General features: G+C 41.0%; 59 protein-coding genes (1 of these 59 running past the window's edge). 2 read left to right on the top strand and 57 right to left on the bottom strand.

Going from position 1 to position 57,671, the window contains the following annotated elements:
- The 10 genes from I2B62_RS03250 to I2B62_RS03205 all read right to left on the bottom strand — a co-directional run.
- Nucleotides 1-166, bottom strand: partial view of a hypothetical protein gene (locus tag I2B62_RS03250; protein WP_195267533.1) — the beginning only. Its footprint begins 680 nt before the window's first position; the window shows 166 of its 846 coding nt (coding positions 1-166); it begins with the start codon at nt 164-166; its stop codon lies beyond the left edge, outside the window.
- Nucleotides 167-293: 127 nt separating this feature from the next.
- Entirely contained in the window at nt 294-1,409 is a 1,116-nt protein-coding gene (locus tag I2B62_RS03245; RefSeq protein ID WP_195267532.1) for a hypothetical protein, read from the bottom strand.
- Nucleotides 1,410-1,499: 90 nt separating this feature from the next.
- Nucleotides 1,500-2,294, bottom strand: a complete 795-nt coding sequence (locus I2B62_RS03240) for a Fic family protein (RefSeq protein ID WP_195267531.1) — start codon at nt 2,292-2,294, stop codon at nt 1,500-1,502.
- A gap of 78 nt (nt 2,295-2,372) precedes the next feature.
- Complete coding sequence (locus tag I2B62_RS03235) at nt 2,373-3,092, bottom strand: PP2C family serine/threonine-protein phosphatase (protein WP_195267530.1); 720 nt, start codon at nt 3,090-3,092, stop codon at nt 2,373-2,375.
- Nucleotides 3,082-3,738, bottom strand: a complete 657-nt coding sequence (locus I2B62_RS03230; protein ID WP_195267529.1) for an FHA domain-containing protein — start codon at nt 3,736-3,738, stop codon at nt 3,082-3,084. The genes I2B62_RS03235 and I2B62_RS03230 overlap by 11 nt, the downstream gene beginning before the upstream one ends.
- Nucleotides 3,716-7,372 (bottom strand): hypothetical protein, encoded by a 3,657-nt coding sequence (locus I2B62_RS03225; RefSeq protein ID WP_195267528.1) that lies wholly within the window; start codon nt 7,370-7,372, stop codon nt 3,716-3,718. Before I2B62_RS03225 ends, I2B62_RS03230 begins: the two co-directional genes overlap by 23 nt.
- 17 nt (nt 7,373-7,389) lie before the next feature.
- Entirely contained in the window at nt 7,390-7,626 is a 237-nt protein-coding gene (locus tag I2B62_RS03220) for a hypothetical protein (RefSeq protein WP_195267527.1), read from the bottom strand.
- 59 nt (nt 7,627-7,685) lie between these two features.
- The gene (locus I2B62_RS03215; protein WP_195267526.1) at nt 7,686-7,946 is read right to left on the bottom strand and encodes a hypothetical protein; all 261 of its coding nucleotides are present in this window, start codon (nt 7,944-7,946) and stop codon (nt 7,686-7,688) included.
- Between the two features lie 105 nt (nt 7,947-8,051).
- The gene (locus tag I2B62_RS03210) at nt 8,052-9,866 is read right to left on the bottom strand and encodes a protein kinase family protein (protein ID WP_195267525.1); all 1,815 of its coding nucleotides are present in this window, start codon (nt 9,864-9,866) and stop codon (nt 8,052-8,054) included.
- A gap of 12 nt (nt 9,867-9,878) precedes the next feature.
- Complete coding sequence (locus I2B62_RS03205) at nt 9,879-10,370, bottom strand: hypothetical protein (RefSeq protein ID WP_195267524.1); 492 nt, start codon at nt 10,368-10,370, stop codon at nt 9,879-9,881.
- A gap of 115 nt (nt 10,371-10,485) precedes the next feature.
- On the opposite strand from I2B62_RS03205, the gene I2B62_RS03200 reads away from it, so the two are divergent.
- Nucleotides 10,486-11,925 (top strand): M1 family metallopeptidase, encoded by a 1,440-nt coding sequence (locus I2B62_RS03200; protein WP_195267523.1) that lies wholly within the window; start codon nt 10,486-10,488, stop codon nt 11,923-11,925.
- Between the two features lie 160 nt (nt 11,926-12,085).
- On the opposite strand, the gene I2B62_RS03195 is transcribed toward I2B62_RS03200, so the two are convergent.
- The 40 genes from I2B62_RS03195 to dinB all read right to left on the bottom strand — a co-directional run bounded on the left by I2B62_RS03195 (nt 12,086) and on the right by dinB (nt 49,570).
- Nucleotides 12,086-12,661, bottom strand: a complete 576-nt coding sequence (locus I2B62_RS03195) for a hypothetical protein (RefSeq protein ID WP_195267522.1) — start codon at nt 12,659-12,661, stop codon at nt 12,086-12,088.
- A gap of 63 nt (nt 12,662-12,724) precedes the next feature.
- On the bottom strand, nt 12,725-13,030 hold the full coding sequence (locus I2B62_RS03190) for a hypothetical protein (RefSeq protein ID WP_195267521.1): 306 nt from the start codon (nt 13,028-13,030) through the stop codon (nt 12,725-12,727).
- 15 nt (nt 13,031-13,045) lie between these two features.
- Entirely contained in the window at nt 13,046-13,258 is a 213-nt protein-coding gene (locus I2B62_RS03185; RefSeq protein ID WP_195267520.1) for a hypothetical protein, read from the bottom strand.
- A 736-nt stretch (nt 13,259-13,994) separates the two neighbouring features.
- Nucleotides 13,995-14,810 (bottom strand): class C sortase, encoded by an 816-nt coding sequence (locus I2B62_RS03180; RefSeq protein ID WP_195267519.1) that lies wholly within the window; start codon nt 14,808-14,810, stop codon nt 13,995-13,997.
- Between the two features lie 38 nt (nt 14,811-14,848).
- On the bottom strand, nt 14,849-16,399 hold the full coding sequence (locus I2B62_RS03175) for a SpaH/EbpB family LPXTG-anchored major pilin (protein WP_195267518.1): 1,551 nt from the start codon (nt 16,397-16,399) through the stop codon (nt 14,849-14,851).
- Nucleotides 16,399-18,348: a SpaA isopeptide-forming pilin-related protein gene (locus I2B62_RS03170; protein ID WP_243259399.1), complete on the bottom strand. Its 1,950-nt coding sequence runs from the start codon at nt 18,346-18,348 to the stop codon at nt 16,399-16,401. The genes I2B62_RS03175 and I2B62_RS03170 overlap by 1 nt, the downstream gene beginning before the upstream one ends.
- 512 nt (nt 18,349-18,860) lie before the next feature.
- Nucleotides 18,861-19,103 carry a hypothetical protein gene (locus tag I2B62_RS03165; protein WP_195267517.1) on the bottom strand — a complete coding sequence of 81 codons (243 nt, stop codon included), beginning with the start codon at nt 19,101-19,103 and terminating at the stop codon, nt 18,861-18,863.
- Nucleotides 19,104-19,141: 38 nt separating this feature from the next.
- Nucleotides 19,142-19,843, bottom strand: a complete 702-nt coding sequence (locus I2B62_RS03160) for a hypothetical protein (protein ID WP_195267516.1) — start codon at nt 19,841-19,843, stop codon at nt 19,142-19,144.
- 44 nt (nt 19,844-19,887) lie between these two features.
- Nucleotides 19,888-20,343 (bottom strand): hypothetical protein, encoded by a 456-nt coding sequence (locus I2B62_RS03155; protein ID WP_195267515.1) that lies wholly within the window; start codon nt 20,341-20,343, stop codon nt 19,888-19,890.
- A gap of 52 nt (nt 20,344-20,395) precedes the next feature.
- Nucleotides 20,396-21,766 carry a hypothetical protein gene (locus I2B62_RS03150; protein WP_195267514.1) on the bottom strand — a complete coding sequence of 457 codons (1,371 nt, stop codon included), beginning with the start codon at nt 21,764-21,766 and terminating at the stop codon, nt 20,396-20,398.
- 34 nt (nt 21,767-21,800) lie between these two features.
- Nucleotides 21,801-22,496, bottom strand: a complete 696-nt coding sequence (locus I2B62_RS03145; protein WP_195267513.1) for a 5-bromo-4-chloroindolyl phosphate hydrolysis family protein — start codon at nt 22,494-22,496, stop codon at nt 21,801-21,803.
- Nucleotides 22,496-22,618 carry a hypothetical protein gene (locus tag I2B62_RS20610; RefSeq protein WP_279354765.1) on the bottom strand — a complete coding sequence of 41 codons (123 nt, stop codon included), beginning with the start codon at nt 22,616-22,618 and terminating at the stop codon, nt 22,496-22,498. Before I2B62_RS20610 ends, I2B62_RS03145 begins: the two co-directional genes overlap by 1 nt.
- Before the next feature lie 149 nt (nt 22,619-22,767).
- On the bottom strand, nt 22,768-26,802 hold the full coding sequence (locus tag I2B62_RS03140) for a SpaA isopeptide-forming pilin-related protein (protein WP_195267512.1): 4,035 nt from the start codon (nt 26,800-26,802) through the stop codon (nt 22,768-22,770).
- Between the two features lie 88 nt (nt 26,803-26,890).
- Complete coding sequence (locus I2B62_RS03135; RefSeq protein WP_195267511.1) at nt 26,891-27,214, bottom strand: hypothetical protein; 324 nt, start codon at nt 27,212-27,214, stop codon at nt 26,891-26,893.
- 58 nt (nt 27,215-27,272) lie between these two features.
- Entirely contained in the window at nt 27,273-27,557 is a 285-nt protein-coding gene (locus I2B62_RS03130; RefSeq protein WP_195267510.1) for a hypothetical protein, read from the bottom strand.
- Between the two features lie 114 nt (nt 27,558-27,671).
- Nucleotides 27,672-27,845 (bottom strand): hypothetical protein, encoded by a 174-nt coding sequence (locus I2B62_RS03125; protein WP_195267509.1) that lies wholly within the window; start codon nt 27,843-27,845, stop codon nt 27,672-27,674.
- A gap of 144 nt (nt 27,846-27,989) precedes the next feature.
- The gene (locus I2B62_RS20445) at nt 27,990-28,448 is read right to left on the bottom strand and encodes an XF1762 family protein (RefSeq protein WP_243259398.1); all 459 of its coding nucleotides are present in this window, start codon (nt 28,446-28,448) and stop codon (nt 27,990-27,992) included.
- A gap of 149 nt (nt 28,449-28,597) precedes the next feature.
- On the bottom strand, nt 28,598-28,933 hold the full coding sequence (locus tag I2B62_RS03120; protein ID WP_195267508.1) for a DUF5406 family protein: 336 nt from the start codon (nt 28,931-28,933) through the stop codon (nt 28,598-28,600).
- Between the two features lie 352 nt (nt 28,934-29,285).
- Nucleotides 29,286-29,975: a hypothetical protein gene (locus I2B62_RS03115; protein ID WP_195267507.1), complete on the bottom strand. Its 690-nt coding sequence runs from the start codon at nt 29,973-29,975 to the stop codon at nt 29,286-29,288.
- A 344-nt stretch (nt 29,976-30,319) separates the two neighbouring features.
- A complete protein-coding gene (locus I2B62_RS03110) occupies nt 30,320-31,291 on the bottom strand; it encodes a phosphoadenosine phosphosulfate reductase family protein (protein ID WP_243259397.1) in 972 nt (323 codons plus the stop codon).
- A 1-nt stretch (nt 31,292) separates the two neighbouring features.
- Complete coding sequence (locus I2B62_RS03105) at nt 31,293-31,877, bottom strand: helix-turn-helix transcriptional regulator (RefSeq protein ID WP_195267506.1); 585 nt, start codon at nt 31,875-31,877, stop codon at nt 31,293-31,295.
- Nucleotides 31,878-31,886: 9 nt separating this feature from the next.
- A complete protein-coding gene (locus tag I2B62_RS03100; protein WP_195267505.1) occupies nt 31,887-32,540 on the bottom strand; it encodes a helix-turn-helix transcriptional regulator in 654 nt (217 codons plus the stop codon).
- A gap of 56 nt (nt 32,541-32,596) precedes the next feature.
- Nucleotides 32,597-36,505: a CAP domain-containing protein gene (locus I2B62_RS03095; protein WP_195267504.1), complete on the bottom strand. Its 3,909-nt coding sequence runs from the start codon at nt 36,503-36,505 to the stop codon at nt 32,597-32,599.
- A gap of 250 nt (nt 36,506-36,755) precedes the next feature.
- Entirely contained in the window at nt 36,756-37,844 is a 1,089-nt protein-coding gene (locus tag I2B62_RS20440) for a DUF3991 domain-containing protein (protein WP_195267503.1), read from the bottom strand.
- Nucleotides 37,845-38,082: 238 nt separating this feature from the next.
- Entirely contained in the window at nt 38,083-38,400 is a 318-nt protein-coding gene (locus I2B62_RS03085) for a hypothetical protein (protein ID WP_195267502.1), read from the bottom strand.
- 114 nt (nt 38,401-38,514) lie between these two features.
- Nucleotides 38,515-38,796 carry a hypothetical protein gene (locus I2B62_RS03080; RefSeq protein WP_195267501.1) on the bottom strand — a complete coding sequence of 94 codons (282 nt, stop codon included), beginning with the start codon at nt 38,794-38,796 and terminating at the stop codon, nt 38,515-38,517.
- Between the two features lie 221 nt (nt 38,797-39,017).
- The gene (locus I2B62_RS03075) at nt 39,018-39,443 is read right to left on the bottom strand and encodes a hypothetical protein (protein ID WP_195267500.1); all 426 of its coding nucleotides are present in this window, start codon (nt 39,441-39,443) and stop codon (nt 39,018-39,020) included.
- Between the two features lie 14 nt (nt 39,444-39,457).
- On the bottom strand, nt 39,458-39,619 hold the full coding sequence (locus I2B62_RS03070; RefSeq protein ID WP_195267499.1) for a hypothetical protein: 162 nt from the start codon (nt 39,617-39,619) through the stop codon (nt 39,458-39,460).
- 40 nt (nt 39,620-39,659) lie between these two features.
- Nucleotides 39,660-39,881, bottom strand: a complete 222-nt coding sequence (locus I2B62_RS03065; protein ID WP_195267498.1) for a DUF5348 domain-containing protein — start codon at nt 39,879-39,881, stop codon at nt 39,660-39,662.
- A 160-nt stretch (nt 39,882-40,041) separates the two neighbouring features.
- Complete coding sequence (locus I2B62_RS03060) at nt 40,042-41,649, bottom strand: DNA cytosine methyltransferase (protein WP_195267497.1); 1,608 nt, start codon at nt 41,647-41,649, stop codon at nt 40,042-40,044.
- 26 nt (nt 41,650-41,675) lie between these two features.
- Nucleotides 41,676-41,897, bottom strand: a complete 222-nt coding sequence (locus I2B62_RS03055; protein ID WP_195267496.1) for a hypothetical protein — start codon at nt 41,895-41,897, stop codon at nt 41,676-41,678.
- Complete coding sequence (locus tag I2B62_RS03050; RefSeq protein ID WP_195267495.1) at nt 41,894-42,820, bottom strand: hypothetical protein; 927 nt, start codon at nt 42,818-42,820, stop codon at nt 41,894-41,896. The genes I2B62_RS03055 and I2B62_RS03050 overlap by 4 nt, the downstream gene beginning before the upstream one ends.
- Nucleotides 42,821-42,927: 107 nt before the next feature.
- A complete protein-coding gene (locus I2B62_RS03045; RefSeq protein WP_195267494.1) occupies nt 42,928-43,902 on the bottom strand; it encodes a ParB/RepB/Spo0J family partition protein in 975 nt (324 codons plus the stop codon).
- A gap of 11 nt (nt 43,903-43,913) precedes the next feature.
- The gene (locus I2B62_RS03040; protein ID WP_195267493.1) at nt 43,914-44,744 is read right to left on the bottom strand and encodes a ParA family protein; all 831 of its coding nucleotides are present in this window, start codon (nt 44,742-44,744) and stop codon (nt 43,914-43,916) included.
- 778 nt (nt 44,745-45,522) lie between these two features.
- On the bottom strand, nt 45,523-45,723 hold the full coding sequence (locus I2B62_RS03035; RefSeq protein WP_195267492.1) for a helix-turn-helix transcriptional regulator: 201 nt from the start codon (nt 45,721-45,723) through the stop codon (nt 45,523-45,525).
- A gap of 221 nt (nt 45,724-45,944) precedes the next feature.
- The gene (locus tag I2B62_RS03030) at nt 45,945-46,547 is read right to left on the bottom strand and encodes a recombinase family protein (RefSeq protein ID WP_195267491.1); all 603 of its coding nucleotides are present in this window, start codon (nt 46,545-46,547) and stop codon (nt 45,945-45,947) included.
- Between the two features lie 574 nt (nt 46,548-47,121).
- The gene (locus I2B62_RS03025) at nt 47,122-47,460 is read right to left on the bottom strand and encodes a helix-turn-helix transcriptional regulator (RefSeq protein WP_195267490.1); all 339 of its coding nucleotides are present in this window, start codon (nt 47,458-47,460) and stop codon (nt 47,122-47,124) included.
- A gap of 406 nt (nt 47,461-47,866) precedes the next feature.
- Nucleotides 47,867-48,025 carry a hypothetical protein gene (locus I2B62_RS03020; protein ID WP_195267489.1) on the bottom strand — a complete coding sequence of 53 codons (159 nt, stop codon included), beginning with the start codon at nt 48,023-48,025 and terminating at the stop codon, nt 47,867-47,869.
- An 8-nt stretch (nt 48,026-48,033) separates the two neighbouring features.
- Nucleotides 48,034-48,213: a hypothetical protein gene (locus tag I2B62_RS03015; RefSeq protein WP_195267488.1), complete on the bottom strand. Its 180-nt coding sequence runs from the start codon at nt 48,211-48,213 to the stop codon at nt 48,034-48,036.
- An 88-nt stretch (nt 48,214-48,301) separates the two neighbouring features.
- Nucleotides 48,302-49,570, bottom strand: a complete 1,269-nt coding sequence (gene dinB / locus I2B62_RS03010) for a DNA polymerase IV (RefSeq protein ID WP_195267487.1) — start codon at nt 49,568-49,570, stop codon at nt 48,302-48,304.
- A gap of 180 nt (nt 49,571-49,750) precedes the next feature.
- Between dinB and I2B62_RS03005 the strand changes: the two genes are divergently transcribed.
- On the top strand, nt 49,751-50,329 hold the full coding sequence (locus I2B62_RS03005; RefSeq protein WP_195267486.1) for an SOS response-associated peptidase: 579 nt from the start codon (nt 49,751-49,753) through the stop codon (nt 50,327-50,329).
- Nucleotides 50,330-50,335: 6 nt separating this feature from the next.
- Here I2B62_RS03005 and I2B62_RS03000 read toward each other — a convergent pair whose 3' ends face one another.
- The 7 genes from I2B62_RS03000 to I2B62_RS02970 form a co-directional block, all read right to left on the bottom strand.
- Nucleotides 50,336-50,983 (bottom strand): AP2 domain-containing protein, encoded by a 648-nt coding sequence (locus I2B62_RS03000; RefSeq protein WP_195267485.1) that lies wholly within the window; start codon nt 50,981-50,983, stop codon nt 50,336-50,338.
- Nucleotides 50,984-51,288: 305 nt separating this feature from the next.
- Nucleotides 51,289-52,209, bottom strand: a complete 921-nt coding sequence (locus tag I2B62_RS02995; protein WP_195267484.1) for a hypothetical protein — start codon at nt 52,207-52,209, stop codon at nt 51,289-51,291.
- 109 nt (nt 52,210-52,318) lie between these two features.
- On the bottom strand, nt 52,319-52,573 hold the full coding sequence (locus I2B62_RS02990; RefSeq protein ID WP_195267483.1) for a hypothetical protein: 255 nt from the start codon (nt 52,571-52,573) through the stop codon (nt 52,319-52,321).
- A 305-nt stretch (nt 52,574-52,878) separates the two neighbouring features.
- Nucleotides 52,879-54,675, bottom strand: coding sequence for an AP2 domain-containing protein (locus tag I2B62_RS02985; protein WP_195267482.1), 1,797 nt, complete (start codon nt 54,673-54,675; stop codon nt 52,879-52,881).
- Entirely contained in the window at nt 54,672-54,845 is a 174-nt protein-coding gene (locus I2B62_RS02980) for a hypothetical protein (RefSeq protein WP_195267481.1), read from the bottom strand. The genes I2B62_RS02985 and I2B62_RS02980 overlap by 4 nt, the downstream gene beginning before the upstream one ends.
- On the bottom strand, nt 54,842-56,572 hold the full coding sequence (locus I2B62_RS02975; RefSeq protein ID WP_195267480.1) for a hypothetical protein: 1,731 nt from the start codon (nt 56,570-56,572) through the stop codon (nt 54,842-54,844). Before I2B62_RS02975 ends, I2B62_RS02980 begins: the two co-directional genes overlap by 4 nt.
- Nucleotides 56,573-56,583: 11 nt before the next feature.
- Complete coding sequence (locus tag I2B62_RS02970) at nt 56,584-57,459, bottom strand: helix-turn-helix transcriptional regulator (protein ID WP_195267479.1); 876 nt, start codon at nt 57,457-57,459, stop codon at nt 56,584-56,586.
- Between the last annotated feature and the right edge of the window lie 212 nt (nt 57,460-57,671).

The raw sequence follows: 57,671 nt of genomic DNA, 5'->3' as shown, positions 1-57,671 counted from the left end.
GTATACCCTTAAACCATCCCGGATGCTCCTTAAATGGAATTAACCTTTGGTCACTGATCATCTCAAATAAATCCGAAAGATTTACGATCCTTTGTATTACTTCTTTTGGAAGTCCGATATCCTCGGCCCATTTTTCTTCAAAGTTATAAATCAATGTATTATCCATTTTCTCTCCTTTCACTTTTAGCTAATAAAAAAAGCCTCATCATCGGCTTCATGTTGTTTCTCCCGTTACTCATTTGCTGAATGATCTTCAGAAATATTCATCTTTACCCCCTTTATCTGAGTTTGTTTTAACGCTCATCATCCATTACTGGTAAAACATTAAATTCCTGAGTCTCCTCATTTTTTTGAAATTCTCCGCCTTCTTCTTTTAAAGTGATGGTGAATCGATCTGTCTTATCTTCTTTTTTATCAAATAGATTATTGCCTAAGTTAGGTTCATTTTTATTAAACTCTTTAGCAAAACTAACCACATGATTGAGTTCATCTTTTGGTAAATGGTTGACTATATAGACACTCAGATCCTCATTTTTACAGGCATTTCGAATTGCCAATTGATACAATTCATTTCGATACGCCTTGTATTCTGGGTCAGTTTTATCAATTTCTAAAACCGGAAGATCAACATAACCATACGCTTCATATCGAACTACTTTCCCATAATGTGCTTTTTCATACCATTCCAAATCTTGCAATGGGCTATTTCCTTCAAAGTATCCTATTGCATCATATTCAGGAAATAATTCATGCAGCTTCTCATTTTCGAATAATTCTAATACTGTTTTCCATAGAAATTCACCTGAAGTGTCAACCACCTCATATCGTTCATCCATATCGACTAATTCTGTATATAAAGCATTGTCTGACTGATTTAAATAATCAAAAGTGTCCTCAGGATCTTTCTGACAAAGGTATTGATATAATGCGCTTTGGATATCCTTTAGCTTTAGATTTTTGACTTGACTCATCTTTGCACATTTTAATACGGCATTTTCTTTTTGCTCTAACTTAAACAAATCCGAAACATCAAGAAAATTAAAATAGTTCACATATATTTCGCCATTTGTATTAACCGAACAAAAAAATTGTCCATATTTCTCCCATCTCCCTTGACCCTCATCAGGATCAGGGATTATCCAGTTGCCTTCATCATCGTAAGTCGTTGGTGGCATCCCATCATTATCATAAAGCGCTTCCATATAAATCTGGCCATCATCAAAATTCAGCCGGTGAATACTCTGAAGACCCTCAAACCATCCTGGATGCTGCTTAAAAGGAATCAGTCGCTGGTCACTGATCATCTCAAATAAATCTGAAAGATTGACGATCCTTTGTATTACTTCTTTTGGAAGTCCGATATCTTCGGCCCATTTTTCTTCAAAGTTATAAATCGATGTATTATCCATTTTCTCTCCTTTCACTTTGAGGTAATAAAAAAAGCGCCGTAATAGGCGCTCCCAAACTCACATCGTTTCAGATCATATTATTAGCAAAATTCAACGTTCTTCTTCAACATCAAAATCGGAATCTTCTCCATCATATTCCTGAGCTGCTTCTACAATCGCTATATGCTTTTCCATCTGAGACTTTTCATATTCTGCGATAAGTTCCGTCATCATTTCCGGATTCAAGTCGTTATCACGATAATCATCAAAACACTTATAATATCGCGCCGCATCGGTAACCTTAATATCCACCGGCAGGTAGCCATGTTTTACAAGTTCTAGATTTAGGATTAACCGGCCCGTTCGCCCGTTACCATCTATAAAAGGATGGATGGACTCAAATTCAAGATGAAATCGGGCAATGGCTTCAATTGTCGGTGACTCTTTTAACCACTCTGAATAGTTTTGTATTAGTTTCTGCATATAGGGTTTAATTAAATATGGTTGCGTTGGATGGTGTGCCGAAGCAAGTATCTGTACTGGTACCTTTCTAAAAACACCACGGTTCCTTGCGTCGTTTATCAAAACAAGGGCATGGATATTTTTTATCAGCTCCTCGGTTAGCACACATACGCTCTCCGTACAGTCCATGATAAAATCAAATCCATCTTTAAAACCAATGATGTCTAAATGTTCACGGAGCGGTTTTTTGCTAATGGTTATTCCCTCTTGAAGGATTAACGCCGTCTCTTTCAAAGTCAGACTATTTCCCTCAATCGCGTTTGAGTTGTAAGTGTTCTCAATCGCGAACTCATCACGAAGCCTTTTTAATTCTGTTTCATTCAGTGGTTTTAGGCTGTTAAGCTTTTTATTTAGAGCATCGACCGATTGTAGCAATTTTTTCATTTGATAGTCCTTTCTGAAAACATTGCTTTTTTATTTAGATAAATTTATAGTTATTATAACATAAACATACCCATACTTTTATATTAATCCGTTCTTGATTCTTACCAGAATACCTGTTACATTATCGGTTTCTCCTGCATCACGAACACTTTTTAATAGCGTTGGCAACACTTTTTTATTTTTGCCCTTTTCGATAAGATTGATATGACTTTGAATATCCAGACAATTAAAAAAACCGTCCGAGCCGATAAACAAAATTGAAGGCACTGTTAGCTTTATTTCCTGGTTTTGAAAAAGAGCAACCTTTTCATTTATCCCGATACAGCTCGTGAGATAGCTTCGTTGATCTTTTTTCTGAGTATGCTTATCCGATATACGGTATGCCTGATGCTTTTCAATGAGATAAGCTATACTGTCGCCAACCTGTAATATACGAACAGCATCATTAATCATGACAAGCATCGTCAATGTCGTTCCAAGCTTTATGTTTCTCTTTCTTCCATAGCAAAAAACGTGTTTATTGATCTGATTCAGCAATTTGCTCAGTTCTGCTTCAAGATCCACTGACTTTTCTGTTAATAGGTACCGGCAAGTGTTTGCCGCCCAATGATTTATTTCATCAATGGCGATACTGCTGGCAGCTTCTCCTTTATCAAGGCCGCCGACTCCATCGGCAACGGCAAAGCAATAAAAAGCGCTCCCTTTAATATCTTTTTCACTCCAATAGGTAAAAGCATCCTCATACCGATCTCTTTTTCCTTTATCATCCAATTTTTCAACCGATACATTAAAAGTCATATTTCTCCCTCTCAACAATAAATTCAAGCTGTCCAAGTCGAAGGCTGTCACCTTCCTTCAGCTCATAGTATTTCATGTGGCTCAAAGGTTGTCCATTAATCCGATTGGTGTTTTGTGAACAATCACCGAAATATGCATGGTCACGATCCGTGCAATAGATCAGCCCATGGCATTTTGAAATATAAGAAAAAGCCTGCAGATCTGTTATCCTTCTTCCAATGGGGTAATAATCCGTAAAGATAACTAAATCACTCACATTACTTTGGCGGCTTTTTAATGTCAAATAAGGAATGTCATCGTCAAGTATTATGGTCTTAAAATCCAAGGGCTGAAATTCAATTTCTTCCGTCAATTCTTCTTTCTTACGTTTTTTCTTTCGTCTGAACAAACTGAAAATCGGATGTTTTTCAGGCTTTTCTTTTACCTCTGGCGTTTTTTCAGATTCTGAAGAATATGTTTCATTAAGAATCGTTTCCTCCTCTTCTTTGAAGCTTCTAAGATCTGGAGCCCCTGGTAAATCGACCGGGGCTCGTTTAGATGAGTGCGCTTCAGGAACAACGGCATGATCATTATGGTTAGAAATATCTGGCACAAAAATCGGCGGACATAACACATTGAAAGATTTATCCTCGATGGTTATTTTCATCTGTTTTGCTTCCTTTTCTTTTGTTAATCAAAAAGAAGATCAGAATCGTACACAATGCGGCGCAGGCCGCAATTCCAATGTAGATCAACGGATTCACCATACTTTCCGGTGCTGTTACTGAGACTTTTTCTGAGTTCACAGTCATTTTGTAAGTCACTTCGTTAAGCACATTCTCAACCTCATCATTGGCAGCAACTGTAAGCTGGTAGTCTCCATCATCATGCAATTGATAGAGTGTTTTGGTGATCTGATCTTGATTTTCGAGAAGGTTTATTACTTCACCTGAGTCCATATTTTTTATTTCCATTTTCGTGAAATAATCCGGCTTCTCATTACCGATCCAGATTTTGTCCAGTTCAATATTGATTCGTGCATCTTTAGACAATTCAGTTTTTTTGTTTTCAACGATCGGCGTGTTTGTATTTTTTTCTGTCACAATTGGTTTGGGTGCCGTACCATCGACAAAAAAACCATACTCAAGCTGATTGGATTGATTTTTTGCTTTATCCAATGCGCTCAGCTGCATTCCTTTTTCCCCTTCGGTATCAATACGATCATCAAGGTTCCAGGAGACGGTCTTCATCAAGCCAGTCTTATTGGTTAACAGGCAATTGATGGTATCAAGGTGATCATCTTTGACTAAAAAATAATCCGACAGCTTTACTCCGCTTTTATATGCGGGCTGCTTATCTAAATCAATACTCATGGTCACAATCTCTGGTTTTGTCCGGTCAATTACTACCGTTCCACCAGTGCTGTCACTGCGGTTTCCCGCCATGTCTTCAATTTGAGCGGATATGCTATATGTTCCATCTTCACTGAGTTCAACAGTCGATGCCAGCGTATTTTGACCGCTGTTTTTTTGCTGAAGTCGGTCTTGATCGTTAACCTTAAATTCAGCAGTATTGCCATCAAGATTAACATCTTCGTACAGCGCATTGATACTGATTTTTTGATTCATAAATCCATTTACAATCGGATCAATTTTAATCGTTGGTGCAATGTCGTCGTAAATAATGTCTGACTGTTTTTCGATTGTCTGCGTATTTCCAGCAACATCTTCAACGCTGAAATAACCGCCAATATTCCCCTGGCTGCCACCTTCAAGCTGTAATGAAACCTGAAGTGTGCTACCCTTTCCTCCTGCATTGACCCTGAAACCATGCAGCTGAGCATCTGTTGTGCTTATTTCATGGTTAGCGGTAATGACACCACTTAACGTATCACCAGCTTTTGCATACTTACTATTTTTTGCATTGTTCGATGTGATTGCCGCCTCTGCTGTGATGGGTGCATAATAAACGATCTGAATCCCGGCATCTCCCTCCGTCACAGTTACCGGTGTGTTTCCTGCGACGTCTGAAGCCATGAGTGAAAAATCAATGGCTTGCTGATCAATGAGTCCCTGGACGGTTTGCGTGGCGGTGTAAGTTCTGTCATTCTCAGCCGCTGTCACGTTACTTCCGGCAATCTGGCCCGTACACGTAACCCGGTGATTTGCCACAACACTGGCTTTGAGGGTATCCCCATCCTTTGCATATTGACTCCCATCGCGTTCATTGCTTGACACAAATTTCAGATCCGATAATTGTATTGGCGCATAGTAAATAATCTGTGTGGAGTCCTGTTGTGTTTTGGTCACATCCTCATTATTCGCGTCATCTCCAGCGGTAATGGCGAAGGGGAGAATTTCCTGGTCGGCTGCTAAATCACCGCTCACTTCAATTCTTGCCGTATAGTCGATCCGATTTCCAGATTCAACCTCAACGCTTTGACCGCCTATTTGGCAGTTTTTAATATTTGATTCATGGTTTGTTGAAAAACTAAGCGTAAGAACATCACCGTTTTTGGCCAGCGCCACACCATTTTCATTATTGGATTGATAGCTCAGATTGTTAATTTGAAGTGCCGAATAAAAAATACATGAAGTGAAATGATCACCGGAGACATGATATGCTGGTGTCTCGTAAATATCCTGTAACACCAACGTTGTATTGATCACAGAACGATCCTGAAGGTTTTGAACTGTGTATGTAGCCGTCCATAGAAGGCCATCTTCTGATTGCATTTCAATCCGCTGATCACCGATACGCAGATCCGCGTCCGTTAATGGCCGGTTACATTCAAAGGACACCGTTATTTGATCATTGTTTTTCACATAATAGGTGTTGCCAACTTTGTTACCAGTACAGGCGAAATCCAGCTTGATGATGTTATTCATTGAAAGTGCTTTATAGTATGTGATAATATCTTCTGTTTGAATCCCTGCATCCTGACTGGCCGCATCCTTTACAGTCTCAATTTTAGAATAGTCTAAAGTGATTGGGCTTGCATCCTGATATTCTTCATTGACTTTGTGCTTTGCATAATACCGAAAGTGATCACCTTCCTTTTCCATTTCCAAGGCAACTTCACTGTTGCCGATCATAATTTTGTCGAGATTTATTAATTCATGATTGGAAGAAAAAGAAAACCTCAGTGTGCTGCCATTGATGGCCACTGAGGGATTGTTGTGATCAGATTCAAATGTGACATGACTAACTTCGAGTGGTGCATAGTAAACAATCGTATCATTTGTCTGCACTGTTGCTGTATTGCCATATTGGTCGGCAACGGTACTGAGTTGAGAGAGATCAAGCGGGATATCGGAAAGATCTGAAAACATATTTTCCATAACGGTCAAATGGCAGTCATAGGATACCTTTCCGTCCTGCTCTGTTTCGTTAATTTCTAATGTATTCTTTCCAATACGAATTTGTCCAAGATTAACAAGCTGTCGGTTTGAAGAAAAAGAAAAAGTCAGCTCACTGCCTTTTACTGCCATTCCCTTTTCAGGATGATTAGAAATGAAATGCACATCCTGTATTGATAATGGCACGTGATACACGATTTTTGCGTCTGTCGTAACCGATGCAATATTACCGGCAGTGTCCTTTACAGATTGGAGAGAAGCTAAATCCAGGGGAATCTCCACGCCATCCTCATATTTGTCTTGTGGTACGGTATATTGAGCACTATAGTAATGTTTTCCATCAACCACTTCATGCTTAAGTTCTATCGATGTATCCCCAATTTTTATCGCCGTAAGATCTACCAGCTCCTCATTTGATAAAAAAGAAAATGTAAGAACGCTTCCAATAATTGCCGACTGTCTTTCCTGATTGTCTGAATCGTATTTTATTTCTGTAATTTCAATGGGTTTATAATATTGGATACTGTCCTTTTCCTCGTTTGAATAAATGACCTCTTTTTCTTGTCCATTTTGCGTAACAACACATTGGATCTCGTAATTTATTTTTTCTACTTTTATGGTTTCATCAATACTGTATTCTGCTGAAAACGCCCCTGTCGCCTCAGGATTCTCAACAGGTAGAACTTCCTGTCCTCCGATTTTAACAGCCTTTACAAGCGTTTCTGGCGCGATTTTATAGGAAAGATTTAACTTATCTCCTTGTTTACATATCATTGGGTTAGCATTCGTCGATTGAAACGCGATTTCCGTAACTGCCTCAGCAACGGGTGTTTCCTCTTCTGGTGTAGCAGCTGCAACAGGCATCTGTAGACATAGCAGCAGTAACGCAAAGGTAAACAGCAGTATTCTGCATAAATTCATGGTTCTTTTTTCTTTAGTCATTTTCTCCTCCAATTATTTTATAACGGTTTTTGTTGTTCTTCATCTTCATCTAAAAGCACGGTAGGATGTAAAACATTTCTCTTTCCCTGGTCATTGGTGCTTTTGTGATTTTTTTCTTGCTCTTTGTTTTCTTTTTTATGCGTATTATTTTTAAAAGAGCGCCTGATCGATCTTATTTGCAGCAAATGGTACAGAACGATAGACGCAATTAAAAAGAGAATGCTTAAAACAAAAAATACATTGCTGCTGTACATAGAGAACTCCTTTCATGTTTTCATTACCCGGTGTCCCCGATTCGGGAATGCGAAGTATTTTAGCCAATAAACAAAGTTATTTTAAAAAAATAACTAATCATGATTAAAACAATAAAATCCATACTTCCAAACAGGATTAGCGCCAAAGCAATACCATATATTCTTTTATGGCGCGATTGGTCTATTGGATTGTAAATATAGAGACCAATTTGTTGTTTTAGAACGGCGATGCGCCTGTTTTCTAAAAACAAAGCGAAGCAAGCGATAAGAATCATCACAATCCCGACCGCCAGAAGAATGTGTAGTATGTAAATCCTCATATTGAACCTCCTTACAGTTCTTATAATTTGATTTATATGATTTAGTAAAGCCAGGCAGACATAATCACTACTCTGCTTACAGCGTTTAGGTTTTATTAAAGTCTTTTATTGGATTCCGTACATTTGCATTTGAAGCTGCAAGGCATTATATTGGTACAAAAGATTTGCAGATAAGCTTTCATTTTGTTTTACTTTCAAAGCTTTTGCCTTTTGCCAAAGATTACCCGCCTCCCCGTTGTTTCCTGATTTCAGCAAAGAATCAATCGCGTACAGATAGCTCAATAGATCGTTGCTGTCTTTATCAATGGCCATGCCGAAACTTTCTGCTGCTTTTGTATAGTCACCTTCTGCATAAAACAATTTTCCTCTTGTGATATTTTCTTCTTTTGTGTATTCTGCATGGAAACTATCTAATTTATTCCACCACTTCAAGGCTTCTTGTCGTGAATTCATGTCATCAAGGTTATTCGATAAACCTAATGCAATTAATTTATACGCAGGAATCAGTTTCACATGATTGTTTAGTACATCCTGATTCATGGACTGAAGTGTGATTTTAACAAAATCTATATTTTCCTGATTCCAGGAGCCTAAATTTGAGTAAACATTCAACAGAAGAAATAGAGAATCCATTTTTTCATCTGTATTATCTGTAGACTCTATTAAATGCTTGAGCTGCTCTATAATCTGATTGGTATCACCTTGTCCGTTTACAATGCTTTGAAGGATCTCGGCCTTTTCTCCCTTCATATTTTTCAGGAGCGTCTTTGCATATTCCTGATAAATGGGACTGTCCTGTTCAATACAAAGTTCTGACAACTGGCTTCTGAGTGACTCACTTAAATATTTAGGTTCCGTTCTTTCTCTGAAAACATCCAATAACGCTTTGTTTTTTTCTTTGACATTTTCGTCCGTTTTTTTCGGGAGCATCAGCTGATATATTTTTTCGTATACTTCCGTTCGCCCTGGATCTTTAATCGAGGCATTGAGGTAAGCTTCTGTTGCGTTGGTAATATCTCCTTCTTGTTCATACTTAACTGCTTGATTAAATAAAACATTAAATTCATTGCGATAAGCCTGAACATTGCTGAAATAGCCATACATTCCAAGTGTAAAGGAGACGATACACAAAATAATACAACTCAGAAAAACCGCCAAGCGAACTTTATAGCCTGAAACAGGATCGTTTTTTTGTTCGATTCGATGAAATAATGCATAAACATCTTCGGCACTTTTGGGCCTTTGTTCATAATCAGCCTGACAGCAAAGATTTAAAAAAGAGATTAATTCTGATGGTTTTTCTTTTTCTTCAAGGAAACCGCAGATATATTGACCAAGTTTTCCAATGGCATAAATATCCGTATAGGTACCTACTGGAATCGAACGATTTGCGTACTCAGGCGGCGAAAACTCCGCTGTTCCAGCTCGTCGATTTGTGGTATCTCCTATTTTTTTACAAGCTCCAAAATCAATCATTTTTAAAAAATGATTGTTGATCACGATATTATCTGGCTTAAGATCACAGTATGCATAGCCCTGTTCATGAAGATATTCAATTCCATGGCAAATCTGCTTCAGCCAATTGATCGCCTGCATAACAGATATTGTATTGTTTTCTAAAAATTCACTGAGCTGCACCCCATGGACATAGTCCATGACAATATACAATGCTTCAGGTTGATCATAAATAGTTGGCAAGACCCTTGGAAACATTGGATTTGAAAACTTTGAAAGCATAATGGCTTCTTCCTTTTGGCGGTGAAACGCCTGAATATTATTTCCTTTATCCAATACCTTGATTGCCCACATTGCCCCCATCTGCAGATCTGTTGCCAGATAAACAGTACTTGTCGCTCCTTCGCCAATTACTGATATGAATTTGTAGTGCTCATCCAGAGTCGTTCCTATTAAATTTTTCATAACCGTTCACTCTCAATGCTTTTTCAAAAGCAGGATGTTTTCTTCAATCTGCTTTCGATCTTCAAGGGTTTGTGCTTTTTCAACCGCATCCTCCCAACGATGAATGACAATATGGTGTGTTGTTCTTTTTAATCCATATAAAGCCAAAGCCCTGTTTGATTTTATGCGAATGGCATAAGCGGTGTCTTCGTTAAATTGTCCTTCATCGCTGAGCTCACAATATTTATCATACGCTTCCCTGAAGAAACCGTTCTTCAGATAGATGGCCGCTTCTTTTTCCCGGATAGCAAGTTTCTCTTCGGGACAATATATTTCTGCCAAATTTAGCATTTCCGTAAAATAATCACTTAACCCCTTAAGGCTCCCGAATTGTACCGACTCCGTAAAAAATAAGAACACACCAATGTAACATCTGATTACATCGTTGTAAGGAGCTTCTCCCTTTTTCAGACGATCCAGTTTATTCAAAAGATTAATTCCCTCAGTCTTTTGTTTCAGCAACATTTGCACTCTCCTTTTAAATTTTAAGATGTTCCAGTATTTTCAAATTATTTGAAATATATTTCTTGATTTGATATACTAATTGTATATTTATTTAAAGACAAGGTAGGTGAAAAAAATGCGTATCGTTAATAAAAAACGTTTTATTCTCTGTACCATTCTATTTCTAATTATATGTATAATAGGTGTCTATGCGGTTGTTCGTGCAGTCAATCATTCCCAGCCAACAAATCCTGTCGTGAACAAAACGGATCATGAACAAAAATCTTATACCGCACAATGGAACGAAGCTTCAGCCCCAGTAGAGATCCGAAACAACTACATGGTCAACATGAAATTAGACACGGAAGAAAAAAGCTATTCAGCGGATATTACCGTCGATGTCTACAACGATTCAGAAGATTCCTGGCCGTCCATTTATTTTCGGGATTATCCCAGCCAGTTCAGGGATATTGAAAACGGACGGATCAGTGAGATTTCATCCGGATTAAACGTATTAACTGGAGACACGCTTGAACTATCAAGAGAATCAGATCCAACGGTGTTCAGCTTCAAACTTGATGAACCACTGTCTCCTGGAGAGACTGCTTCGATTTCCTTTCACTATAAAGCTTTTGTCCCTGTTCTCAATGCACGTTTTGGCTATCAGAGCGTCGGTGAGGGAAAGAATGACTTTTACCTGGGAAACTGCATTCCTGTATTATGTCCCTATGATGATGGCCAGTTTCAGTATTATCCTTATTTCGCCGTTGGTGAATGCTTTTATTCCCGAATGGCAAATTATAAAGTGAATTTAAATGTCCCCAGTGACTACAGCGTGATCGGAACGGGCGATTCCATCATCGCTGACGATAATGTTGTGAAAGGCCTTGATATTACTGCAAATGCTGTGCGTGATGTGATTTTTGTGATTGGCAATGATTACCATGTCGCAACCGATGTTGTCGACGGTATCTTTGTCAACAGCTACTATCATTCTGGCCGCGAAGATAAAGGCCAGGAAGCACTCAATGTTGCTATGGACACACTGAAGGACTGTAATTACCGGCTCGGGAAGTATCCTTATTCACGATTCAATGTGGTCGAAACCCAGATGGAGATGCTGGGAATGGAATATCCACAAGTGGTTTTAATCACCATGGCCGACGAGGGGGTTCCCTCCTCAGTTCATGAAATCATGCACCAGTGGTTTTACTCCCTGGTTGGCAGCAACTCCTATACCAGCGCCTGGCTGGACGAAAGCCTGGCAACCTACCTTGCGAATCCTGGGCTCGTTGGTTATTCTGGATACATCACACAGCCTTACAGCGCATTTGCCAGCGATCCGGATTACACACTGGCCATGTACTTCTGTGGCGCTTCGATGTATAACCGCTTAGAAGAAGAATATGGCAAAAGCACCATGACCGATTTTATGCGTCAGATCCTTGAACAATACGCTTACAAAGAGATCTCAACACAGGATTTAGTCAATCTTTTAGCAAAGTACTTCGGCGCCGATAATGAAATTCTTAAAGAATATATTGAACCGCAATATTTAGAAAATGTACCAGCGTAGTCATCAACCATAAAAAGCCTTTGCATTTCTAGCAAAGGCTTTTTATTATAGTTATCCTATTGATAAGACATAGAGCACAGCCAAAAGAGCAAAAATGCTTTATTGTTGTCCAATAAAAAAGAGCCTAAACGGCTCTAAATAACTTAATCTTGTTTTTCATCTATCTTTCATTTCTATCATCATGAGCATAATCCGATTGAATGAAACGTTGATCTGTAATTAGTTGTTGCTCGTTTAGCTTTAAAAAGCTTGAGCAAAGTATTAAATCATATCGCAGCGTTAATAAAGTTTTATAAAATCGTCTCCGAATGTTTGAAATATTTGGTACTGTATCAATAAATTTTTTTATTTCATTCATATCAATACGATCCATCATTCTGGATAAGGCTTCATTACAATCTTTATACTTCAAATTATTAATTATGCTGAAATAATTAATTTTCTTTCCATTTTCTTTAATGGCTGAATTTGGAAAATCGTAAACACGTTTTCTAATTTCTTCCTTATCTTTGAGCATTTTTTCCATTTTCGCATCGCTTAATTTAGGATATAAACAAGAACCACAGTCATAAACAGGTGCAATTTTTGCCTTAGTATCTTTTTCATTAATTAAGAATCCCCAATTGCCGTTATGGCGATCAAAATTTCCAATCAATGCATCGACAATAAACATAGCCCAGAAAAAATCATTTACTTTTTTGACTGGATAGATTGTCTGTTGACATATAGCAGCCAAAAGTTCCCTTAGTTCTGTTCCGTATCCTGGTGTCCCCTGCTCATTTGGAATACTATTTTTGATTTATGCAAATTCGTATAAACGGTTGTCTTTATCTACAAAGTCTTTACACAAAATAACTTCCTTATCCTGATATGTACCTAAAACTGTTTGTTGAACTTCAAACCCCAACATCTCAAAAATATGGCAACCTATATATTCAGAATAAATATTATTCGTATAGGAAATATCTAATTGTTCACGTTCCTGAGCTTTTTTGGGATATTTCATCATGTATATTTCATTATTATAAATGATTGATTTCTTTTGTTCGGAACCACCATAAAATCTAAGACCTGATTGACAGTTTGAAAAATCAATTAAATCCATACTATTCTTCCTTCTTTACAAATATTTTTTTCTCAGTTCTTCCGCTTGTTCCCAACTAATACAATGGTCATAATAAGCTAAATTAATTGATCCTTGTACTTCATCATAAAGACAATCAAGGTGGTTAACATTATCTTTTATTCCCTTTTGAAGTCTATCAATATCATCGTATAAATATTCTGGTATTCTGAAGCTAAGACTGTTATCTACTTTCATTTTTATATTCAAATTCTTATTTCTCCAATTATTGTTTTAATCATAGTATACTATACAATAATTAAAAATTGGCATAAAACCCTATCAAAAAAATTCACTTGATAAACTACACATCAAAAAAATCTACGACTTCACATGAACCTTTGGATGATTTTTCAAACCGTTTTTTAAAAACATAAAACGCTCCTTTCAATATTGTTTATTTCGTTAATTCTGTACCGGAAGGCAGAGTCTTCCGGTACTAAAGGAAAAAAAATGAAAAAGTGTGGCAATGTCCAGAATCGAACTGGAATAAGCCCATCGGTGCACTCATTGCCATGTTCGGAAGTGGCAGGAGGTTACCACTTCCATTAAAAAGGAAAAGATTGAGGGAACTGCCGGAATTAAACCGGCACTACAATTCTCGTAGTAGGCTCTTGCGTTCCCATATTACTTTGATGATCACTTTTGATCAATAAAAAAACCGTCTGATTGTGTTCAGACGGCGTGCTATGCTATAATCACAGTGCAGGGATACCTGTGGCACCGGTGCGGTAAATTATGCCCCAGAGATGGGGTGATGCTTATGGATAATAATCAATTAATTTTGATTCTGGCGTTAATCGCTTTTATCCTTGAATGCATCAAAAAAGACAAATAACCGTCCATAGCCTCGAAAACTTGACGGTTATTCGTTAGTTTAATATTGGGGCTCACCGTGCCTGGTGTCCCTGTTTCTTTATACATTATACCACACTTTTTTACATTTTTAAAGAATCTTAATCTTCACCCTCCAATAAATGCTTAAAAGAATGATCGGAACCAGGATAACCGTTGCTGCCGCTAAGATAACATAGCTGCGGTTAACCGTTTCTTGGGTTTCTTCCGCCTGTGGTTCTGGGAAAACCCGTTCCCCTCTGACCAAAAGCCGGTGGCTGTTGACCCCAATAGGCGTACAGGTCAGCAGGGTTACATAGTCTTTTCCAGGAACAAATCTCAATTCTTCCGTTTCGCTGGGTGCTACCACTTTGATCTGATCCACCTGGTATGTCAGAATTTCATTCAGCACGTGGATCTCAAAAGTATCTCCCTCAGTCAGCTGATCCAGCTCTGTAAAAAGCCTCGCATCATTGAGCCCGCTATGGCTTGTGAGGACAGCATGGCTGCCTTCCCCGCCGACAGGCAGCGAAGTTTCCTTGATATGCCCAACGCCTTTTCGCAGCACCTCGTCGCGGGTGCCATGATAAATCGGTAAATTGACATTTATTTTTTCAATCAAAAGCGTTCCCATGATCCCGTCTACGTTCAGACAGTCCAGATAGTTCTCGGGAAGGACATAGCCGCTGCCCTCGACGAACGGGTCATGTGCTGCCATACCATTTAAGCCCTGGTTGTAAGCCAGGGCTTTTTCTTTTTCTTCTGTCATGACGGAAGCGTTCATCTGCTCCACAGTGATTTGATAATCCTGAATCACTTCCCCATGTTGCATATTTGACAGCAGATTTGCGATGATCGGGTATGCCAAAAAGCAAGCTCCGATGATAAACATTAAAGTGATGGCTATATTCGATAAAATCCGCTTCATCTGCTGTTTCCTTTCTTATATGCTACTCAATTATTCGCTTATTCAGCCTTTTTCGACTTTTTGATTCTTATTGCAATCAATGTACCCGCAGTAAGCAAGCAGATTCCGGCACCAATGATTAACATCATGCTGCCATTTGCGCCAGTAAATGGCAGATTATACTTCGGTACGTTGGTAAGGGTAACGGCATTGGCTGTCAGATGCGAAACCGAGTCCGCTCTTATTTTGAAGGGCTTCTTTGACAGCTGATAGTCCACGCCATTGACATTCTGGGGAGCCTGTGTTTCGACAAGCCAGTAATAAGTCACGGCATCGAGGCTGTTATGCTTATCGCCCATCACGCCATATTCAAGTCCATAGAAGTGGGCTTTTCCCTGTGCATCCGTGGTCACTTCCCAATCTTTAGAGTGATCGGTTGGATCAACAATCGCATTGATGCCCTTATTCGCATCGCTTTCACTGCGATAGATTTTGAACTTTGCACCCGGCAGCGCGATATTTCGATTCGTGCTGTCTACCTTAACCAGGTTGATACCGGTGGTATGTGTTTCGGGTTTTTTATCATCTGGTACGGATACCTGGTCATATTTGACATGCAGGTTGTTGGTGTAATCCAGAGATGCGCCATTGTAAATCGCCTGTCCCATAGAGCCCTCAGCGGTTTTGTTCAGCACAGTGCGGAACTCAATGTTGATGGTTCCCACCTTGTTGTCCTGACCTAAGCTGTAGACGCCCGGCCTTTTAATATCTTGCAGTGACTGAGCTGCTTCTGTTTTTCCCGCGTCATTCAAGGTGACCGTTAATTTTCTGCCGTTGGCGGTTGTTGGCTCGTTCACGGTGTAGCCACCAGTACTCATCTTTACACGGTTCCCGTGAATATCAACGCGGTATAATTCCGTGCTGCCGGATACAAAGTCTAATCGTGTGTCAAGAACATCAGTAATCTGATAAACGTCACAGGTGGCCATGTCATCCGGCATGGTCGTTTCGATGATCCATTTGTTTTCCTGGCTGATATCACAGGTATCATCTTTGTTATCCAGCTGCGTGATAAATTTATCAATTTCCGGGCCAGGCTTCAGCTGGTTCTTTGGATAAATGTGCACATCATAGATCCAACCGTCTCCTGCAGGATTGGTAAGCGGCAGGCTGACCAGACATTCGGCTGCTTTAATATCCACCGCCGGGTTGTCGATTTCCTGTACAAGATAAATCCCCATTGGCAGTTTACTGTTGCCGGTAATGGTCGCGGTTCCCTGTGCATTGGTTGTTAAGGTAACCGGTGTCCATGATGTATCCTGTTTGGTGACGTCACTGTCCTGCATTTTGGTGATTTTAAATTGCACGTCCTGCAATGCAACTGCGGTACTCGGTACGTTTTGAACGGTTCCGTCGCATCTTACCCTTGCCTCTGTAATATCGTCCATCCGGTATTTATGGATGGTAATGCTGCGGTCGATGGCGGGATCTGGAATCCCTTCGCCCGCAGCCAATACACCGGCCATTGACGAAAAAAGCATGGTCGCGGTCAGTGCCGCGATGGCTGCTTTTCTAATCCCTTTCTTTGATAAGATTTCTTTTAACTTCACTACTTTTTACCTCTTTCCTCAAATTTTTTATAACCAGCCACAAAAGCCAAGCCCAACATTAATACGCCTAACCAGCTGAAAATCACACGGTTATCATCGTTCGTTCCCGCATAAGGCATTTGAGGATTTGGATAATTGACAAGCTGCAAGCCTGTAACGGTTTTTTTGAATGCCGGGGCTAATGGTTTTCCTTTCGCTGTGATGTCAATGGTGTTTGCTTCTGCGTCAATTTTTACACGCCACTGTCCTTTTGGCAGCTGGTAACCGGCCTTTGTTTTCACTTCGACCAGCTGATACTCTCCGCTCCGAAGATCGCCAAAATTGACGTTGCCGTTTGTATCAGACGTCAATTTTTTAATCACAGTTGTCCAACATGAATCGTCTGCTCCTGCCAATTCTGTATGACTGTGATTTTTGGATTCTTCCGGTGTAATTCCTGTTTGGTCAGAATATGCCTTGTCATATTTACAGGCATAAAGCTCAAATTCAACGCCAGGCATTGCCTGATCATTTTCGTTAACTTTTTTGAATGAAAATTCCACCTTTTTGGCCGCATTGGGTACGTCCATGGTCAATGTATCCTCCGCCCCCGTTACTGTGAAGTAAATGGGATTGGTCGATAATACATGATCCGTAGGTGCTTTTGTCTCTTTGATATAATAGTCTCCAGGCAGAAGTTCCACATGGAACCGGCCCAGTTCATCTGTGTCTGCTTCAGCGACCAGCTGATCCGTGTCTTTGTTGTATATCTGAAGATGTGCGTTCTGTAATCCATCAAGGGTTTCTTCATCTGTTTTCGTAAACTGGCTATAGACGTTTTTACCTTTAAAGGCTGCCTTATAGCTGGCAGACATGTTTCCTGATCCAACGGCCAGCGATACAAAAAGACGCTGCGTATTGCCAACGTCCGGATAATAGATAACACAGGCATCGGGAATATTGGCATCTGTACTGAATCGCTTGGTGGTTGTCGGAGTAATAGTTGCACTCACTTCACCGCTATAGCTGCCGCTGGCATAAAGCATGAAATCATCATCGTCATAGATGGTGAAGCTGCCCGTGTAGTCTCCATAAGTCTGCCCCGAAGTGTTTCTTGCAATCGCATGAACACCCTGCGGCAGGCTTACAGTGTATTGGCCATGCTCTGAAATATTCGAGCATACCGTCTGAAACCATCCGGTTTCCTGTCTTTGCGTGCTCCTGTTCCAGGTTGCCTCCTCTCGCTCAGCAACAATGCTCCAGCTGGCATTCCAGTTTGGTGGGTCTTGAAAACTCTTTGTGTTTACCAGATCTGCAACAACTGGGTCGGTCATGTAATAGGAACCATATGAAGTAATCCCCGAAAGGATGCGGATCGCTGCCCAGGTTTGAACATAGTATTCGCCACTTTGTCCATCATGGTACCCATGATACATGACGTTTCTGATCCGATAGCTCTGCACGTTGGCACTGTCCCGAATGTATGTGATTGGAATGTTTGGCCCAGTCGTTTCGGACGGGATGTTCAGTGTCGGGTCGGCACAATATGCGATGCCGTCAACGCCGTTATCGCTGATTCGGATAATTGGCGTGGTTGTGGTGATAATATCGGTGCCGTCTGGGCTTGCAAAGTCCGAACTGTAGATCGTACCATCATCCCATCCGGCAGCATAGGTGCTGATCATGGATTTTTTATGATCCCCAAGGGGAATTGTGCTTAAATACTCTGGATTAGCTGACAGGGTTACGACACCTTCACCGGAATTTCCAACAATGTAATTGCCTTTATCATCTTTCGGGTACTCTGTTTGCGCATTCTTTGAATCCGCTTGTACCTCCGTTGTGGGTGCCGTCGGACTGTCCGATGAGGCCCAGGCTGTATGAATTGACAGAATAAAACCACTCAGGAAGGAAAACATTAAGAACAGACACAGGGTCGTTACCCCTATTTTCCGCAAATGTTTTTTCAATTTTTACCTCCTCATTTTTTTCTTTGGGCTTAAGGCTTAAATTGCTCCTTTATTTACCACTCTTAAGCCCAACCAATTCGATTATTGCCGGTCAGTTGGCGCTCTCACGTAACACATGGATCTTTTCCCCCTTTCTCTTTTCTTTTTGATCAATAAAAAAACAGCTTACTGAGCTGTCTGTTGTGGCTGTTTGAAGCCTGATCAATCTGCGGTTATCGGTATTTAAAATTGGCATCACCCCCACTAAATGATGTTTCTTTGAAAGGGTTGCCGAAGCGGCATAGCCGCCCCGGCTATTTCAAAGAAATAAAGGAAATGAATGGCGGCGTCTGGTACTGCCCCAGATAAGATACAAACCAAGCGTATAATTTGTACCAAAAGACTGAATCTTCGCCGCCCTGTCATCAAGGATCTGCCCTCGTTATCTTTGCTTCGATTAATATCGTTAGCGGCGAATTTCTCCGCCGCATCATCAAATGCCAGTTTTTCCTTTCTGCAAGCCATCTTCCGTTCTATAGCATTGACGCCATATGACTATAAATGATAATCAAAATCTGACCCAAAAGTGAAAAAACTACCGTCACTACTCTCGTTCTTTTAAGGCGATTAATTTCCATTTCATCTTTAGTTGTTTTCTCCAAATTTTTAATCCTGAGGCTAGCGAGTACAAAAATGAGTAAACCAGCCCCTATAAAAAAGCTCATTCCGATGATTTCCATTTTGCTTAATTCACAAATAATTACATTCTTATCCATTTTATTTCCTTCCTTATCGTCTGGTACTGTTTTCTCTGTCATGAATCTTTGATCGGACTTACTTCAAAATAGGTTTCTACATTGCCTGTTGGCCTTAAAGGATGATTCGTTAAAGGGAAAATTTGGTTTTTGAGTAATTCGATTTTTAAATTCTGTACTTTCGCAATTTTTTCTTCATTGAGCAAGTGGATCGCATTTAAAATATCTGTATCATCATCGACGCTTACTTCCATATAGTATTCTTCCCGGCGATACCGATTGACTTTAATAAAGCAGCGTTTGTCTCCAGACTTTTGTATGATTTTGTTATTCAGTTCAAGATATTTGCGTCGAGCATTTGCTGTACCTTGCCAAAACTCCGGGTACTGGTCAACATCAATCTCTTTTTGTAAGGCTAACCGTATCCAGGTCATTGTACGTCCATCAATATCAAGCTGAGCGTATTTGCTGACATCCACGCCGTCGATCATTCCCTGCATAATTTCATGCATCTGTTTCGCGTCGAACCGTGGGTCTTGAAAAACCGTTGGGTCAATCCCCTGGTCCAATGCGTCAAACAATTCATACATTTGCTCATGACTGTATTTAGGATCAGCGTAAAGTTCCACCGGCACATCCATTGACAGACCATAGTCGATTGCCTGGATCTGTTTAAAACTGTACTTTGTGTTATATTTTGTCTCAAGCTGCCTGATCTTTTCTTCCAAGTCGGGCACTTCTCGTTTACTTTTTCTGATCATAAAGATTCTCCTTTTTACGACTTCATTTATCAAAAATTCATTGGCTACCTATCGACAACGATAGTTTTATAAATACAGTCACCCGACCATGATCGAATTTCATCAACGTATCCATCATCGTCTTTTTGGTATATCCATAATTCCGATTCTCCTGGCGTATGTACCACTAGGACAGAATGACCATTGTATTTTTCCTGTTCAGAAGGAATTTCTAGCATATATGCCTTCTCACTACCCTTTAATAAATCAACAAAGTGAATTGTAAAGTCAACAAACCAAAATCGAACTCCACCATGCTTTTCATAAGTAATTTTTATGAATACATTTGGGTCTATATCCCCTTCAGCCTCCATCTTAAAAAAATCACCTTCGTATTTTGCAGCTTCTTTTTCAATCCGTTTACTTGAAATCTTTTGTGATATCCAAAATGTTAAGTTTGCTAACAATAAAGCCATAAGTGCGATTCCAGCCGACATCAGTATCAACCATATATCTCTCATAATAAAAGTTCCTTTCTATATTTTAGATTCATATTTTATTATTATCTTTTTCTTAAGGTTTACCATCTTTCTCCTGTTTATTTGAAAAGGCATCCCCATTTACTCCGTCCATTTCAAGGATGGCTTTATAGGCCGTAATATCACAGGAAGCTTCGATCTCCATGTTATGTGAAAGATTTTCAAGAATCTTCTTGAATGCAGTATTCGTATCCTCCAACGCTGAATGCACCTCATCCTTTAATTGTCTGCTGTCTCCTTTATACTCAGTTGAATCAATATATTTATCCAGAATATCTGAAAGCATTGGCAGATAATAGGTTGAATAGCGTCTCAGCGAATCCTTACTTTCCGGGTGATCAAAAATAAAACGGTCAATCTTTTCAGTGTTGTCACCAATCGCCTTAAGCAATGAAATCATTGGATCTGATAAGTCTTTCTCCGCTAGCAGAGCTTTGATTAAAAACATTTTTTCCCTTAATGTTGTATAGTTCTTTGATGGTTGATATTTTTTAGGTACAGGAGTGTTTTTTTCTGTGACAATGTTTTTATCTTTACAGAAGTCTTTATTTTTATGAGAAACTTCATCCATTTTGATGCCAAGCATGTAACTGTGATCAGCAAAATACTGATAAGTCGTCAGATTGCTAATATAGGCGTTTTCTGACAGGCTATTAAATGGATCTTCTTCATTATTTTTTAACACCTGATAATTCTGATGAATCCCAGCCAAAATGGATTTAAACCGCTCGTAATCGTCTCGGTAAAATCGGGATGGATACTCTTTGATTTCTTCCCCTTTAATTTCCAGCCGATTATTACTGTTTTTATAAAACCCTAATTCAGAAAAACCAGGCTTTTCTTCAGTAATCAGCCTTGCAGCATTAAAGAAATATAAATACCAAATCCGTTCCTGGTCACTTACATTTATACCGATTCGCTGCATTAAATCTTCTATCATTTTTCGAGAATAAAAAACAGGATCATGTTTCTGATTTCCGGGATTAAAGCTTAAATCCATCATGACATCAGGATCAAATGTCCATTCTTCTCTAATTTGATTATAAGAAAGATCAATCATTTTAAGTTCAGATGGTAAATCTGAAGGTCTTGGTTTTCTCGAAATTTGATTGTATGCTAAATTTATTTCTTTACAGTTCACCAGTGCTTCAATTCCCTTAATGCTCTTAATTCCTTTATTTTCCAGATTGATTTTTTCGATATGCCTCAAATCTTTTTTACTGATTAAATCGTCAGTGCTTACTTTGAACACCCCAATACCTTTATTCACTTCTTGCAGAATATAGTCCGCAAGGATTGGATCTGGAAAGATTTTTTTTATTGGGCGGGGTTTATTTTCATACCTACTGCTCGATATTAAAAGACCGTATAAGCCTGTGCCCAAAGAAACAAGCAGCAATAACATGATCACCGATAATATACAGTCATATATAAATTAATTATTCACTTTTATCTCCTCCTATAAAATCATCTTCTGACTTGTACCCTTTATTATAAGAGTTTGGATCATAAGTAAAAAAATCCCCCTTCACTCCATCCATTTCCAGAACGGATTTATAGGCTTTAATCTCACATGAACCTTCCATTTCCATATTTTTCGAAAGATTATCAATAATCATCAAGAAGGCTGTATGGGTGTCCTCGAGTGCTGATTGTACTTCATCCCTAAATTCGCTATTTTCTCCAGCATATTTCAAAGAATCAATAAATTTATCTAAAATTTTGATCAGCATGGGCAGATAATAGTTTGAATAGCGTCTCAACGAGTCAATACGATCAGGATGTTCAAAGATGAATCGGTCAATTTTTTTGCTAGTGTTTAATATGGATGCGAGTAATGGAATCATCGAATCCTCCGAATATCTTTCTTTCAGCAAGGAAATCGTTGAAAAGATTTTTTTTCGCAGGTAAAGTTGATTTTTAGATGCTTTATATTTAACGGTTTCCTCTTTACTTACATCTGTACTCCCATTTTCATATGATGTGTCGGAAGTATCTTCCTCCATTTTCCTTACCATATATCGGGATACTTCGATTATCGTGATAGATAAAATCATAAACATCACTAACGGTATTAGTTCATTAATTATATCGTACATTGCGCTACCTACGATTTCTTCCAATGTTGCACTCATTACTTAATCCTCCGCATACCTAAAAAAACATCTTTAGTCGTTCTAGTTTTTAACTCAACTTGCTTCATAAAATCATCATTAATTAATGATAATTCCACTTGTAGTAAAAATGCTTTCATCATTCTTCCCCTTTCCTTTCTTTGAAATACGCTTGTTCGGGAACGGATGGTACTGCCCCATCACACTAAAGACTTCTTGCATTCCCATAAATGAAAAGAGTGCCCGGAAACACCAGGCACTCCAATGTGTGTAATAATTAAGCTCGTACTAACTATCTCTTAGCTTTTCGGCGGTTATGGACACCTAAAATGATCGCACAAGCCAAGGCAGTACCGCCAACCAGTCCAATGAAAAGCGGGTTATTGTTTGAATCAATCCCGGTACTCGGAATTTCTTCTTTCACATTGCCCAGCGTGGCGGTCGCAGTTTCATGATCCACGACTTTCAGCTCATAGATGGTTGGATCAAGAACATAGCCGTCTGGCGCTTTGGTTTCCTGATAGAAATACTGGCCATCTGGCAGCTTGCCGATTTTCAGGTTGCCTTCATCGTCGGATTTTCCTTTAAAGATCACTTTCTGATCCGCGTCCATCACGTTGATCTCTGCGTTCTTAAGGGCTGTTTTGGCTTCCGTGTCTTCTTTGTACAAAACAATGTCTCCGCCTTTGGCTTCGTTGAAGCATTCAAGCTCAACTTCCACCAGTGGGGTCTGATTGTCTTTGAAGCTCAGCTCCACGGTATAGACAGTTTCATCCAAACGGTAGCCTTCCGGCGCTTTCGTTTCGACCACGTCATATTTGACCGTGCCGTCTCCGAGGAATAAGTCCGTTTCGGACTTTACTGGGACAGTCGATTCTTCGTCCATCTTAGTGAGATCCATCGGCTCAATGGCCTTTGCTTCGGAATCCGGTTTGTTAGTATCGGGTGTTTCTGCATCTTCCGGCTGAATCAGCTGTGGCGCCGGTTCTTCCGGTTCTTCCGGCATACGGGCAGCCGCGCCGTCTTTGGTCATGAAGAAAGCCTCTGTAACGGCGGCTTCTCCCTTTTTGTCCGTGACCATATGGGCCACAGTATCGCCTTTAAACGCTTTGACAACGCCCTCTGGGGTGACAATGTCTTCCGCTGCTTTCACCACGTATTCGGCACCTTCAAGGTCTTTTTCTTTGTAAATGACCGTTCCGGATGCGTCTACGGTATAATTGTTCCGGTCTTCGCCGGTTTTATGCAGCCGGATATTGCCCATGGCCATCTCATCGGTCATGAGTGCCTGGGTGACTTCATTGTCTTTGGTGATTTCAAACGGGTATAAATCGTCCGGGCATAAATACGGCGCCGGAGCGTCGACTTCCTGGTAGAAGTATTTGCCTGCTGGCAGCTTGATGGTGATTTCGCCGTTTTCATCGGTTTTTCCGGTAAAGATAATATTCTCCCCGGTTTCATCGTAAACATTGACGGTGACGCCTGGAATCAACATACCATCCGAGACGTCCTTTTTCGTAAACTCAAAAGGACGTTCAACGTAATAATTCTTGATGGCTTCACCCTTATTGGCCTGAACCACCACCAGCGGATCGTTGCCCTGGATAGCATAAGTGACTTCATAGCGGAAATTGTTATCTTCCAGATGATCCTTGGTGCTGAGTTCTTTCAGGTAGTAGTTGCCGGCCGGCAGATTTTCAACGGTATTCGCCTGGCCTTTTTTCACGGTCTTCACGGATACCAGCGTATCCGCGGCGATGGTGACGCCTTTACCGTCACGCATGGCTTCTTTGGTGTAAAGGCCAAAGTCGATGTCATTGGCTGGAACATCCTTATAATGGATGGTGACGCCTTCGCCTTCTTGTTCAATCTTGTCGATTTCCTGTTCCAGTTTCGTGAGCTGGAACTCAACATTCTGACGGTCGTTGTGGAAGGTGGTATTTTCGACATTGTCGGATGCCTGAACGGTTTCACCTTTATATTTCAGGGTGACTTTCTGCTCTGTTCCTGCATTGACAAAACCTTCCGGCGCGGATTTTTCGACCACTTTGTATTTCCCTAAGTAAAGGTCTTTGGTGAGAGCCTTTCCGTTATCCCCAGTGGTCATGGTATCCGCGAGATCGCCTTTATGCAGGCGAACAGTGCCGTCGGGTGTCGTAATGTCTTCGTCCGCATAAACTTCAAATACAGTGCCTTTTAAGGCTTTTTCAGTGAAGATAAATTCTGTGACATCACCGTATTTGCTTGGGGTGGTTTTGGTACCATCCAGCTGGTCGCCGGTTTTGGTGACTTCAATCCGTCCTTTGGCAGGTTGATCATAAACAATGACCGTGCTGCTGTATTCGGTTTTGCCGTCGATTTCGATTTTATCACAGGTAGTCTGGCTGATTGTGACTGGAATACCCTGGTACTCCTTGCCATCAAGCGTATATTTTTGAGTGTTGTTGCTGGCGGTCAGTCCTGCGGTTAAGTACCCGTCTGGAGACGAAACTTCAACCACGGCGTAGCTGCCGCTTTTAAGTTTTTTCGGAAGGGACAGTTTTCCTTCATCGTTGGTCTTAAAGGTATCAGTCGGTATAAACAGGGTCGCTGCGCTGGACTGTTTGACGAACTGCATGGTCGCCAGGTCAATGACCTTGAATTTAACACCGGATACCGGAATTTCTTTCTGTGTTTCGGCATCTTTCTTAACAACAATGAGATCGCCATACATCATTTTATTGGTAAGCGGGATCTCGATTTCATCTCCGCTGCCATTAACGACAACAATCTGATCGTCAATGGAAATAAAGCCTTCAGGCGCTTTAACTTCGTGAAGGACATAAGTACCCACGGGTACATTTTCCCAGCGGATACGGCCATTTTCATCGGTTTTTCCGCTAAATAAATTGTCCCCTTCCGTCAGCTTTTCGCCTTTTTCGTTGGACGACTTTAAGGTCAGGGTAAAATCAACGTTTGCCAGGGGATTTAACACGTCATCAACATTGTCTGGATCAATGATCGCATATTTAACAATGCTGACTGGGTTGGTTTTAACATCGTTTGGGATCTCAGTGACGCCCTGCATTCCTTCTGCCCATACGGTGACCGGATAGACCGTTTCATTGGTTTTATAGCCATTACCGGCACTGATTTCTTTGTAGAAATAGTCCCCCAGCACCACAGCACCAAAATCGGCAATGCCATTTGTGACGGTTGCCTGAGCTGCCAGCTGTGTACATTCACGGTCTTTGTAGAGCCCAAAAACGGCTCCGTCAAGACTTGCGTCTCCGGATGGCTGTGTTTTACTCAGATCAAGTGCCAGATGGCGGTTGTCGGTTTTTTGTACATCCGGGTAAGTTACGCGCTTCACAAAGTTTGCACTGGCGGAAGCTTCCTGTCCCTGTCCCTGGACACTGGCACCGGCAACGACACTCTGCGTATTCGGTTCAGATGCCGGAATAAACATCAGGCTCGCATAAGCTACGCTGGTGGCTTTGATCGGTACCGTCACGGTTCCTTCTTTTTCCGGGCCTGCACACAGTTTAAACGCAGTTCCTACCGGAATATCGGCAGTGGTGGCGCTGATGGTTCGGCTGTCGCTCAGTTTGGCAACAATGCCCAGGCCATCTAATTCAAGGGTAAAGGTGCCGGAGCCGCTGGTGGTGTACCATTCGGTTTCCTGCATCTTTTCTCCGACGTTCCACCGGGTATCTGGTGAACCATTGACTGTGATTCCACCAACTTCAACGTTGGCGTGATCGAGAAGCCAGCGAATATTCGGATCATTGTAGACCGCGGGATTAGATGAGGTTTCACCACATGCCAATCTTACTGCCCACCAGGTATCCATGAAAGCGCTCTGCGCATCGCCGCCTTCACGGGTCATAAATTCAGCCCCTCCCGGGCCGTCATAGCCGTAATAGAGCACGGTTCTCAGTTGAGCATTGTCGGTGATCTGCTGATTATAAATGGTTCCATTCGGTGTATTTTTATCGGGCTCAATACAGTACGCGGTATGCGCGACACCAGAATCGTCCACGACGGTGATGATCTGGGTGTAACTCGTGTATCCACCGTAATCTTTCGAGACAGACACACCGGAGCTGCCGGAGGCCCGGGTCATTGGATTGTAATTAGGATCTTCAGACGAGTATATGACCCAGCCCTGGTCGGTTTGTCCGACTTCGTTCACTGCATACTGCGCCAGGTCACCCGTCGGTACCTGATCCTCACCTTCTTCGGCTTTTGCCACTATTGAGCTCAGCGGTGACAGAAGCGTCAGCAAGGTGAATAAGAACGCAAAAAGCAGCGAAAATGTTTTTTTCAAAGCTTTGTTTTTATACATTTTTATTTATTCCTCTCGTTTAATTTTAATTATCCGTCAAAGAATCAATCCTAGGTTGGCGCCCGGATCTTTTGTGAGCTTCTTTTGATCATCTTTCTTTACCTCCGGTGTAATGGGTTTGTTCCTGCCGGGAAGCTGCGGACATCAGACTCATACAGCCTAAACCGGTCCAAAAACCAAAAAGGACAATGCCACAGTAAAAACTTGACATTGTCCCAAATGCAGTGAGCATACCGAAAAGCCCTAAAATCAAACAGATCAATAAAAAAGCGATCACTGCCAGACTAAACTTTAAGGTATGGTCTATTTTCATTTCATATCGAATGTTAATATACAAAACAGTACAGGTTCCGATCAACCCGGATATGATGAATAACCCAATCATCATGAGTGCTGCTGTCAGCACATTCATATCATCCCTTCTTTCTTTTTCAACTACTTAATTTTCATGGTGTGTTTTACTCCTGAAGTTAATCTTTTCTCAGTTTTCCGTTTTTAACCAAAGTATCAGTGCCTTTTTGAAACCCCTCCTGCATGACTTGCGCGATGGTGTCGACACTTTCTTCGGCGAAATCTTCTCCGTCCATCCCCATCTGTTTTTCAAAGGCCTGGCGAAAACGCTGAATAGTCTCCCCAATCAGTGCTGCGGTAATTCCTCCGATCTCATCGATCAAGTCACTGCAGTTTCCTGACTGCCTTAAATTAACGCGGACCATCCCGGTTTCGGGATCGCGTTCTGCTTTAATATTCGTCACGGTTTTGCCTCCTTTCATCATCGTGATTCACTTGATCCCTCTGAAGTTCTTCTTTATTTAATTTTTTTCTTTTATCCTTCATCTTTCTTCTTCCCACGGCTCCGGCAGCTGCCGTTAGGCTAAAACATCACTATACATCCAAACAGGCGCAGTCCGACCACCAAACATAGCCAACGATATAAGAATCATCTCGTTTAAAATATAATTGGCACCGCCGGAGGACTCTTCTATGCAAAATCGACAATCTAAGCAGCTTTTGGGCATTTCCATATCAATCTGTACTGGCATTTTCAACCTCCTAAGCAACCAAAGGTATCACAATGTGGTTCAAAATTGGCTGGGTGCAGTCAGATATCTTATCTTACTCTTATATGTCTCTCTTTACCACAGTGAGCGCAGGGTTTTAGTTCTTTGGTCATTCTTCTACCTCCATTATAACTCTCGGTACCATCTAGTTTTCATTTCTGCTGGTATATTCTGTCCTTTGTTTCGCGCGCCTGTCCAGTGTGTTCCTCCGGCTTCTCCATCGTATATAAAATTACTTGCCTTCAAGCTTGTCCCAAGTTCAGACTTTAAAATATAGGTTATTATTTTCTTGTATCCCATTGCCTTTGCTGTACGGCAGCACGCTCCATATAGCATGCTGCAAGCATTATATGTGCCGTCTGTGCATAGGCGATTGATCTCACAGGTAATTCTATCATCTAAATGTCTGCTTACTGGACGCCCACATACAGCACAACCTACCATTTTGCCTGCTACAAAGCAGCCTATCGAAAACTTATGGCCTACTGTAGGTTTATGGTGTCGATGGTTTTGTGCGATAAATTCACAGGCTTCTTTAAAAGTAATTGGTCGTATTTCTATTCTTCTACCTCCCGGTTCCAACATTCTACACAGGACATATCTCCATTACGTTTGATACAACGCTGTTCCGATATAAAATCTAAAACCTGTTGCTCATCGTTGCCTGATAGAACATTGTTACACCAAACGGACTTTCCAAAAACGTTCATCATATCTTCATACTTCATTTTGCATTAGGTCATTTTTTCCGCCTTCATAATCTCTGCTGCGACAATATAATCTTCTAAATAACAACATTCGTCCTCAATATGGCACGTTTCGCCTTCCGTGTTTTTTAGCACCACCTCAAACCACCAGTTTTCTTCATCGTCCTCTGCTTCGGTATAGCCACAATCATTTTGCACAAGCTTTAGCTCATCAGAATCAGGATCTAAGTGCTTAAGTGCATCATAAGGGCTTAAATTCCCTTTTATTTGCGTTACAATTGATCCTTTATACTCTCCACTTTGAAATGTGAACTTTACATCAAAAATCCTGAGTTTACCACGGCAGCTATTAAATTCTTCCATTGCTTTCCTCCATATATATTGTTGATTCTTCATTTTCTTTTTTAAAGAGTTTAATACTCAACTTACATATCAGCACTAGTACCCATATTGTAAAAAGACTAAGAATATAAAAATATTGTAATGCCTAGTTGTATTCCTGCTAAGTCATTGATGATGCGAATAAAACACGAAATGTACGCCAAAAACGCGAACAACACCATATATCCAAGTCCGATGATCTCTATTTCCATTCCAAAAATAAGTGCCCTCAAAAGATAAAGCACGACGATTGCTATTGGGATTATGAAAACAACCAGGAGATCACTCCTGTTCCTCCTGAAATGTCGATTTTAATCATCTGGCGTTACTACTTCTATATAATTGCTGTTTTAATGTCAATAATCCGAATAGAACGTACACAGTCAAGAATCTCTTGTATGCTATCAAACCATAACGAAAATTCTTCTCCGGTATCGTCATAAAAATCAACATAGAAAATCTCGTTAGAATCATCACAAAAATCCTTTTCTGATCTAAAACCTTTATCTTTATCTTCAAATAACATTTCAAAGAAATCTTCTAATTGTGAAGTTGTATCGGGCAGCGACAAGCCTCCAGGGCCTGTTGACCTACACGTATTTGTAAGATAACGCTTTTTGCCTTCATACCCTAACAGGATTTCATATGTATACTCTCGCCTAACGTTACAAGCTTGATTGTCTAAATCGGCATCTACAACCGTTGGTTTCGTACTAGAATGGTTTTCTACATTATACAAAACATAATATTTTGTATAAGAAGTTCCATCTTTCTTATATCTTATGTCTTCCATTAACTTCCCCGTTGCGATGAAGCTGTCGAGTATTTCAAAATTCCCAGATTTCTGATCTTTTTTAAAAGTGGACTTCTTAATACCATTTTCGTAAACTATACCAATTAAATCAGCATACGAATGACCATACCATTCTGATTGAGTGGTAATCTGTGATTTAAGTTTCATATACTCGTTTGCTAATTCTGGATTCGCCAGAATGATCTTATGCTCGAAAAATTTGTCTTTCATTCTTCCTCTCCTTCCCACGGCTCCGGCAGCTCTCGCCAGGCGAACACATTCTCTATCGCATCTCCATGTATCTTTCTATGAAATACACTTCCATCCCAATATACTATATCAATCGTATTTTTATTATGGTCGTCTGGATATCTCTCAGTAATAAGATACTGCTCTCCACTAGTTAATGGTTTCGGCGGCAAGTCTCCCTCAGCCACAACGTGCCATTTCTGCCGATCAACCATCTGCTGGAGATTCTCTGGAGAAAAGCCGATGTCTTCATATCGCCCAAGCTGATCTATCGCCTTACATGGGTCTTGATAGTCTTTAAGCCGATAATAATCCTGTTCTTTCTCCTAATATGGAACACCCATAAAATCTAAAATTTTTCCCTCTCCGAGTCCTTTTTTATTCGGGATTAATTTTCCGTACTGATCAAATTCCCCTCCGCCAATACAGTAGTTGTATTTTGGACGGTCTATTTTCTTAAGCTTCTGGAAACGATTCGGTTCTTTTTCTCGCTCTACTCCAAATAAACAAAAGATGCAGCCTGTATGCTTTTCTCCTGTTGTTGCCAGTTTTCCGTCTACCTTAACGATATTCCCATAAACGGAGCAGTAGGGTGTGCCCGTTAGTTTCAAGTACCTTAAGATGTCTTGCTCGCCCCAAAAACTTAGGGGTTTACATTGCGGATCATCCGTGTCAAAAACATTACATCCCGTTTTAAGCCAGTTTATTTTCCGAAATGCGCTATCCTCTGCCATTGTCCCAATAATTGGCTTTTTACCAGTTGCCTTGCCAAAATTTTTCAACGGGTATTTTTTCATAATATCGCAGCATTCCTCTGACGTTCGATACTCGCTGTCGATAAACTTCAACCATTTCTTAGCAAGTTTAAAATTTTTACTTTTTGTGCCATCCTTCTTAATCCCTGTTTGGTAGAGTCGTACACTCGCTTCGTTTTTATCTGTCGGATTTTGGCAGGTACGGATCATGCGCGCGACTTTTTTACTTCCAATTGGATAACCTTTCTCTGTCAACACTTCATCAAATCGCTTTTCTGGTTTAATCTTTGTAACATTGCTGTGGCTTAAAGCAAATTTTCGGACTTCTGGATATTCCAGACCTGTATCTGCAAACACCGCCTCAATGTTTGGATATACACGCCGGGCCAGATCGAGTAATACCGTGCTGTCTTTCCCGCCACTAAAACTTACATAGACTTTTCCACCCCAGTGCTGGTACCATTCCATAATTCGCAGCTGGCTTACTCTTATTTTCCTTTCCAGCGGCCACGCCTGCATGGTTTTTAAATCTTCGTTAGTCAAGTTATTCTTCTACCTCCACTCTGTACGTATCGGTAATCCGATAATAAGGACTCATTATTTTCGTGGCCTCTACGTATTCCTTTAGTGCGTCTGTTATTTTTTTGCTTAACCGTTCTCTGTGTTCCGCATTTTCTGGCGTCCTGCTGTCCCAATATGGGCTAAAGTCATAACCGTTCACTTCAGGTTCACTAAAATAATCTTCGTCCAGCAATTGTCTGGAATCAATATCTCCCCTATTTAAGTAACGCCAATGCAATTCCAATTCTTTTAGCACAAATTCCATTTCAAATATAACCGATTTTATCAATAATTCGACCGGTATCTTTTCGTGACAAGCTAAATCATATAATATGGTAAGTATATCTGACGTTCGGCTAAAAGAAATAGCGTTTATGCTATCGGCTAAATCAATTCCTAATGCTTCTGATAACCGTTCAATTGTTTCGTCCTTGGGAATCCGCTTGCCAGTTTCCCACTGTCCCACTGTAACAGCGGTGATGCCCATTAACTCGCCTAATTCTGCTTGAGTAAGGCCTTCTTTCTTTCGCGCTTGTTTTATGATATTTCCAATATTATTATTTTTCATTATTTCTCCTCAATGACTCAGATCATCATCTAAAAATGCTTCCAGTTCTTTAAACCGACAAACTTTCAGTAGATCATCAAGGATACTGTACGGCATCGTTGTAATATAATCTAATAATTTTAGTATCTTTCCTCTTTTTTCTATATCTGCCTCTCTCAAGCATCGGATGATTTCATCCATAAGGTTCGGCAATGATCCATCCAATGTAATCATGTCTTCTATCCACTCTTCAAACTCGTTATCCATAGATGTTATATCAAAGTACTTTAGCGGGACTTCAAGAGCATCTGCGATTCTTTTTAATGTTTTTTCCTTTGGTTTCCTATCGTTCCTTTCCCAGGCTGCAACCATAGATTGGCTCATATCAATTTTATGAGCTAGATCAGTTTGAGTCCACCGCTTCTTCAACCTGGCACTTTTTATCCGATTGCCAATCAGGGAACCGTTTAATACATATTTTTGATAATCCGTATCTTCGATCAGCGTATTAATATCTATTTCAAGGGCTGTAGCAATCTTTGTGATATTTTCAATTTTAGGTGTACTCTCTCCGCTTTCATACTTTTGAAGTGAATTTAAGCTTACGTCAGCCTTTTCTGCTAACTTTGCCTGGGTTAAAAATTTTCTATTTCGAAGTAATCTTATTTTTTCGCCAAGTCTCATTTTAATCTCCAAAAAAGTAAAGAGCCGCGGTTTAACGCGACTCTTTCATCTTTTTATTATTTGTTGGCTTTGCGTTTTCTTCTTGCGAATAAACCAGCACCGCCAATTCCGAACAGTGCCAGAATGCTGGCGATTAATCCAGTGCTGCTTGTCTGGCTGATCCCGGTATTCGGACCGTTTGTGCCATTATCCGCACCATTTTGATCAACGACGGTGCCCGTGCCGGTTGTCGAACCGCCAACTCCACCGTTGCTGCCATCATTCACATTGCCAGTGCCGCCATTGCCATCCTGTCCCGGATTCTGTTCAGCTTCATGATCGGCAACTAATTGATCCATCTGTTTCACCAGATCAGCTAACTTCTGCACCATGGCCGGATCAAGTTTGGATTTTGCGTTTTCTGAGAGTGCATTGTACATATCTCTGGCTGCGTAAACGGCTCCCTTATCTTCCAGTGTTAATTCCCCTGGATTCTTGAGGGCGCCGACCACTGTTTCAACCTGATCAGCTGCTTGTTCGTCTTCCAGGTCGGTAATTTTATCTTCCGCCTGATCCAGTTTGTTATAAACTTCCTGATCCATCATCGCCCTGGCTTCAGGGGAAAGTGCGTCATAGGCATCGGATGCGCGCTGTACGGCTTCTTTGTCTTCCAGTGTCAGGTCATCCAGATCCTTGAGGCCATTGATGATATTCGTCACATTTTCAACGTCAAGCACATCAATCTGATGTACCAGGCTGTCAAGAGCTGCTTTGGTATTGGCATCGATGTACTGTTTCTGTTCATCGGTCAGGGCATTGTAGGCACGAACTGCAGCTTTCACAGCATCTCGGTTTTCTAAGGTTAAATTATCCACCGCGGGTAATTCCTGAATCTGGTTCGTTACCGCATCTGCGGTATGAATATTGTCAATCACTTTAACAGCGGCTTCCAGTTTATTAACGGCGGCTGGATCGACTAATGCTCTCTGGGTATCGGTTAATCCTTCATAAGCTTTGCTGGCTTCTGTAACTGCCTGTTCTGCGTTACGATCGACAACTGAAGGCAAACTGTTGATCTGATCGGTGACGGTTTTTGCTGCTTCAACATCAATTTTGTGCTGTGCGATAAGTTTAGTGATCTGTGCTTTTGCATCTTCCAGTTTCTGGACAACGGCCTGATCCATCATATCTTTCTGGGTGTCGGTCATAGCGTTATAGAGATTGGATGCATCGTTGACAGCTGTTTCGTCACTCATCTGTAATGCGTCAGTATCTGGCAGTTTGCCAATCGCATCGGTAACGGTTTTAACCGCTTCTTCGTCCTGCATGTGCTGGAGTTTGACTTCGGCCAGTTTCTTTTCTGCGTTAGTTAAGGTCTTTACTGCACCTTCTTTTTCGACAATCGCTTTCTGATCATCTGTTAACCCGTCATATGCGGTTCTGGCGGCTGTAATTTCGCTTTCATCTTCAAGTTCAATGTCATTAACGCCTGGCAGGGCATTGATCTGATTGATCACTTTAGATGCTTCTTTCAGGTCATTGGCTTCTTTTTCGAGCTGAACAATTTTTGATTCTGCTGAGGTCAGCTTGCTCACGGTCTGGCTGCTGACCATGGCTTCTGCCTTATCGTTAAGTGCATCATAGGCGGCTCGTGCATCTTCAACGGCTGCTTTGTTTTCTAAAGTAATGTTATCCGGCAGACCATTGATCAGGTCAGTTACCTTCTGGGCGGCTGCCTGATTTTCTGCCTGCTCTTTCTTTAATGCCGCGATGGTGGTTTCTGCATCGGTCAGTTTTTGATAGTTATCGACCAGATTTTTCTGATCCTGTGTCAACAGGTCGTATTTATCACGGGCTGACGTAACAGTACCTTCGGCTTCCAGTGTAACGTCCGCTGGAATCTGGTTGATGGCGGCTTTGACGACATCTGCGGCTTTTTGATCGGCTTCATGGGTCGCTTTCAATTCTGTTACTTTCTGTACGGCTTCATTCAGCTTCTGAACGCTGTTCTGAGCGACGTAATCTTTCTGGGAGGTTGTTAATCCATTATAGGCTGATTCGATTCCTTTCACGGAATCATAATCGTTGTAAGTCAGTTCGTCGGTTGGCTTAATGCCGTTAATCTGATCCGTGACTTTCTGAGCGGCTTCCCGGTCAGCTGCCTGTTCTTTGACGGCCTGCTGCAATGAGAAGAAGTTGATGGTGTAGGTAATGGTGGCCGGATTGCCAGCTTTATCGGTTAATCCGGTAATGGCGACCGTAAACGAATGACCGGCAAGCGCCTGATAATCGCCCAGCCAGTTGTAGGATGGGTTGATAATAATGGCGGAGCCGCTGCCATAACCACCCGTGTTGACTGTCCACCAGTTCGCATCCATATCTGGGTTAGAGCTTGAGCTGACATAATTAAATTCGGTGGTAGTGCCATCATCCTTTGTGATGGTCACCTTCATGCCGCTGGGGCTGGTAACTTTATAATCACTACCCAAGGAAACGTTGAAGGGTGCGCCATACATGGTTGAGCTGCTGATCAATGCTTCAATGGGGAAGAAACCGTCATTCGGGAATGCAACGTTTTCCCGGTCTGGATTATCCACTGCGGTATACGTCAGCACGAAATACTTCCAGTTGGTTCCTTTCGATGCTGCAAACCCAACAGTTTTTAAATCTGGATCGAGCAGCCATCTACGATGACCGAGGGAAGTACCATTCTGATCATCATCATCCCCAAACTGCATGAGTAAAAGATCGTAAATGCTGTAGCCCTGGCTGCCCATGGAAATATTGGAGGAATGCAGCCCTTTAATGGCATCGGCATTTCCGCTGCCATCGGCGGCGTTATGGGGATTGCCGCTTTCAAAGTTTGTGTCTGCCAGATAGTCAGAACCGGCCTGAGCATATTTGTTATCGTCTTGAGAAACTGTCACTTCACCGAGTCCACAAAGTGCTCGGAAAAAGTTGATGAGTCCCAATGCCGCTTCCTGGCTCTGTTGTGATAACGAACCGTCTGCGTTGTAGGTTTCCTGAATCATTGCAAACAGATCGTTTTCCTTTGAAGCGTCATGATAGGGCGATACATATTTGTTGTACAGATCGACAATATCCTTTTGGGTTAAACTCTGGCCATAATTCTGAGCCGTCTGTATGGCGGCAGTCATGAACTGCTGGGTATTCTGGGCGGCCTCAATCTGAGCGTCCTGTACAGTGGTGTTCTGTACATTTGAATCTACAATCATATTTCCTTCTCCATTTTCCTCTTTATTTTTGATCTCGTCTTTATCTATAATGTCCTCAGTTACCGTTGGCGTTTCGGTATTCTCCTTCACTTCGGTATCTGCTTTTTCATCCTGAATCTGTTCGCTATCGGTCTTATCCGCTGACAGGCCATCGTCCTTATTCACAATGCTTTCGTCTGTAAGCTCATCTGTTGGCGGCTGTACCAGTTCATGGGAAAGATCATTTTCAGCAGACTGATCTGTACTCACATCTACATCGGATACATCCCTTGTACTTTCTGCATTTTCTTCATCTGCTGCAGCATTGCTGCCGTCTGTCAGTTCTTCTTCTGAATCTGCACCTTCAATATAGGAATCATCTTCCGTATATCCGGTATCTTCCGTATAAGAGACGTCTTCGTCATTTCCAACTTCTTCTGGCTCGGAATAGTCTTCGTCACTGAAGGGATCTTCTGTATAGGTGTCCTCTGCATCGGCAGTGTCAACGTCCATGCTGCTGTCTTCCGCGCTGTTGACAATGATTTCATTGGCTGCTGCCAGTTCTTCGCTTGATACGTTGTTGACTTCCTGCTGTACTTCTTCTGTTACAACCATTTCAAGATTCGCCGGATCTGCGAGCAGTTCTTCTGCTCGTGCAACCTGTCCACCGGGCAGCATCGAAAATGCTGCAACACCTGTGACAACGCCTGCTCCAATAGCTGCTTTTTTTGCTGATTTGATTACGCTTGATACTTCATTATTGTTCTTCATTTTTATTTCCTTCTTTCTTGAGTTTAAATAGTAAGTTATTGAATCATTCGCGTAAAATCATACCTACATTTTACGCTTATTTTGTAACATAGTCAATTAAAATATGCTTATTTTGTTACATTTTAAAACGCCTATTTTTTTACATTTAATCACCCCCTTTGATGCCTAAAAAGATGTTAACCATTTTGACAACATGCTTCTATGCTTTTATTTATGCGGCTTTCAAGAATTCTGGTCACGTGACCGGACGTTATCTTTCGGCCGCACTCTCTATATTTTGAGCAGGAACTACCATCCTTTGGCTTTTCATATAAACTAAATCGTCATTCCAATCCTTTGTGTATTTCGGAATATCTATTTTTAGTTCATATTTTCCGGGATATTTTTCTTCGATAAGCTCCTTGAATTTAATACAAAAATCAGGCCCTCTTCTTTTGCCAAACTTATCGGGTGGGTCATTATCTACGGATAATACGACCACATCGATTTCCGGATGATTCTCTAAATAATGAAAAATTTTCTCGTGTTTAAGCCCGTTCATACTGAGCCATGTATCTTCCAGTGCTGTATTGAGCTTGTGTGGAAAAAAAGTTTTAAATATGGTCATTCTGCTAATAAGATCAATGGGCGATTCAAAGATGCGCATCCGGTTGTTTTTTCCTTTTATTACAAAACCATATTGTTCATCATCTCCAATGCATTTTTGAAACTTTTTTCCGTTATGGTCATAAGTTCCTCTCAAAACAGCGCCGACAATCTCTTGCTGAAAGTTTTGGCATAAAAACACACAATTATGAAAATCACCACTTTCATAAAGAACATGCTTATTTACAAGATTTTGAACAAAAACCTTGTCCAGCATTCTTTTCTTTGTAAGGTAAGCAAAAAGGCGGCTATAATTATTCGATTTTGGCGGCAGTTCAAATTCTTTCTTTTGATTTAATCTGCTTTCCTTGTTATCCAATCTCTTTTTTACATTGCTAACATTTTGATTAATCAGTGCTCGATAATCTTTTTTTGAAATTTCTTCCGATAAATCATAGCCTTTAAGTTTTACCATTTCATTGATCGCCTCTACTTGGTTGTAAGCTTCCCCGGTTTGAACTTCATGCAGCCAACGAACAAAGAGAATAGGGCCCCCGCGGTCAAATCCAACACTATCCGGTGAAAAGTTTTTCCAACCCCAACCGTCCAAAGTAACATTAAGACCGTTCCAATCTCCTTGTGGGTCTGGATGTTTATAGTCTCTGCCGACTTTTTTTAGCTCAAAGCCAATTAACTCACAGTATTCAAAAATCGACATTGTGTTTGCTATTTGAACTTTCTCCTGATAACGCACTGATCTTCCTCCTTTGAAAAGACAATAAAAAAATCACTCGACCGAGTGATTGAATCTAAAGCCAGACAATGACTTGTATTTTCATTTTATTCTTTTGTATTTTGGGCAGCAGATTATTTTCGCACGATAGCTCTGCTTACAATCACTCATACAGGTGTTACATTTAGCCGTATAGGATATGTCTTTGTTTTCGTCAAGAAAAAAAGCATTTTTTGTTGCCTTTCTTATTTCCGGATGTCTATCGTTCTGTTGGTATATATCCATGAACGTTATTTGTTTCATAGTCCGGTATGCCTATGTTCCTTTCCCTTAAATTCAAATTATACTCCCATGCAGACAGCTGTCGTTTTTTTACTAAATAATTTTTTTGCGCTATTCCCAGCTGCTCATTAAATTTTTCGATCCTCACACTTATGAAATCCGCTGTTTTCATAAGTTCATTTTGTCTATAATTAAGCCCTTCTTCTCTTTTATTAAGATCTTCTTCCCACTGTTTAAGGTAGGCTTCTTTTTCATTCAGCTGAGCTTCTTTCAGGGCCATATCTTTGTATTTCATAATGATACCTCCATAATCATTTAACCGTTAACCATTTTTTAAAACCGGCTCATACCTACTTAAATAGCGGGATGCACGTCTTTCGGTCACGTGACCGGCAACATATCCTGTCCTTTATCGTTCATCTTCTTCTGTCTCATCAGAACCAATATAACCTTCCGTATCAAATACCACTCTCCATTCTTCATAATTCTTAATTTCTTTTTTAAGATTTTCAAGGCTTACTTCATAACCACCTGAAGCAGATGCATTTTCTGTCAAAGCTTGTGCCGACAATTCTATAATATCGCTATCCATTGATTTGAAAAGATCGAGTATTTCATCCGGTTTGCATCCAAGCATGGCTGACAACACTGCGGTTAATTCTTCTTCGTAATGCTCTTTAAATTCTGGCATCTATTTACTCCTTAGAATATCATTAGATTTTGGTTTTCGGGGTCTAAGGGGCTTGCCCCTTTTAACTTTTTCGGTTTGGGACAAACGGAAAAACAAGATTGCGATTGTTGGGCATTTTGGTGAAACCAAAATGTCCGACAATGGCGTATCTTGCCCATCCCTCTTACGAGGGTTGATAGGCTTTGCCGATAAAATAAATCCAAGGCCGATTGCTAATATTTCTAAAATCGTTTTGAATTTTCATTTTCTTCTCCTTTGTCATCAAATTTGTTGTGTAATCTGAGTGCATAATCCGGCAGTTCTCCGACTGGCATATCTTTATAATTTTCTGCTTTCGCATAAAAACCGATTGTCGGCAGCCAGATCTCATCAGCTGGACAATATGCGAGGTATTCTCCATAGCATATTTCCATAAACAAGCCATTATTCATACTTTCAATATAATCATGTTCAAAAAGCAATTCCTTCATAACATCTCGCTTACCTGTACAGCGACAAAGCGTCTCATAAATGATCTTATAGCTCTTAAAATCATTTTCTCTGCGAATATACCATTCATCGTCAATGATTAAAGGAAATCCTATAATCCAATCACCGCCTACTTTTCTTTTAGCTTTGTAGATGTGTATTTCTTTAACTCTAGTCATACCGTCTCTCAACTTCACCACTCCATATCTATAACGTCTAACAGATCGAAAAACCGCTTGAGTGTCTTGTTTTCTTTTTCTTCCGGATTTTGATTCACATAACGATCCACCACTTTCATCAATTCTTCAATCTCACGTCGACTCTCAAAAATTATCTTGTCCATATCTTTTTTCATTGTTATATATCCCTTCGCATTATTTTTGTGAACTACTATATCAAACCCGGACTTTTAACCCCTGTAGGTTACCTGTTTCTATACCAACCAAATACCACAGTCCATCTAGATAGCCCATTTCTATCCGCGTTGGCACCCATTCTCCGTTAACTTCGACCTCCATGCACTCACCACAATGCAGACCGCCGTAGTATTTCTCCATTCCGAAGCGGATGTCCATACGTTCTGATCGCGCATCATAAATCAAAGTTCCTTCTCTCATCTTAATCTTCCCCTTTATTTTATTTGATCTTAAAAAACTCTATTTTTTCGTGAGGATTGTTTAAAACATAATCTTCATCTGTTGTCCAGCGGGCTGACCAAATCATATATGACGGTTTGCAGCTGAATAGATGATTATCTTTGAAATAATACTCAAATAATCAACTTACCTCCTCCATACCAGTATCTCTAATTATGAAACTACAGTTCGCTGTAACAAGCGCTCTTGCAAATGGAGGCGGTACTGCATTTCCACATCTCGCCACCTGTTTGGCTTTACTTATCCGTTGTCCTAGGGCATCCCGGTCTATGACGTAACTGTCCGGAAAGCCTTGTGCTCTGAATAGTTCTCTTGGTGTCAGCATCCGCATCGCAATATCAACGATACGATAATCAATCCCCTGCACTGTGACCAATCCAAACCGATCTTTTGCAGTGATGGTGTGCATGGGCCCTTTCATATCCTGTCCGATCCCATGCCCATAATATTTCATGAGAAATGCGGATACCACCGAAAAATGATTGCTAGATGCCGTTACTGTGTGGAGCGGTTCCTTTAGCTCCTGGCCTGTTCCTGTCCCATAGTCCTTTTTGATGAAAGCGGCCGCCAACGCAAATTTATTTCCGCCGGCAGTAACGGTTCCAAGTGGTTTCTTCATATCCAGCACCCGCTTTCCTTCCGGGTCGCCGTAGCCCATTTGGATTAAGAGTGGGGATACCATGGCATTGTGGTCAATGGTCGTGATTGTGGACACAGGTTCTTTCATTCCTGATCCCGCTCCCTTATAATTCCCACCGTAATACTTTGACAGAAATGGCGTCACAATACAATGTTCTGCCTTTGTGACAACAGTCGTTAAAGGATGATTCACGCTGTAGGAACGTCTATCATCTGCAAATCCTGTTTGTCCCGTCTGGACGATATAGGGTGTTGTGATGCCATATTCATCTATTCCTGTCTCTGTATAGGGTAGCTCTTGAATCTCCTGATTTTCGCGCCAATCCCCAACATTATTCAGCGGAATAAAAAAGGGATTGGGGTTATTTATCACGAACTTAAACAGACCGCGATGGATTCGACGCATCGTGTTTTCACTGAGCGGTTTTTTACGTCCAAAAATGGATTTACCAGGGATACTCCAGTCTATAATATCTTTAGCCGCCCGGTAAGGCTTAAGCCCTGATCCTTCTCCGTGTGTTGGCTCTGGCCAAACGATAGGCTGCCCATCACATCTTGCGATCAGAAAAAATCTTTTCCGGATGGTTGGCGCGCCATAATCACAGGCACGCAGTTCTCTCCATTCGACTTCATATCCCCGTTTTTTAAGCGTTTCTACAAAACTGCTAAAGGTTTCGCCCATTCGACTTTTATCAGGTTGTCCATCTTCTCCCAAAGGGCCCCAAGACTTAAACTCTTCTACATTTTCAAGGATAATAATTCTCGGTTTCGTTTGATAAGCCCACTTCACGGCTACCCAAGCCAATCCTCTGATGTTTTTATCTTTTGGTTTTCCACCTTTCGCTTTTGAAAAATGTTTGCAATCCGGCGAAAACCAGGCAAGGTCTACTGGTTTTCCACCAGTAGCCTTTATTGGATCGACATTCCAGACATCTTCACAATAGTGTTTGGTATGAGGGTGGTTAATTGTATGCATGGCAATGGCATCCGAATCGTGATTGATTGCAATGTCAACATCGCGCCCCAGCGCCTCTTTTATGCCTTGTGATGTACCACCACCGCCAGCAAAATTGTCTATAATGAGCCCCATGACTTTTTCCTTTCTTTACCACAATCTTATTTTGGATCATTGACGGGTTTCCAACCCTTCTTTTTTGCGTATTCTGCCAAATCTGCCTCAGCTTCTTCGACTGTTTTTTTATATTCGACGGTCTGAAGGCCCCTCTCTTTGTAATTGCCAGATTTTGGGTTAATCTTTCGTCTGAAGGCTTTATATGCCCCTTCGCCAATTCCACTTCTCACAAAGATTTGATCTCCATTATCGTCTAAATACATCATTTTTCAGGTTCCTCCTCAACTGATTTATTCGTCTTACTTAATTCATTGATCAGTGTAGTTTTTAATTCAGGGTACATTTTTTGTGCAATAAAAGCTTGAACAGCTTTTATAATGTCCTTTTCGATTTTTTCTTCACTCAAATAAAAACGATCCATTGACTGATAAATTGTCTGTACCATCTTTGTCATAGATCCCACAGATGAAATCAAACTATTAGATGCTTTTTCGATGATCGCACCTTGTTTATCTAGCTTTTCTGCGTAATCTTCTAGCCTTACTTCTTTTTCTCCCACTAAGGCTTCTCGAATCCCAGCTTCAATTTCTGCCTTATCGGCATACATAAACGCATCTCTGATTTCGTTCTCTTTCTCTAAGTTAAGGTATTTTTCGTTTATTCTAAAAAATTCGTTTTCCTTTTCTTTTAATTTAGAGTATATTTTATGAATTTCTGTTTCGTACTGTTGTTGTATTTTTACAATTTCTTGATTATGCTGCTCCGACAATTTGCGACGTTCATCTTCTAAGTTTCGAGTCTGACTAACTGCAATGATCTGACTATTTTTTGCCATCTCATTATGCAAATTTTCGATCTCACTATTACTCTCCCTTAACTGCTGTTCCAGCTCATTTATTTTTTTTTGCGCTGCCTGAAGCTCAAGCAAGACTTTTTCGTTTTTTTCAGATTTGACCTTTTCCCACTGGTCTTTAATTTCCTCGTGCCCTTGTTCCCTTGCAATTTCTGCAAAAAAATCTTTCAGCAGCTCCTCGAGTGCTGGATCAACACCATCAAAAAAACCCTGCTCATCACTGAAAATCATCTTGTATAATTCTTCGGTCTGTTCTTCTGTTAGAAACTTTTCTTCATTTTCATCATCCAGTTCCAATGCTGCTATTTCTTCAGCAATTTCATAATTCACATCCATTCGTCCCTCCATAAGGATTCTATCAACATGGCTCTTGACCAGATTATATGCGGGTTTCAAGAATTTCGGTCACGTGACCGCTTATTTCAGAAAACAAAAAAGGGCTATCAGCCCTCTGTTAAATCTTCTATTTCTTCATCATCATACTCATTCATACTCGCAAAATATACTTTCAATGCTTTTTCAATAATTTCTTGAATTTCTTTTGGTTTTTTCTCATTAAAATATTCATTTTTAATCTCATTCGGTAGTTTTACATTAAATGAGGCGCTTCGATTGCTTCGCTTCTTGCCTTCAAAGATTTCTCGTATCACCTCTTCATTTAATTCCCGCTTTTCCATTTTATCTTTGAGTATTTTAGAGATTTTCTCGTCAATTGGTTTTTTATATTCCCGGCTCATTTGCATGACATATTTCTGATCTTCCACGGTGAGCACCGATAGATTTAAAGCTACCTTCATGGCCATTTTTTTATCATCTACTTCGTCTTTAATTTCCTCACAGCATTTGTATAACTGTAAGTATCGGCGTCGTGTACGTTCTGAGATACCATGGAACACACCCGATTCTTCTTCATCATCCGATGATAAGCATTTCTGTATTTTATCACTGAGTTTTTCTTTCTTTACTTCGTCAACCAGCAAGTGAACAATTTCAGCTCGTTCAGAAAACTTTAAATCGTTGAATCCCCTCTGTTGAATGATGGCATCCAAAGTGACGTACTGCGCATCAGCATCTGAGTATTCCTCCAGAATGTAAGGGATTGTCGTCTTTCCAGCAAGCTCTGAACAATGTACTCTATTTCTGCCGTTTAAAATCTCATATTTACCAATTTGAATCTTTGATTCCCTGATAAGAATTGGCTGAAGCACACCAAAAGCTTTGATGCTTTCTACCATTTCTTTCTCTTTCTCTTCACCATATAATGGTATTGGATGAAAGGGCGAAGGAACTAATAAAGAGATGTCGATCTCATCTCTGCTTGTTTTATTATTGTTTCTATTTGATATGAGCCCATTCTCAGGGCCAGGGCCAGTTAAAAATTCGGCTATATCAAAATTAAAATTACCTTTATCTGACATATAAACACCTCCTAGTAATTCAAATCGATTTCTTCTGCAAGATGCTGATAAGCAAGCCCTACTGGATTCTTTTTATCATATGCACGGACAGCCGATTTTGCGATTACAGATTCCGGAGCCTTAACAGATGTAGGAATCATGGTTTGAAAAACTTTTAAACTTTCACCAAACCTTTCTTTTACTTGTGTCTCTAAATCCTGAGTTAATCGCAATCGTCCTTTATATCTTGTAAAAAGGATTCCTTCAATAGTCAATTTAGGATTTAATCCAGTACGACCAATAATCCCTTCACGTATGATGTTGATATTTCTAAGAATTGTGTTAAGGCCATCAACTGCATATGGTTCTGACTCAATTGGGATAATAACAGAATCAGCAGCAATGAAAGCATTAAGCGTCAGAGTTGATAATGTTGGCCGACAATCAATAAGCACATAGTCGTATCCCTTACCATACTCCTTTATCATTTCATCCAAAATTTGCTCCGTATTTGGCGTTACACACAATGCCCGTTCTGCTACTTCCAGATCAACACTTGCTGCAATGTACTGAAATCCATTTTTATGTATGATAATCTCTTCTGCTGGTGGTAATATATCAGTTTTAGACATCCTATTGCCAGATATGTAATTTATCATATTTTGGATTAATTTCGTTAATGGAATATGGTCATCTCCATATGGATCAGTACCACAGTGTCTCGTTAAATTTGATTGAGGATCATTGTCAATTAATAACACTTTTCTGCCTCTTTGCTGCAATTCATACGCAAGGTTAATGGCTGTCGTTGTCTTCCCAACCCCACCTTTTTCGTTTGCAACCGCAATCACTTTCGTCTTCATTTCAATCTTCTCCTTTTCCTTTGTAAAAAAATACACTCCCTCCAGAGTGTTATTACTGGTGGTGATTACCGGAATCGAACCGGCCCAATTATATTCTTCCAAAGAATCACCATAATAAATAATGACGTATGTATTGCTGCTTTATATTTGATAGCTACTATGTGCTCACAAACTCGATAACAAAACAATACGCCAGGAATATAACATGGTTAGTTTTTGAATGCGGCTCATTCTACCGCCCTGGAGATTTACCCACACACCTTGCTTCACCGCCAAGCTTTGCTCTACGTCACGCCATTGATGTGCTGCCCATTTTTTAGTTGGACACCAAGTTCTAGTTCGTTGTATGTCTTTGCTTATTTGCTCAATAATGATTTACTGAAGTCTTTTACCATGATTATATGCTTCAGCGTATTTTTTTGAGCCTCAAGAGTTGCCAATGGCAGCTCTCTGACTAAATTCAGAATCCATTCCTTTAGCCAGGCTATATATCCCTATCGCGTTGTTGTGGTTTCCTTGTTTTCCACACAAATCTTTTCCCCGTCTTTCATCAGAAAGATTTTTCACCATCTAGATTCATCGATAAAATAAAGCAAATCTAATGCTGTGCAGTTGGCTCGAACCAACGCCATACTCAGAACCGTTTCCCAAAAACTTTCTTATTAAATTTCATAAGACCAATTTGTATGTGTTTTGACAAGCGAGAGATTTGAACTCCCATTCTTTATAGATAGAAAAATCTACAAAGCGTCTGCCATTGACTTAACTTGCCATATACTTAATTCATTGATTCTGTTAAGTCGTCTAAATTCAGATCTAAAACTTTTGCGATTTTCACAATTGTTGTAAATCCGGGATTACGCTTACCTGTTTCCAGGTAGTTAACCGTTGCCTGTGAAATACCAGCTTTTGCTGCCAGCTGGCTCTGGTTTAGGTTTTTTTCTTCTCTTGCAATTTTGATAATTTCGCCAATAGTCATCGTGTCACCTCATTTAGCAGTCATACATATAGAGCGCATATCTTTAAACGTATACATTTTTAGAAATAAAACCCTTGACAATTTTTATAACAATTGTTATAATATGAGCATAAAGAAAATAATAAATACAAAAAAATAGTAAACAAAATCATAAGTAACTATCATAAAACAAAAAAATAAGGCGTCTAAAAAAGCATAATTTTTTAGACGTCTTTTCTTGATTACAGGTTATGTATCTTTACTATCTTATAAAATTGAGCACGGCTTATATTCAGTATTTTCACGGCTTCTTCGCAGGTAATCTTCTTTTTTCTCCAGTCAGAAACGATCTCCTGGAAATAATTCATATCAATTTTCTTTTTAGGTCTTCCGAATTTAACGCCTCTTTTTTTAGCTGCTGCAATTCCTTCTTTCTGTCGTTGATTGATTTTTTCTTTTTCAAGTTGTGCAAAGTATGATAAAATCTGCAACACAATATCAGACAGGAATTTTCCAGTCAAACCATTCTTGTTTACTCTGGTATCCAGTAGCGGCATATCTAACACAACAATATCAGCTCCATTTTTACGATTAATTAAGTTCCAATTTTCAATAATCTCATCATAATTTCTGCCAAGTCGGTCAATACCATGGATGAATAAAATATCTTCCTTTTTAATTTTTTCAAGTAGCGCTTCATACCCAGGTCGTATAAATGTCCCACCTGTGATTTTATCTGTAAAGATATTTTCTTCCGGAATCCCTTGCTCCGTCATTGCATCAATCTGCCGCCAGAGATTCTGATCTTTAGATGAAACACGTATGTAACCATATTTTTGAGTCATAATAAATCCCCCTTTTGATTAAGAATGTTTATTTGCACTCTATATGTACGTGTTCATTATAAGTTATTTTATGCTTTTATTAAATTCTGCGGTCACGTGACCGAAAGTCTCAAAAGGCGCATAAATAAAGGGGTCTCAAGCTTTTTAGCATTTTCTTATCTTTATAATATGATAACTGTATAGCGTTGCTCTAAACTTTATTGCAAATTTACTTTTTTAATTTTTATTGAAACATTGATTAAAAAAGAAAGATCAGGTTTTTCTTGATCTTTCTTTTCAATATAATCTTAATAACTAAAAATAGTTTCTGGATGTTGCCAGCCCGCATCGTAAAGCACGTTTTAGCAAAATCATTTTGTCCATTGTACATATCCAAAAAATCCTTCAACATATCCTGCGTCGGAAAGCTCTAGTACATTTCATCTATCCTTTCATGAAATAAAAAGTTTTATTTTTAATCAAAAAAGATATCCCTGACAGCTATTGCTATATTTAAAACTCATAAAAAAAGACCAGTGCACAATGGCTCTGGTCTTTAAGGAGATTTCCAAATAAATGGAATTCGCAAGCTATTTCATTCCACTGGATCGTGGCTGAGTAGGTATAGTGTCAAAATCTCTTCTGCATATTTTGCTTTGTTTGCCGGACAGCGTTCCAAAAGCTCCAGCACTGCCGCATACTTCGTCCCCATGTATTCTTTGGGGCCATAAAGGATCGCATCGGCGGACATTTTTAAAATGTCACAGAAACGGTTCAGGCTTTTTAAGGAAAACCCTTTAGTCCCTAGTTCAATATCGGCAAGGAAAGTAGGTGTAATACCTATTTTTCTGGCCAGTTCATCACGGGACATGTTTAAAAACGTCCTTTGTTTACGAATACGAAGGCCAATCGCCTTGTGATCTAATTCGGTCATAAGTTTTTCCCCTTAATATATTTTTTCTGGAATCCGTCGTGGCAAAGAGGGAAGCGCGCATTTTCCCTCTTTGATTTCCACAACTTCCAGAAAAACAAAAAGCTGTGCATAGTACGATCCATGCACAGCTAAAGTTCGATCTTTAAAGCTTACAACCTACCTACAAATTATGGCGCACATCTTGTTTTTACATACAAAATAGCCTATAATATGTATTACGGTACTTTCCCGCGAGGGTGAGGTTGTGCATGGTGGGCATACACCTGCGCAATTCCGGTGAGGTGGGCCAACACCAATACCCGGATGCCGCTTTTTGTTTTTCTTAGCTTTTATTATATACCGGAATGCTATTTTTTGCAATCCTTATATCTAGTATTATTTACTCCTGTATTACTGGGAGACAGATTTAATTATTCTGGTTGATACGTTCTTTAAATTTCCGGATAATTTCTTCGACCGTCAATCCTTCAACCCGTTCTTGTGTCTGCTGGATAATTCCGTTCACGATCCCATCTTTATAAAAAACATCTAAATAATACCCTTTGTACTCATGTGCTAATTTCATAAAATCTCCTAATCTACTCGTTTTTCTACAAACCACGCCGGGTTCTCGTAGAAAACATAGGTGGTTGCCTGGCCGATTCTTAGTTTGAACCGGAGCCCCTGGCCGCCTGCTTTAAGCGAAGCAGCTGGCAGCACTTCCAAGACTTTGTCTACCTTAAAATACCGATTGTCTTCCCATCCAATATACATCGGTTTTGGCTCTCCATTTTCCGAAATGCGTGCGACGACTTCGACATATTTTTTAACGTAATGCATCTATTATACCTCAAGTGTGTCTTTAAAAATAGCCTACTGGATGAATTACATTGTCCCGTTTCGGATCAAGCTCCGACATGGTATCCCCGAGTGTGATCGCCCGCCGCACGCTGTTGTTTCCAAAGCGATGGCGCAGGCCATCAATGGTTTTATCAAGATTTTCCTGTTTTATGCGCTTTTCTTCATCCGTAAATAGATTGAGCTGGATCGGTATTTTCTCTGGCGTTAGGTTCATGGCCCGGACGCCTAAAGAGCGGATCGCTGACTGCTCACTGAAATTATAGTTCTTTTTGAAAAGTTGTATGGCCGCTTCGGCCATTTCTTTTGTGATGTTGGTGGGGTTTTCAAGCTTCTGCTGCCTGGTGAAGCTTAAAAGATTTTTGTCCCGGACGGAAATGGCAAAGGTCTTGCATTTAAAACCGGCTTCCCTGGTGCGCATGGCCACACTTTCGGTGAGCATGTACAATACCAGTTTGACTTCGTCGAGATTAAACAGATCTCTCGGAGTTGTAATGGAATTTCCAATGCTTTCAATCTCCCGGTCATTGTCATTGAGGTTTGGATCAAACTGCTTAACTTCGCTGATGTCCAACCCATTTGCGAATGTCCAGAGGATCTCTCCCATTTTCCCAAGCCAAAGCCGAAGATCTTCGACTGGTGCTTGCGCCAGTCTGCCTATCGTGTCGATTCCTTTTTTCTGGAGCTTTTTCTCGGTTGACCGGCCAACATAAAGCAGATCCCCCACGGGTTTTTCCCAGACGATTTTTCGATAGTTTTCCTTTGTAATACAGGTAACAGCGTCCGGTTTTTTATAATCACTACCAAATTTCGCAAAAATCTTGTTCCAGCTGACGCCGACCGACACGGTGATGCCCAGCTCACGCTTGATCCGCTGGCGGATCTCCTGGGCGATTTCTTCCCCGGAGCCAAAAAGATGAACACTGCCTGTGACATCGCACCAGGACTCATCCAGGCCAAAAGGTTCGACACGGTCTGTGTAGGAATAATAGATCTCCCTGGCCATTCTGGAAAATTTCTGATAAAGTGGATAATTGGGCGGAATAATCACCAGTTCTGGGCTTTTTTGTTTTGCTTCCCAGATCGCTTCCGCAGTCTTTACGCCCTGTTTTTTTGCTATTTGGTTTTTTGCGAGAATAATCCCATGGCGGTTTTCCGGATCTCCGGCAACAGCAATCGGCAGGCCATGAAGTTCTGGATGATGCAGCTCTTCAACGCTCGCATAAAAGCAATTGCAATCTGAATGCAGTATCACACGCTCTTGCCTTTGCATGTTGTTCTCCCCCTTTGAAAAATGATTGTACCCACATTATACAAACATTTGTTTCAAAAAGCAAGTTTTTTAAGAACGCATATTCTTTTTATAGAATAAATGTACTGAAAGAGTTCTTGATTATTTTCTTGTATCTGGGTATTATTTAAATAATGAAAATTGACACAGGTGGTGAAAAATATGTGTGGAAGATATGTACTCTACTCGGATAAAGAGCAGGCAGAAATCAAAGAAATTATTGAGGAAGTCAATAAGAAACATCACTTTGTGGTGAAAAAAGGCGATGTTTACCCCTCCAACATGGCGCCGATCTATGCGCCGACACCGGATCAGAATGGGAAGAGCCTGGAAGTCATGAAATGGGGTTATGAGGTTTCTTTTCGAAAAGGGCTGCTGATCAACGCCCGTTCGGAGACCATTTTAGAAAAGAAAACCTTCAAAAAAGATTTTCTGGAGCGGCGCTGCATTGTGCCGGCCAGCGGGTTCTACGAATGGGACAAGGAAAAGAACAAATATATTTTTCAGTCTCAGGATGATGAAGCCCTTTATATCGGCGGTGTGTTCCGGCAGCATGAAAATGCATCGGAATACGTTATCTTGACCAAGGCGCCGGTTGAGCCTGTCGTGGCCATTCATGACCGGATGCCGGTGATTATTCCCCATTCCAAGGCCGAAGAATGGTTGTATGATGCCAATGCTGCTATGGGGATGGTGACGCAGAATGATGTGCCCCTGGGATGCCAGATTGCCGAAAAATAAGCCGGATCACTCCGGCTTTGAATATTTCTCTATCAAGGGGTTGAAATAGATTTCCTCGGCAGTCCTTCTCGCTTTTATTGCCGCATTCTTCGTCTTAAAAATGCCTAAATGCTTCGTCTTGCCTTTGAATGTAATCTGCGCATACCAGTAGTTTCTTTTTGCGTTGTAATAGACACCACGCACGCCGGTTGTGCTGCTTGAAGGAACCTTCGTTGATTTAATCCTCGCTAAACTTGTTCCCTCGCGCATGTTTTTTTCTCGGTTCTTTTCTCTGGCTTGTTGGGCGGACTGTTCTAAATGGATTTTTTTTTGACATCCGCAATGGGTTTTTCTTCCGCGTTCTAAATCGCTTTCGGATACTTCGATCGTATTGCCACACCTGCACTCGCAGATCCAAATACAGCCGTTACGATACTTTCGCTCAGAACGCTTTATAGCCTTTAATAGCCCGTATTCTTTTCCAGTCAGGTCTTTTCTGCGAGAGCACCCGCACGACTTTGTTTTTCCATTTAAAACGCCATCCCCGCGGAACCATCTTGTTGTTCCGCATTGGCACTCACATAAAAAGTAGATGTAGCGTCCTTCTCTTTTCCAGTCCTTTATGGTGAGCCGTCCATGCTTTTCACCAATATGATCTGCTGGCTCTTTTTTCATATTTCACCTTCATTTGTAAATCCACCATGTACCCTCTTTTATTTATTCTTCTTTATTTACACGGCAATCAGCTATATGTTCCTTGTTAATCTGAGACCCTGCTGCCCGCAAGGCATTATTCCAGCTTCAAAAACGGTTCGAATATGCCGAAGAAGATGGGTTTTTCATTTTCCCGGCTGTCGGGTTCGCACGAATTTTTTCGCTTTTTCCTGGATAAAATGTATCCGTTCCTGGGGCGTATATCGATTTCGTTTTTATTGTATGCACCCTTCCCGTTCTATTCCTTCAACGTTTTTTCTTCGTTATTATTTTTCTTTACTTAGTCCAGCTTCAGCAAGCGCCTTCTCCCAGCTGCCAAAGTACTTAACGTAAGTGCTGTAATATGGACGGCTAACCTCATTATAATTGGGGGTTCGGCCGAGTTCCTGCGCTCTTTCCTGGATTTTCTGTATTAATTCTTCTTTCGTATATGCTTTTCTCCGGGTACTTCTCTCTGGTTTCAATCCTGCAGCCTCGAGTGCCTTATCCCATGTACCGAATTCCCGCATATAAAGGTTACCGCACGGATTGACCATTTCACTTGCCAGTGGGGTTCGCCCAAGTCGGCCAGCTTCCTCTTTCAGCCGCTCAATTAGTTTTGTATGATCAAATCCATCTCTCGGATAATCTGGCTGATAACCCGCTGCCCGCAAGGCTTCATTCCATGTTCCAAAAGCACGGATATAGGTTCTGCCGCTGGGATTGGTCATTTCTGTGTTTTTGGGAGGGCGTCCCAATTCGTGGGCACGCTGCTTTATTTTTTCAGCCAGACATTCTTTCGTGTAGCCCCTGCGACCTGTCTGTTCCGGCTTCTCAGCCACAATTTTTTTTCTTTCAAGACCTGCTGCCTCAAGCGCTTTCTTCCAAGTCCCAAATCGGTTAATATACGTTCTTCCTGATGGCCGTTCCATTTCTTTTACGACCGGCGCCCGACCGAGTTCTTCCGCTCTTTCCTTTAAAAGCCCGATAAGCTGGGCTTGTGTATATCCTTTGGGTATTGTTTTTTCAACTTCAATGGCGAGTTCCTGATAGATGTAAGTGCTAACAAATTCTTTGATTACGGCCGTTGGCGTTTTTCCATTTTTTTGACATGCTTCTTTAAAGGCAGACAGTATTTCCGGCTTAAAATCAATGGGAAATCTTTCGTACTTTTTCTGCGTACTTCCTTTTTGTTTTTTTTCGTTCATGAATCACCTTTGCCTTAAAATAAAGGGTGTGTTATAATCATAACACACCCGGTTTGTAGTAGGATCGGGTAAGGGATTAACTTCGCAACAGGTAGGTTAGTCCCTTTTTCTATTCTTCATCGTCTTGACGATAATAATATTCCGTCGCAATGACGCCTTTTTCCTGACCGTCCGACTCATTGAAGTCAAAGACGTCTATATCAATCAGTTGGCAAGCCCATCGGCCGCACTGATCATAATAACAGTGGATGTCACTTTCCATTTCAAGCTCATCAAAATCTTCTGCGGTTAATAAATAACCGTAACCTCCGCCTTCATCACTCCATCGAATGGCTTTTTCAATATATTTTTCTAAAGTATTCATCTTGTTTCTCCTTTCATTGTTATCCCTTACCCTAATTACATTATAACACATACGTCCGTATATTACAATATATATTTTCTATTTGTCAATTTATTTTTATAAAAACAACACTGAAACGAATATCGATTCAGCGCTGCTATTGTATGGTTCTACTCCGAGGAAACAGGCCGCGGGCAAATACTAGGAAAGAATTTAGCTTTTGGAAATATTCTCTCCCAGCGCGCCTGTCGTGGGATACGCATCTTTTTTTCTTAGTCAATATTTTTCTTTTGATCGTTTCTTCATGTCTTTCTGCACAGCTTATTTCAGGAGGTTTTTATGACTTTTAGACGTTGGCCTTCTTTCCGATCCTGGGTAATCTTCAGAATATTGAGCAGCTCATTCCAGCTGTTCACCCCCAGCGCGCGCCAGATTTTTCTCAAGGTGGGCAGCTCTGGGTTTCCCCGTGAATCCTGATCATACTTTGTCGAGGTGATCGGCCCATCCTGTTCCCCGACCCATTTTAAAAAGGCATCCCGGCATTGTTCTTCTTTTGTCTTGATCACTAGATGGTTGTCTGGGCTTTCCTTAAGCAGCTCCTGCCAGACTTCTTCCATGGTACTTTTCCCAAAATATTGTTTGATTGTTGATGGCGCTGGCAGTTTCTGATCATTGACGATTTCTTTACTCTCAAGGGTACGCCCTTTTTCTTTTGCCTTCTTAAGCAGTTGTTCCTTGATTTCTTCTCTGGTGTAACGCTGGCTGTTCTTCTGTGGGCTGACGCTTTCACGCGCCTCATGAATAAAGCGTCGCAGCTCCGGATCATCACCGTTTTCCAGATAATTCAAAAGCCCGCGCCAGCCTTTTTGTCCATATGCCCTGATCACAATACCTGCATTTGGCAAGCTTTTTTCCTGGGCGTATGCATTGTACTTGTAATAGGAAAGGGATCTGCCGGATTTAATATACTGTTCAAACTGCTGCTGAATGATTTGTTTTCTTTTTTGATCGGCTTCATAACTTTTCCCGGCGGGTGGTCTTTTCTTCGCTTCTGTTTGGTGGTTTAATGCCAGCCCGGCTGCCCTCAGTGCATTATTCCAGGAGCCGAACCTTTTGTTGTAGGTGCCAATGCTCGGGTATGTCAGCTCTGTGCTTTTTGGGGTGCGCCCTAACTTTTCCGCGAGTGCTTTCAAGTTTTGAATCAGATCCTGTTCCGTATATTTTTGGGGACTTGCAGGGTGTTCCTGATCCATTTTTTGTGTGTTTTTAAAGCTGGCTTCTTCCAGCTCGTATTTATTCAGCACCGGCGCAAAGTAAAGGGCTTCAGCATCTTTTCGGGCTTTCACGGCTTCTTCCATTGTGTTAAATGTTCCAAGGATCATATTCTTTCCTTGAAAGCCAATCTGTGCACGCCACTTTTGTCTGCTGGTATCAAAACTTACGCCGGTTACACCGCTTTTATTGCTCTTTATGGGCTTATTCCGCTTGAGCATTAAAAGATCGGTTCCCTCAACCAGAAAAGCTTCTGCACGTCTCTTTTGGGCCTTTTTAATGGACTGCTGCTGAATCTCTTTTGCCAGGCAGCCACAGGAACGCACTTCTTCCTTTATGAGTCGGCTTTCAGCAACTTCCACCATATTGCCGCAGCAGCATTCGCAAAGCCAGATCACACTGTTGTTATGCTTATCCCGTTTCTCTGTGGGCCGAATGGCTTTTAAACGGCCAAATTTCCGACCGGTCAGATCGACGGGTTTAAATTGTGTCTCATTTGACCGGCAGCCGCAGCTTGTGGTTGTCCCATCAATGACCAGATCGGCTCTGATCCATTTCTCATTCCCGCACGCACACCGACAATAAAAGTAGGTTCGATCACCTTCACGTTTCCAATCCTTTATCTCCAGTAATCCGTGATGCTCTCCGATCCGGTCTTTTGCCAGCTTTTTCCCCTGGCAGCCACAACTGGTTATTCTCCCGGCAATGACCTGATCCGCCCGAATCCACTTCTCATTCCCACACGCACACCGGCAATAAAAGTAGGCTCGATTGTTTTCACGTTTCCAGTCTCTGATCTCCAGTAATCCATGATGTTCTCCGATCCGGTCTTCTGCTTTCTTTTTCATCATTTTACCTCATCATCATACTCCTTGATATAAACGAACTGGACGTTGCGCTTCAAATAGGCCTTCATGCGCGTCATGAGTGACGGCTTCTTTTGTTTCGCTTTCTTTGATGCGCATCTTTTCCATCCGTAGGTTATGGTGGTGTTTTCTCCAACTTTAACTTGTTTTTTCACGCGTCTTCCTCCTCTTTGCCCTTTCGATACATGACATTGGCGGAAAGATAACCGGCGATAAGAAAACGCTCATCTACTTTTTTACTTTCCGGTTTATGGAGCAAAAATGCAGCCATGAGCTTGTCAAAGCGGTCGTTTTGTCTCATTTGCGTCATTCTCTCCCGAAAGGTCTTGGTCATGGATTCCAGCAGCTTAACGGATTCTTTTATCCTCAGCGCATTTTCGATGTGAATGGCAACATCGGTATTTTTATTATGATAGTGGTTCAGGTAGTCGATGAGCTGGCCTGCGATGAAATAATACTGCTTGTCATTCTGGATCTCAACCATAGCTTCTTCGCTTACCATTCTAAAGAGTTCATTGGCCAGTTCCATAAAATCGTCCTCATGTTTCTCTTCAAAATATTCTTCCATTGCCACTAAAATCGTAAAGTGCAGATGCGCATAAAAATACTGATCATTTTTGATGTTGTTGTACACCAACTTCATGGCGTGATGCTTATAATAATCCCAGAAGGATCGGATCTCTCCGATAAAAAATGCGTTGACGAAGCTGGGCATGGCAGCGATCAGTTCGTTTTTAAAAACGGGATTGCTATACCGAAGGTCTTTAGGCTTCCGGAACAGCTGCTTGAGCATGGCCTTCCCATAGATATATCGGTCGATATAGCATTTCAGCGAATTGGCTGTATCCAGCACTGTGAAGGGGTAAATCTGTGCTGAAAACTTTTCGTTACAGTCGATTGCCAGCCGCTGCTTGATTTCCAATGGCGGTATTTCTGGGAAATAGCCATTTATGCGGTCACAATAGACAATCTCCAGCCCGGTCAGTTCCCGGCTGATACGCAGATAGTAACCGTTAAAATAGGTTTCGGGTGCTTCCTCATTGGAAAGGGCAAAAATACCGTCGTGCGCACTGATATAGACGTTGTAGGTTCTCTTCCGCGCCTGTATGTCCAGGTATTGGTAGAACTTGGCACACTGATAAGCATCCTCTGCATTCTCAAAGCACGGCACTGGACTCTTGCGCGAAAAGTTTTTGTGGAAGGGCTTTTTATCGTTGAGGTTCAGCGTGTAGCTTGAAACCCCCATGGTCTGCCCGTCCATTTCGGTCATGAACTTCGGATAGCTAAACACGTTTGGCACATAGTAGCGTTTGCTCTCTGCCTGGTACTTCTCGATCGATGCAGTAAAAAAAACTTTCAAATACCCGCTTTTTTCTTTGGGATCACAAAGCAGCTGGCCAATGTGGCTGATAATCCACTGCCGGTTCTGATCGAGGATCTCCCGGTCGATCTCTCCGACGTCCTGGCGGACTTCTTCCAGTAACGGCAGGATCTCTTTTTGATATTTCGTTTCAGGGTTTGCCAGCACCTCATAGTAACCGTTGATGATCGCTGGTGTTAGCCGCACCTTTCCGTTTTTATCCGGAAGGACGTTCTGCTTTTTCACCCAGAAGCTCAGATAATTGTTGGAATGGATCATCTTTTTCTTATCGAGGGCTTTGTTGGTCGAAATGATTCTGGACAGGTAGTCAATTTCCCGGAACGTTTCAATGAATTCCTCCGGCAAATCATCATCGTTATGTACTTCCTGCTGCATCAGGATTTTTCCGTTTGCGTCGACCAGAACGTACAGCCCTGGATCAAAAAGATAATCTTCCAGAAAAAGGGCTTCTCCCCGCTTTTCATACTGGTGCTTAAATACATCGAGACATTCTTTCAGCATGTTGGCTCCTTTTATAGAATTTCAATGTTTGTGATTTCGACTTCGTCCCAGGCGTCTTCAGAATATGCGTCTGAATCAACCTTTTTGCCCGTGGGCTTAAAGACGTAATTGATCCACTCATTATCTTTTATAAAGTAGGAGTAGGATGTTTCGTCTTCATACAGATCATCCATGGGGTTTTCCCCCTCACCGCTCCAAACTTCTCCCAGAGCGACGCGATCCCCAATGTTCAGATCCGGGTAACCGCCGCCACAAATGCTTTCTTTTTCCGCATAAGCCACATTTTCGTTCATCGGTGTTTCTCCTTTTCGTTCAAATTTTCCGCCAAACAGCTGAGTATAGCTGAATATCGCAAAACATACCAGCATTCCCTCACGGAAGTAATGGGCATTTTCACTTCCCTCCAATGACCACGCATCGGCTTCTTGATCAAAAATCGCGTAAAACGTGCTGTAAGGGCCTAATCCTTTCATTCTCTGGTGTGCCTTGGCTGCAATGGACATGGCAGCTTTTTCAATCTGCCGAAGGGTTAATGCTTTTTGGTGAAATTGTTCTACTTCGTTTTGCTCAAAACAGGTTCGAAAATAGCCGGTATCCACAGAAGCGCAGCCCAGATAAAATAAGGCAAGCTGCTGCCGCGTATAGTTTTTCCGGTTGATATAGTCCTCCATCTGGTCTTGATTTTTATTGAATAAAAGCAAATGGACATCTTCAACGCCTAAAGCATCCATCAAAGCGACCGCATTCTTCAGAGCAAGCTTGTTTGCATCGGTTTCCCCCTTTTCGATTCTCTGGATCTGACGGATATTAACACCGGAAGCGTCCGCCAGATTCTTTTGGGTCATCCCTAAAAAGGTTCGCATGTTTTTTATAAAATCGTTGTTCATTCTACGACCACCTCACTTTATATGCTTATTATACGCTATATACGCCGTAAAGTAAAACGTTTATATAATTTATAAGGATTTTAAGGATATTTTTTTATTAACTATTACGTTTTTCACTTTAACAAATAAAAAAGAACCACTTAAAATCAGTGGTTCCTTTTTTGTTTGTCCCTTTCCACAGGGTACCTGTTCTTACCTTCGTTATCAAAAGG

The organism is Eubacterium sp. 1001713B170207_170306_E7, assembly GCF_015547515.1.
Taxonomy (GTDB): domain Bacteria; phylum Bacillota; class Clostridia; order Eubacteriales; family Eubacteriaceae; genus Eubacterium.
This window is presented reverse-complemented; position numbering and strand designations above follow the sequence as displayed.

Bases quoted from the DNA above. Each gene is read 5' to 3' on its own strand.
- I2B62_RS03035 (WP_195267492.1), bottom strand. From the start codon at position 45,723: ATGACTATTGGCGAAATTATCAAAATTGCAAGAGAAGAAAAAAACCTA.
- I2B62_RS03100 (WP_195267505.1), bottom strand. From the start codon at position 32,540: ATGAGACTTGGCGAAAAAATAAGATTACTTCGAAATAGAAAATTTTTA.
- I2B62_RS03135 (WP_195267511.1), bottom strand. From the start codon at position 27,214: ATGAATGTGCTGACAGCAGCACTCATGATGATTGGGTTATTCATCATA.
- I2B62_RS03190 (WP_195267521.1), bottom strand. From the start codon at position 13,030: ATGGATTTAATTGATTTTTCAAACTGTCAATCAGGTCTTAGATTTTAT.
- I2B62_RS03040 (WP_195267493.1), bottom strand. From the start codon at position 44,744: ATGAAGACGAAAGTGATTGCGGTTGCAAACGAAAAAGGTGGGGTTGGG.
- I2B62_RS02985 (WP_195267482.1), bottom strand. From the start codon at position 54,675: ATGATGAAAAAGAAAGCAGAAGACCGGATCGGAGAACATCATGGATTA.
- I2B62_RS03070 (WP_195267499.1), bottom strand. From the start codon at position 39,619: ATGAAAAAAGATATGGACAAGATAATTTTTGAGAGTCGACGTGAGATT.
- I2B62_RS03055 (WP_195267496.1), bottom strand. From the start codon at position 41,897: ATGATGTATTTAGACGATAATGGAGATCAAATCTTTGTGAGAAGTGGA.
- I2B62_RS03150 (WP_195267514.1), bottom strand. From the start codon at position 21,766: ATGTTATTGCTGCTTGTTTCTTTGGGCACAGGCTTATACGGTCTTTTA.
- I2B62_RS03025 (WP_195267490.1), bottom strand. From the start codon at position 47,460: ATGACCGAATTAGATCACAAGGCGATTGGCCTTCGTATTCGTAAACAA.
- I2B62_RS03225 (WP_195267528.1), bottom strand. From the start codon at position 7,372: ATGACTAAAGAAAAAAGAACCATGAATTTATGCAGAATACTGCTGTTT.
- I2B62_RS03005 (WP_195267486.1), top strand. From the start codon at position 49,751: ATGTGTGGAAGATATGTACTCTACTCGGATAAAGAGCAGGCAGAAATC.
- I2B62_RS03000 (WP_195267485.1), bottom strand. From the start codon at position 50,983: ATGAAAAAAGAGCCAGCAGATCATATTGGTGAAAAGCATGGACGGCTC.
- I2B62_RS03140 (WP_195267512.1), bottom strand. From the start codon at position 26,802: ATGTATAAAAACAAAGCTTTGAAAAAAACATTTTCGCTGCTTTTTGCG.
- I2B62_RS02970 (WP_195267479.1), bottom strand. From the start codon at position 57,459: ATGAACAACGATTTTATAAAAAACATGCGAACCTTTTTAGGGATGACC.
- dinB (WP_195267487.1), bottom strand. From the start codon at position 49,570: ATGCAAAGGCAAGAGCGTGTGATACTGCATTCAGATTGCAATTGCTTT.
- I2B62_RS03120 (WP_195267508.1), bottom strand. From the start codon at position 28,933: ATGGAAGAATTTAATAGCTGCCGTGGTAAACTCAGGATTTTTGATGTA.
- I2B62_RS03085 (WP_195267502.1), bottom strand. From the start codon at position 38,400: ATGAAATACAAAGATATGGCCCTGAAAGAAGCTCAGCTGAATGAAAAA.
- I2B62_RS03240 (WP_195267531.1), bottom strand. From the start codon at position 2,294: ATGAAAAAATTGCTACAATCGGTCGATGCTCTAAATAAAAAGCTTAAC.
- I2B62_RS03095 (WP_195267504.1), bottom strand. From the start codon at position 36,505: ATGAAGAACAATAATGAAGTATCAAGCGTAATCAAATCAGCAAAAAAA.
- I2B62_RS03235 (WP_195267530.1), bottom strand. From the start codon at position 3,092: ATGACTTTTAATGTATCGGTTGAAAAATTGGATGATAAAGGAAAAAGA.
- I2B62_RS03020 (WP_195267489.1), bottom strand. From the start codon at position 48,025: ATGAAATTAGCACATGAGTACAAAGGGTATTATTTAGATGTTTTTTAT.
- I2B62_RS02975 (WP_195267480.1), bottom strand. From the start codon at position 56,572: ATGCTGAAAGAATGTCTCGATGTATTTAAGCACCAGTATGAAAAGCGG.
- I2B62_RS03065 (WP_195267498.1), bottom strand. From the start codon at position 39,881: ATGAGAGAAGGAACTTTGATTTATGATGCGCGATCAGAACGTATGGAC.
- I2B62_RS03080 (WP_195267501.1), bottom strand. From the start codon at position 38,796: ATGCCAGAATTTAAAGAGCATTACGAAGAAGAATTAACCGCAGTGTTG.
- I2B62_RS03075 (WP_195267500.1), bottom strand. From the start codon at position 39,443: ATGACTAGAGTTAAAGAAATACACATCTACAAAGCTAAAAGAAAAGTA.
- I2B62_RS03050 (WP_195267495.1), bottom strand. From the start codon at position 42,820: ATGGATGTGAATTATGAAATTGCTGAAGAAATAGCAGCATTGGAACTG.
- I2B62_RS03245 (WP_195267532.1), bottom strand. From the start codon at position 1,409: ATGGATAATACATCGATTTATAACTTTGAAGAAAAATGGGCCGAAGAT.
- I2B62_RS03180 (WP_195267519.1), bottom strand. From the start codon at position 14,810: ATGAAGCGGATTTTATCGAATATAGCCATCACTTTAATGTTTATCATC.
- I2B62_RS03210 (WP_195267525.1), bottom strand. From the start codon at position 9,866: ATGAAAAATTTAATAGGAACGACTCTGGATGAGCACTACAAATTCATA.
- I2B62_RS03045 (WP_195267494.1), bottom strand. From the start codon at position 43,902: ATGTCAGATAAAGGTAATTTTAATTTTGATATAGCCGAATTTTTAACT.
- I2B62_RS03205 (WP_195267524.1), bottom strand. From the start codon at position 10,370: ATGTTGCTGAAACAAAAGACTGAGGGAATTAATCTTTTGAATAAACTG.
- I2B62_RS03015 (WP_195267488.1), bottom strand. From the start codon at position 48,213: ATGTATATTGGATGGGAAGACAATCGGTATTTTAAGGTAGACAAAGTC.
- I2B62_RS03220 (WP_195267527.1), bottom strand. From the start codon at position 7,626: ATGTACAGCAGCAATGTATTTTTTGTTTTAAGCATTCTCTTTTTAATT.
- I2B62_RS03145 (WP_195267513.1), bottom strand. From the start codon at position 22,496: ATGAGTGCAACATTGGAAGAAATCGTAGGTAGCGCAATGTACGATATA.
- I2B62_RS02995 (WP_195267484.1), bottom strand. From the start codon at position 52,209: ATGAACGAAAAAAAACAAAAAGGAAGTACGCAGAAAAAGTACGAAAGA.
- I2B62_RS03115 (WP_195267507.1), bottom strand. From the start codon at position 29,975: ATGAAAGACAAATTTTTCGAGCATAAGATCATTCTGGCGAATCCAGAA.
- I2B62_RS03030 (WP_195267491.1), bottom strand. From the start codon at position 46,547: ATGACTCAAAAATATGGTTACATACGTGTTTCATCTAAAGATCAGAAT.
- I2B62_RS03160 (WP_195267516.1), bottom strand. From the start codon at position 19,843: ATGATCAGAAAAAGTAAACGAGAAGTGCCCGACTTGGAAGAAAAGATC.
- I2B62_RS03165 (WP_195267517.1), bottom strand. From the start codon at position 19,103: ATGGATAAGAATGTAATTATTTGTGAATTAAGCAAAATGGAAATCATC.
- I2B62_RS03230 (WP_195267529.1), bottom strand. From the start codon at position 3,738: ATGAAAATAACCATCGAGGATAAATCTTTCAATGTGTTATGTCCGCCG.
- I2B62_RS03105 (WP_195267506.1), bottom strand. From the start codon at position 31,877: ATGAAAAATAATAATATTGGAAATATCATAAAACAAGCGCGAAAGAAA.
- I2B62_RS03215 (WP_195267526.1), bottom strand. From the start codon at position 7,946: ATGAGGATTTACATACTACACATTCTTCTGGCGGTCGGGATTGTGATG.
- I2B62_RS03060 (WP_195267497.1), bottom strand. From the start codon at position 41,649: ATGGGGCTCATTATAGACAATTTTGCTGGCGGTGGTGGTACATCACAA.
- I2B62_RS20610 (WP_279354765.1), bottom strand. From the start codon at position 22,618: ATGATGAAAGCATTTTTACTACAAGTGGAATTATCATTAATTAATGAT.
- I2B62_RS02990 (WP_195267483.1), bottom strand. From the start codon at position 52,573: ATGAATACTTTAGAAAAATATATTGAAAAAGCCATTCGATGGAGTGAT.
- I2B62_RS03155 (WP_195267515.1), bottom strand. From the start codon at position 20,343: ATGAGAGATATATGGTTGATACTGATGTCGGCTGGAATCGCACTTATG.
- I2B62_RS03125 (WP_195267509.1), bottom strand. From the start codon at position 27,845: ATGCCAGTACAGATTGATATGGAAATGCCCAAAAGCTGCTTAGATTGT.
- I2B62_RS03200 (WP_195267523.1), top strand. From the start codon at position 10,486: ATGCGTATCGTTAATAAAAAACGTTTTATTCTCTGTACCATTCTATTT.
- I2B62_RS20445 (WP_243259398.1), bottom strand. From the start codon at position 28,448: ATGTTGGAACCGGGAGGTAGAAGAATAGAAATACGACCAATTACTTTT.